A 57,671-nucleotide genomic window follows, 5' to 3' on the forward strand; every position below is an offset into this window, starting at 1 on the left:
TTCATCAGCAGCGATTCTAAAAAATCATCTGTTGGATAAGGATTTCAAACCATCAATGGAGGCATTGACACGCGTAATCAACTTAGCTAAAAAAGGGCGCGAGTTATTAAATCAGGAAAGTCAAGTTGATGCGACTCTTTTTGAAAATGATGCTGAAAAAGCATTGCATCAGGCAGTGAATAAAGTAGAAGAGAATTTTAATGAAAATACAATGTCTGAAAATTACCAAGCATTAGTAAACTTACGACCACTGATTGAGCAGTATTTTGAAAAAACAATGGTTATGGTGGAAAATGAACAAGTGAAAGCGAATCGATTGAAAGAATTGAATCGAATTACTAAAATGGCTTTATCATTAGCAAGTCTTGACTTATTGATTGTTAAATAAGTATATAGTTTAAAAGGTGAGGATCATCGACTAAATGATCCTCGCCTTTTTTAAAGCAAAATTTTTTCATAAATGAATTTAACGTGGTACGATAAACTTATCGATTGATAAGGTCATCGTACCTATTTTTATTTTTGGAGGAGGAAGTTAAAGTGAAACATTATATGAAATAATTTTAGCGTTGCTGCTTTGGCATTTTTAGTACTGGATTTCATCTGGTTGCTTTTCATCGCTAAAAAAATTTATCAAGCCTATTTAGGGTATTTACACAGAAGCTCTACTCGGCGTGCTATGTTAGGGAACCTATGAATTATCCAATTTGGTGATAATCAAGGACTGGTTAATATTTGTCACAAAGATTGATTTAGTCTGGGAGGATTCGTTATTGCTGCGACATGCGGAATACCCGTTTTTGCAGCGCAGTATTTTAATTTGAGGGAAATAATGGAAAAAAAGGATTATAAAGGAGGAATTAAAATGAGTAAAAATCAATCTCTAGGAACAAAAGTGCTTGTAACTGTTATTTATATTGTCATGATTGCAACAAATGCTGCCGCGATTTTATTGCCTATGAATGGTATGACGACACAGGAAGTTTCGGATTCATATCCTAATTTGTTTGCACCAGCAGGTTTGACGTTTGCTATATGGTCCGTAATTTATTTGCTGTTAGCTGGTTTTGTAGTGTATCAGTGGCTTAAACCGGCAGCTCGGTCGATAATAGCTGACCAACAAATTAGTAAAAAAATAAGGGTGTTATTTGTAATTTCTTCTATATTTAATAGTGTATGGTTAGTGGCATGGCAATATCTGCAAATTAATTTATCTGTTGTTATCATGTTAGGGTTGCTTATTGTGCTGATATATACAAATTATCTTTTGGCAAATACCAATTTGACGAAGCTGGATTATATCTTTGTAAGATTACCGTTTAGCGTTTATTTTGGTTGGATCACTATTGCGACAATTGCTAATATCACAGCCTTCTTAGTTGATAAGAACATTGCTTTTCTACAAAACAATCAAGTGTTTTGGACGATTGCGATATTGATTGTTGGCTTGCTAATAATTAACGCAACAATTCTTTACAATCGTGATGTTGCTTATGGTTTAGCTACAATTTGGGCTTATTATGGCATTTTGAATAAACATCAATCGACAGATGGTTGGCACGGTGCCTATCCAGCAATCATTACAACAGTCATGATCTGTTTAGTTATTTTAGTTATCGTATGTATTTATGAACTCTTTTTACTCTTTAAAAGAAAAAAGAACGTCATCTAATCTAGGTTTCTCCGCCAGCTTCTGTTAAAATGATAATGAAATTTATTTTAGGTGGCTACGTAATGGAAAAAGAAACGAAAAATACACGAGTCAAAATTATTCAAGTCGCAACACGTTTATTTATGGACAACGGGTATCAGAGTACCTCTACAAGGCAAATTGCACAGTTGGCCGAGGTGACTCAACCAAATTTGTATCATCATTTTAAGAATAAAGAAGAAGTTTATGTAGGGGTTATCGAAAGCTTGTTAGGTGATGTAAACAAAGAATTAGTAAAAATTGTTGGAAATCCAAGTCTGGATACTATTAGTAAATTACAAAAGTTTGCTGAATGTCTGAAAACAAAGCATCCATTTGATTTTGATCTGATGATGCATGATTTCAGGACGAACTTAGCTGAAGAAACCCAGATGAAATTATTTTCGCTTTGGAACAGTTCCTATAAAGCACCGTTGTTGAATCTTTTCGAAGAAAGTGACTTTGCTATGCGAAACGGCCTATCGCCGGAGATTGCTACAACTCATTTTCTTAATACACTCTCTCCGTATATCAAAACAGAACAAAGTAACGCATCATTAAGTATAACTCGAGTTGTTGACCTTTTCGTTTTTGGCGTTTCAGCAACCAAATGATAAAAAATGAGGTTGGGGCAGAAGTGTTTAACTCCGAGAAATAAGAAGGAATTTACGAAAATTGCTCTTCAAATTTTTGTGAATTTCGGCTTATTTCCTAAGGAGTTGCTTCTGCGCCCACCGTTTATTCGGTTAATAAGAGCCTGAAACATAACCTTTTTAGTTATGTACCAGGCTCTTTTTTTTATTTTCTATTTTGTTTTCCAGCATTTCTACCATTTTTAGTAGTAGTTTTTGGAGCTGAAGGTTTTTGTTTATTTTTATCTTCTGTTGGTGTGACATCTTTACGAGGGACAATCACTTGTTTTGGTGGATTTTGTTTTAGTTCCTCTGCTACTTGAGCTTTGATTCTTGGTTTTAAAAATTGATTGGTAATCAATGTTTGAATACTACTGAAAATACCACCAACTACCCAATACAATGTTACACCCGCTGGAGAGCTGATTGACATGAATACAATCATTAGCGGAGACACGATCAACATTGATTTCATTGTTTTCTTTTGTTCTTCTGGAATACCAATAGTTGAAAGGTATCCTTGAAGTAAGTATGCTACACCAGCTAACACAACGAATACAATACTTGGTTGACCAAGGTTAACACCAAAGAATGATGCATCGCCAATTCCTTTTGTATATCGAGCCGCAAAGAATAAGGCAGAGAAGATTGGCATTTGAATCAATAGAGGTAGACACCCGATACCGCCCATCATACTCATGTTATTTTCCTTGTAAACTTGTTGCATTTCAGCTTGAGCTTGCATTTGTTCTTCACGAGTCGTGGCTTCTTTTACTTTTGCTTGCGCCGCATCGATTTGGGGCTTGATCGCTTGCATTTTTTCTGTTTGGATCATGCTTTTTTTGGATTGATTCAATCCTAATGGCATAATAATAAGACGAACAATGATCGTGATAAAGATGATTGCCCAACCGTAATTCCAATCGAAATTATCAACGAGGTATGTAATAGCACTACTCATTGGTTTTACAAGTAAATTATAGATGATGCCTTCACCAGTTGGCTGGCCGTCAGAACCTGTTTTTACACATCCAGATAAAAACAACACTAGAGAGAATAGACCGGAACTTAAGAGCCACTTATTTAATTTTCTCATTTTATTCTTTCCTTTTCTAAAAAATTTGCACAAGGTTAACTATACTTGAAAAAGCGTTTTTTTTCAATAAAAATTAGAAGAATCCGCCTCAAGACTGAGTAAGATTCTTCTGGACTGATTTAGTTTGTTACTTCAAAGGTGGTATGCTCTTCGATTAGTGGATCTTCCTGTATATCCATATAGGTCACACGTCCTGCCGGGCTGGGCGAATCTTTGATTTTTTGAATAAACTGATTCATTTTTTCGTCAGTGCCTACGGATTCGATTGAAACGGATCCATCCTCTTCATTTCGGACGGTACCGTGAATTCCTAGTTCATCAGCCACCATCTTAGTCATATAACGAAATCCCACACCTTGGACTCTACCTTGAACATTCATGCGTACTTTTCTCATTGTTGTACACCTCGCTTTTATTTAAATTCATGATAGCGACTTTTCAATCTTCTGGCAAGTAAAGTAGTGACTGTCTGATTAAAAAGAATCATGGTATAATGGTCGAGTGAGGTGTGAAAATGAAAGAAATTTTATCGACAAAAAATGCAATGATCAAGGAATTAAAAAAATTACATAAAAAAAAGTATCGAGAAGAAAAGCAACAATATATAATTGAAGGATTTCATTTGATTGAAGAAGCTGAGAAAGCAAACGCTCAAATTGATTGGGTACTTTTTAATCAGCGAGGACGTACGGAGTGGTCGGATTGGTTAGACGAACAGCCACAAGAAAGATTGATTCAGGTCTCTTATGAGGTGTTAGAATCTCTTTCAGAATTACCTACTCCTCAAGGCATGATCGCAATCATTAGGATGCCTGAGCTTGAGAATACGATACAATTTTCAGGTGGCTGGCTTCTTTTAGACAATGTTCAAGATCCAGGAAATGTGGGAACGATGATTCGGACTGCCGATGCAGCTGGTCTTTCAGGTGTGATTTTAGGAGAAGGCTGTTCCGATATTTACAATACGAAGGTGTTAAGGGCTATGCAAGGAAGTAATTACCATTTACCTGTATTATTCAAGCCTTTGGATAATATAATTGATATGTTCAAAAAATTAAAGATACCTATTTACGGTACTGAACTAAATCCAGAGGCAATCATCTATCAAAAAATACCCAGGACTAAGAATTATGCTTTAATTATGGGGAATGAAGGACAGGGGATTTCACCTAGATTTTTGGAGGAGACTGATCAAAATATCTACATTCCAATTAAAGGTGCAGCGGAATCATTAAATGTAGCGATTGCAGCGGGGATTTTAATGTACCATTTTGAAAGTGATAACTAAATATACTCTTTATGAGACTGAAACGAAATACATGTGCGATGTCGTTTTCAGTCTTTTTTTTATTTTAAGAAAATTTTTCTACTAAATTTCTCTGAAATAAGATATAATAAATTAATTATAAAAAGATTTATATAAGTTACATCTGGAGTGGAGGACGAATTAATTTTTAAACTAAAGGTGAGCTTTCCCCAAATTCAAACAAAAAATTGAAAGAAGGATGAACGTATGAAAAAGAAACTGCTTATTTCAGTATTGCTTTCATTGCTAATACCCGTAACAGCTTGTACCCAAAAAAGACAGAGTGAGCCTGTAGAGAACGTTTTACACACGCAAGAAAGTTCTCAAAAAAAAGAAGCGAGTCACTTTGAATATGATGATCAAAAAAGTTGGAAACAAGTATCTGGCAAAATGCAATCACCAATTGACATTCCAAGTTCTTTAGTAGAAAAGATGACAGATGGCGGTGCAATCCAATTAGATTATAGTCGTAAAATAAGTGAGGCTAAGAATAATGGACATAGTATTCAAGTCACTGATTCAGGCACAGCGACAATCAATCACAGAAGATTCGCCTTAACGCAATTCCATTTCCACGCTCAAAGTGAACACACAATAGATGGGCAATATTATCCTCTAGAAGCTCATTTTGTCAATCAAGCCCAAGATGGACGTTTAGCTGTGATTGGTGTGTTTTTTACAGAAGGTGCTGAAAATAAAGGATTTCAAGAAGTACTTGAGGATGTGTCCGATGGCAAAAAAACAGAAATCATAGATATTGAATCAATGTTTCCAGAAAATAAGAGTTACTATCATTATTTAGGTTCGTTAACAACACCGCCGTTAACTGAAAATGTGGAATGGTATATTTTGAAAACACCAGTTGACGTCTCAAAAAAACAAATCGAAATGTTTGAAGAATATTATGAGCATAACAATAGAAATAGTCAATCGCTGAACGATCGAGTAATTCTTGAACATGATGAATAATCAAATTCGATTACTTTGTTAAGATAGAGATAAAAAAAGTATAAATAGTATGTTGAAATATTTTAAAGAATCATGTATACTAGATAACGGTGTTAAAACACTAAATCCACATCCAGATTCGATTTGTAAGGCGGTGCTACTTACTAGTAGTTCTTTATAAAGATGAGAACTGGAGAGGGAACAAATAAAAACCAAATTGGAGGAAACAAAAAATGGCAGTAATTTCTATGAAACAATTACTAGAAGCCGGCGTACACTTTGGACACCAAACTCGTCGCTGGAACCCAAAAATGAAGAAATATATCTTCACAGAAAGAAACGGAATCTACATTATTGACTTACAAAAAACAGTTAAATTAGTAGATGCTGCTTACGATTACATGAAAAATGTTGCTGAAGACGGCGGCGTTGCATTATTCGTAGGAACTAAAAAACAAGCACAAGAAGCGATCAAAGACGAAGCAATTCGTTCAGGTCAATACTTCGTAAACCACCGTTGGTTAGGTGGAACATTAACGAACTGGGATACAATCCAAAAACGTATCAAACGTTTGAAAGATATCAATAAAATGGAAGAAGACGGAACTTTTGAAGTTCTTCCTAAAAAAGAAGTTGTTGGTTTAAACAAACAACGTGAACGTCTTGAAAAATTCTTAGGTGGTATCGCTGATATGCCTAGAATTCCAGATGTAATGTACATTGTGGATCCTCGTAAAGAACGTATTGCTGTTCAAGAAGCACATAAATTGAACATCCCAATCGTTGCGATGGTTGATACAAACTGTGATCCAGATGAAATCGACGTAGTAATCCCATCTAATGATGATGCGATTCGTGCGGTTAAATTAATCACTGCTAAAATGGCTGATGCTTTCATCGAAGGAAACCAAGGTGAAGATCAAGCTGTAGAAGAAATCTTTACTGAAGAAGCACCAGAAGCTGCAACTTCAATCGAAGAAATCGTAGACGTTGTTGAAGGTAACAACGATTCAGCAGAATAATTAATAATAACGGAGCTGTCTCGAAGGCTAGGCGAAAAAAGCCTGATTCTCCTTTGAGATAGCTTTTTTAAAACGAATTTTATACTTAAATTATCTAGCTTCATGAGTCAGACTCTCAGAAAAAGAAGAAATCTGCCTGTGACCAAAAACATCACAATCATATTTCCATATTTTCAGTCGAGTCTAATCGATCTCATTCAGCTTTTAAACTATCTAGCTTCGTAGGCTAGTCTTTAGGAAAAAGACAGAACCTGATAGTGGCAAAAAGCACCACTCTCGTGTTTCCCTATTTTTCTGTCAAGGCTAAACGAGCCTACTACGCTTTTAAAACTTAGGAGGAACAAAAAATGGCAGATATTTCAGCAAAATTAGTTAAAGAATTACGCGACATGACTGGTGTCGGTATGATGGACGCGAAAAGAGCGTTAGTAGAAGTAGAAGGTAACATGGAAGCCGCTGTTGATTACTTACGTGAAAAAGGAATGGCCAAAGCCGCTAAGAAAAATGATCGTGTAGCAGCTGAAGGTTTAGCAAATGTTGCTTCAAACGGTAACTTTGCAGCAATCGTAGAAGTAAACTCTGAAACTGACTTCGTTTCTAAAAATGAAATGTTCCAAGACCTAGTTAAAAAAATCGCGACTGAAATTGCGACAAACAAACCTGCGAACATGGAAGAAGCTTTAGCACTTAAAACAGATAAAGGAACATTAGAAACTGAATTGATCGAAGCAACAACTGTTATTGGTGAAAAAATCAGCTTCCGTCGTTTTGAACTAGTAGAAAAAGATGACAATGCCGCATTCGGTGCTTATTTACACATGGGTGGACGTATTGCAGTATTGACTGTATTAGATGGAACAACTGATGAAGAAGTTGCTAAAGACGTAGCAATGCACGTGGCAGCTATCAACCCTCGTTATGTGAATGAATCTCAAATTCCGCAAGAAGAATTAGAGCATGAAAAAGCAATTCTTTCAGAACAAGCATTAAACGAAGGCAAACCAGCGAATATTGTTGACAAAATGGTTGTTGGACGCTTAAATAAATTTAAAGCTGAAATTTCATTAGTAGATCAACCATTCGTTAAAGATCCAGATATGACAGTTGAAAAATTTGTTGCTTCTAAGGGTGCAACGGTTAAATCATTTATCCGCTTTGAAGTTGGCGAAGGAATCGAAAAACGTGAAGATAACTTTGCAGACGAAGTAATGAGCCAAATCAAAAAATAAATCTGTTGCTTAGGTAACAGTTGGGAACGCATTGAGATGCGCTCCCTTTTTTTAGGCAAATCAAAAGAAATAAACTGGCAGAATACCTAGAGTATGTTAAAATGTTCTTAGACAAATGGTGGAGGGAAAACAAAAATGGTAAAACCTAAATATCAACGTGTTGTATTAAAGTTAAGTGGCGAAGCTTTGGCCGGAGAAGAAGGTTTTGGAATTAAACCTCCAACAATCAAAGAGATTGTAGAAGAAATCAAAGAAGTTCATGAATTAGGAATTGAAATGGCAATCGTTGTCGGTGGTGGAAACATCTGGCGTGGACAAATCGGTGCCCAAATGGGTATGGAACGTGCACAAGCAGATTACATGGGAATGTTAGCAACTGTAATGAACGCTTTGGCATTGCAAGATACGTTAGAAAATCTAGGTGTTCCTACTCGCGTTCAAACATCAATCGAGATGCGTCAAATTGCAGAACCATATATTCGTCGACGTGCAGAACGTCATTTAGAAAAAGGACGTATCGTTATTTTTGCAGGTGGTACAGGAAATCCATATTTTTCAACTGATACAACTGCAGCTTTACGTGCGGCAGAGATCGATGCAGATGTTATTTTAATGGCTAAGAATAATGTTGATGGTGTATATTCTGCCGATCCTAAATTGGATGCAACTGCAGTTAAATTTGAAGAATTAACACATTTAGATGTGATTTCAAAAGGATTGCAAGTAATGGACTCAACAGCAAGTTCACTAAGTATGGATAATGATATTCCATTGGTGGTGTTCAATTTAAACGAAACAGGCAATATTCGCCGTGCATGTCTAGGTGAAAATATTGGAACAACCGTAAGGGGGAAATAACAAATGAGTGGAACGGTATTAGAAACAGCAAAAGAAAAAATGAGTAAAGCAGAACAAAGTTTACAACGTGAATTGGGTCAAATCCGTGCAGGACGCGCTAATGCAAGTCTTTTGGACCGTATTCAAGTAGATTACTATGGTGCACTAACACCTGTGAATCAATTAGCTGGAATCAATATTCCAGAGGCCCGGGTATTGATGATCACACCTTTTGATAAAAATTCACTTGAAGATATTGAAAAAGCAATTCAAGCTAGTGATATTGGCATCAGCCCAACAAATGACGGTACAGTGATACGCTTAGTGATTCCACAATTAACGGAAGAGCGTCGTAAAGAATTAGCGAAAGATGTAAAAAAAGCTGCTGAAAATGCGAAAATCGCTGTTCGTAATATTCGTCGTGATGCTATTGATGAGTTAAAAAAACAACAAAAAAGTAATGATATCACTGAAGATGAGTTGCGCAATTTAGAAAAAGAAGCCCAAAAATTAACAGATGATAGTGTGAAAAATATTGATACGATCACTTCTGAAAAAGAAAAAGAACTGTTAGAAGTTTAATAAGTTATTTGAATATGAAAGAACAAGAAAATCCACTTGAATAGTGTATTTTCTTGTTCTTTTTATATAAAATGATGATTATAAAGATATAATCTATAGATTTTGTAAGGTCGAGCGAGTGCAAGAAAAAACATCTTGTTAAACCTCATGGGATATGGAATAATGATGTTAACTATATTTTCAAAAGGGAGCTGAAAAGGTGAATTTTATCAAACGTGCATTATGCAGTGTTACTAGAAAAAAGGGGAAATCACTCATTTTATTTGCAGTGATTTTTGTGTTGGGAAACGTTATTGCAGGAGCCATTGCGATTCAACAGTCTACACAGAACGTTGAAAAGAATGTCAAGAAGCAATTAGGTGGTACGGCTACGATTCAAATCGATTATGAGAATAATCAAGAAGAATTTGCAAAAGAAGACCTTAAAATTGAGCAACTTAAAATTGATTTAATGAAAAAAGTTGGGGAATCTCCATATGTAAAATATTATGATTATAACGCTTTAGCGATGGTTCAGACAAAGGAATTGAAAAGTGCTTCATTAGAATCAGAGCAATCTGGAGGCATGATGGAAGGATTTACCTTAAAAGGATCCAACTATCACAAAATTTTAGATGTTGAAGAAAAAAATATAAAAATAGTAGCAGGTAAAGTATTTACTCAAGAAGAGATTGACAATGGCAAAAATGTCGGCTTGATTTCTTCAAAAGTAGCAGAAGAAAATGGGCTTTCTGTAGGTGATCAGATGGTCATGGATACTAGAACGTATGATTATAACGAGAATGGCGATGAAAAAGAATTATTCAAGACGGATGTCCCTATCCAAATTATCGGAATTTTTGAACCTACAACAGTAGAAATGAAAGACAAAGAAAATAAAAAAAATGAAGAGCAAAATATGAATCAACAATATATGTCAATGCAACAACTCAACACAATTTATTTACCAAACAAAACAGTGTTAGAAATTAACAAAGACAATATTGAAAAGCTAAAAAAAGTTGATCCAGATAGTCCTTATCTGTCGGAAGAGAGTCTAGAAGAATATTATACACCTGTTTATGTTTTGAAAAGTCCAGATGAGGTGGAAGCCTTTAAACAAGAAACACAGCCGCTTTTACCTAAGCTGTATACTGTGAAAGCTTCAACGGATCAATATGAACAAATCGGTGGAAGTATGAAAAAAATGTCTCAAATTTCAGGTTATGTGGTTATGATTGCGGTCATTGCTACGTTACTGATAATTTCACTTGTCGTCTTATTGTTTATGCGTGATCGCAAACATGAATTAGGAATTTATCTCTCATTAGGTGATAAACGTAGCCACGTTATGGGACAAATTATTATTGAGATGTTGATCATAAGTGGAATTGCACTGATTCTTTCTTTGATTACAGGGAATTTCTTAGGGAAAATGGTTTCAGAATCTTTATTGAATAGCGACCTATTAAATAATTCAAATGACCAAATGAACATGTTTATGGGCTTTGATGGACTAGGTACAACAGAATTGACAACGGATGATATCATGAACGCTTATGAAGTGAAATTCTCATTAGGATATATCGTTACGTATTTAGTTGTTGGATTAGGTACAGTTCTAATGTCAGCAATTTTACCATTACTGTACATCGTTCGTTTAAATCCAAAGAAAATCATGATGTAGGAGGCAAGGAAAATGGCAATTTTAGAAACAAAAGATCTCAGTTATTTTTACCAAGATGGAGATCAACGTCGTTTTATATTAAAAAATACCAATGTTGCTTTTGAACAGGGGAAATTTTATACTATTTTGGGGCAATCTGGTTCAGGAAAAACAACATTCCTTTCTCTGATCAGTGCTTTGGATACGCCTAAAGAGGGGCAAGTTTTATTGAATGGAAAAGATATCAAAACAATCGGATATGAGAAATATCGTCGCGATGATATCAGTATTATTTTCCAGAGTTACAACTTAGTTCCTTATCTGACAGCATTGGAAAATGTGTTAGTTGCAATGTCGATCACAGACAATGAACTACCACCAAATCAAAAAGAAGTTGCGTATAATTTACTAGATTACATCGGGATCACAAGCGAAAAAGCGGATCGACTCGTAAATCAGCTTTCCGGTGGTGAACAACAACGTGTTGCGATTGCCAGAGCTTTAGCAACAAATGTAGACATTATTTTGGCGGATGAACCAACGGGGAATTTAGATGAAGGAATGGAGCAAGAGATTGTAGATATTTTTCAAAATCTAGCAAAAGTTCATAACAAATGTGTAATTGTTGTGACGCATTCTAATGATATTGCTGGGCAATCAGATGAGACTTATTACCTGAAAAAAGGTGTGTTAAAAAAATATGAGTGATTTTCTATCAAATTTCAGCGGAGATAATTATGAGAAAACCCGCCAGAAAAAAAATGAACAAAAAGAAAAATTAAGTAAAAATGAACCTGACAAGAAACCGAAGTCTGAAAAGGATTCAATAGGTAAAGAAGATTCGGCTGTCAAACAAGGAGAAAGTCACTCTGAAGTATCGTATGGACCACGAAACAATCCGGATAATGCTCCTACTGCTGCAAAAGAGAAAAAAATTGAATCAAGTGATACTGAGGGCTTGATATATTCTAAAAAAAGATCAAAAAAGAAAAAATACGAGTCGGTACAAGAACCAGTTAAAGAAACTGAACCAACTACTACAATACCAGTGAATCAGTCAAAGAATCCCGAAGAAGTGATTGAAACAGATCCAAACTATAAAAAAGAGAAAATCAAAAAATATCTTTATATTGGTCTAGGAAGTTTGGCAGCAGTTTTATTATTATATTTTGGCTATTACCAAATGACCCATGTAAAAGTCCCTAATTTTGAAGGAAAAGAATTGTCTGAAGTACGTGAATGGACAACTGAGAATGGCGTAAAACTTCAAGTAGAGCAAAAATACGATTTTGATAAAGAAGCAAACGTAATCATTCAACAAACAGTGAAAAACAAGAAAATCAAAAAAGGTAAAACTTTAGTAGTTGATGCTAGCATTGGAGCGGACCCAGAAGAAGCCATTTCACTACCAGACTTCAAATCAATGAAAACAGCAGATGCGAAAAAATGGATCAGCAAGCAAAAAGCAGATAATTTAGCTATCATTGAAGAATACAGTGATAAAGTAGCAGCAGGTGACTATCTAAAATTCGAAATAACAAACAAAGATGTAAAAGCCGAAAATTATAAACGTAAAGACAAAGCCAAAGTCTATTTTTCTAAAGGCAAAGAAGTTTTTGAAAAAGATATTCCGATGCCTGATTTTGCTGGAAAGCCAAAAGAAGAAGCAACTGAATGGGCTAAGAAAAATGAAATTACACTAACAGTCGAGGAAGCGGACTCTGATAAGGTAGAGACTGGGAAAATTATTTCTCAAAGCGTTGGGAAAGACACTAAGGTTGCCAAAAAAGAAGCAATGTCAATTACCGTTTCAACAGGTAAAGCGTTAATTGTCCCAGATTTTTCGCAATTTACAGTAGAAGAAGCAGAATCAAAAGCAAGTGGATTACAAGTTCAAGTGAAACAATTATTTAATGATGAGGTTCCATACGGACAATTTATCAGTCAATCCGTAGAGATAGGGAAAAAATATACAGAAAAAGATGAAAAACCTGTGATTCAAGTCGTTTATTCTTCAGGAAGACCCTATATTAAAGATTTGCGCGACAATACATTAGAAGGAGATCTTCAAAAGATTTTTTACGATGATTATCAGTCAAAAGGTGCGAATATCACCTATCAGGTTTATTATGTCGATTCAACTGTAACTAAAGGGACTGTGGTGAATATGAGTCAATATAATGAATTTATTCCGATCAATTCTGTTGTTCAAATCGGTGTCAGCAAAGGGAATCTAAAACCTGAAGAAAATAAACCTTCAGAAAAAGAAGAAAAGATGGATTAAAATGCATTTTTTTGGGAAGTGAAGCAAAACGATTTTAAGTTTTGTTTCCTTTCTTTTTTAATTTAATGGAAAATTTTATGAGTAAAAAGACGGCAGAACCCATTTTTAAGTGCAAGTTTAGCCTGAATTAAGCGGATTCCCTCATAAATTTATTAAATAATGTGGAAATCTTTCCATTTGCATAGGCATTTCTGAAAGATATTGCTATAATAGTCTAGACAGATTTTTGGAATGGAGGGAAAAATATGTTACGTTTTTTTCCGCAAAAGAATAAATACATACAAAAAGAGAGTACATTTACTTTTGATAGCGAAGGTCCGATCCCAGGACACGTAGCCGTTATTATGGACGGGAATGGTCGGTGGGCTCAAAATCGACGTTTGCCACGAATTGCTGGGCATAAAGAAGGCATGAACACAGTTAAAAAAATTACGAAACATGCTAGTAAATTAGGGATCAAAGTCCTAACGTTATATGCATTTTCAACTGAAAATTGGAAACGACCAACAGATGAAGTAAGTTTTCTAATGCAGTTACCAGTCGATTTTTTTGATACCTTTGTACCAGAGTTGATCAAAGAAAATGTAAAAGTTCAAGTAATGGGGTACAAAGAATTGTTACCAGCCCATACACAAGATGCAATAGAGCGAGCGATTGAACAAACAAAAAATAATACTGGTATGATTTTAAATTTTGCTTTAAACTATGGTTCAAGAGCTGAAATTCTGACAGCGGTAAAAGAAATAGCTGCAAAAGCCGCAAATAATCAACTATCGACTGACGAGATTACTGAGGCGACAATTGAGGATCATTTGATGACAAGCTTTTTATCCGAGGACTTAAGGGACCCAGAATTATTGATTCGTACAAGTGGCGAAGAAAGAATCAGTAATTTCTTGCTTTGGCAGATAGCGTACAGCGAATTGTTTTTTACAGATGCTTTGTGGCCTGATTTTAATGATAAACTATTAGAAAATGCGCTAGCATCGTTTCAAAATAGAAATCGCCGTTTTGGCGGCTTAAAGGAAACAGAGGAGGAAGATAAATGAGACAGCGCATTATTACTGCTGCCGTAGCATTAGTAGTATTTATACCGATCATTTGGTACGGGGGCTTTGCGATTGAACTTGCGGCAGCGATATTGGCAGTTGTAGGGGTTTATGAATTATTTAGAATGAAAGGACTAGAAATTGCTAGTTTTGAAGGTGTACTTTCAGCTTTAGGTGCAGTATTTTTAGTTTTGCCAAAAGATCGCTGGTTTTTCTTTTTACCAGAAAAAGCGGATAATTTTATTTTATTTTACCTAACAGTCATGATTTTATTAGGTGGTTTAGTTGCTTCCAAGAATATGTATACCATCTCTCAAGCTGGTTTTCCAGTTATCACAAGTTTGTATGTAGGTGTCGGCTTCCAAAACTTTGTGAGCGCTAGACATACTGGTTTTGTTGTATTGCTTTATGCATTATTTGTTGTATGGGCAACGGATATTGGGGCTTATTTTATTGGGAAACAGTTTGGGAAAAGAAAGTTATGGCCAGAAGTTTCACCTAACAAAACGATTGAAGGCTCATTAGGCGGAATTCTCTGCGCAGTCGTTGTGGCATTAGTGTTCTTGCTGTTGACACCAAATAAAGAATTGTTTGTTTATAACTTACCAACTATGCTAATTATCACTGTTGTCTTTTCGATTGTCGGACAATTCGGAGATTTAGTTGAATCATCCATCAAACGTCATTATGATGTAAAAGATTCCGGCACTATTTTACCAGGGCACGGCGGTATATTAGATCGTTTCGACAGCTTACTTTTTGTTTTTCCAATTATGCATTTATTCGGACTATTTTAATTTTCTAAACAAGAAGGGAAGGTGAAAAACTCTGAATGTTCAGGGTTTTTCTTTTTAATATGAAAAACATTGCATTATTAGGTGCTACAGGTTCTATTGGCATGAACACAGTGGCTGTTGTTACAGCGTATCCGGAGTTATTCCAAATCGAATCGTTGACCTTTCATTCAAATAGTGAAAAAGGCGCGGATTTAATTAAAATGTTAAAGCCGAAATATGTGGGTGTAGGCACAGAACAAATGAAAAAAGAGTTTACTACTCGTTTCCCTGAAATTGAATTTGGAGTAGGCGAAGAGGGGCTAATAAAAGCTGCAACGCTTGAATCAGTTGACGTCGTATTAACTGCGGTTACAGGCAGTGTGGGGTTGAATCCTACATTAGCTGCAATTAAAGCAAAGAAAGATATTGCTTTAGCAAACAAAGAAACGTTAGTTATGGCAGGGCAGTGGGTCATGGAAGAAGCAAGAAAAAATGAAGTGCGTATTTTACCCGTCGACAGTGAACATTCTGCAATTTTTCAATGTTTAGATGGACAAAAATCAGATAATTTAAAAGAGTTAGTAATCACAGCATCAGGTGGTAGCTTTAGAGATTTAACTCGTGAAGAGCTTAAAACTGTTACTTTGGAAGAGGCTTTGAACCATCCAAACTGGTCTATGGGTAGAAAGATTACGGTAGATTCATCAACGATGATGAATAAAGGCTTAGAAGTTATTGAAGCACATTGGTTATTTGGTACAGATTATGATAAAATAAAAGTTGTTTTACATAAAGAAAGTATAGTTCATTCGATGATTGTTTTAAAAGATGGTGCATACTTGGCTCAACTTGGACCAAGTGACATGCGTGAACCAATTCAATATGCATTGACGTATCCTAACCGTTTGCCGATTCAAGATGAAAAAGCATTCGATTTAACTGAGATTAGTCAATTAAATTTTAAGCCAATGGATTTTGAGCGTTTTCCCATGTTAGAACTTGCTTATATTGTTGGGGAAAAAGGTGGAGCATTTCCAACAGTCTATAATGCGGCGAACGAAATTGCGGCAAATGCATTTATTGATGGCAAAATTTCATATCTTCAAATTGAGGAATTTGTCCAAAAAGCAATTTGGAATTATACAGAAACAAAGGAAGTCACTTTGGAAGAAGTGATTGCGATCGATAAACAAACAAGAACTATCGTAGAAAGATGGATAAAGGAAGAAGGTCTGTTATGAAAACAATCATTACATTTATTATTGTCTTTGGAATTCTTGTCTTAGTACATGAATTTGGACATTTTTTCTTCGCAAAGCGTTCAGGAATATTGGTACGTGAATTTGCGATTGGTATGGGTCCGAAGATTTTTGCCCATCAAGGTAAAGATGGCACAACCTATACAATTCGTATTTTACCGATCGGTGGCTATGTTCGTATGGCTGGGATGGGTGAAGACGAGACGGAGTTAGCCCCCGGAATGACTCTTTCTGTTGAGTTGAATGAACAGGAAGAAGTCGTAAAAATCAATACAAGTAAGAAAGTTCAATTGACAAATAGTATTCCAATGGAAATGCTAGAGGCTGATTTGGAAAGAGAACTATTCATCAAAGGTTATGTCAATGGAGATGAATCAGAAGAGACTACGTATAAAGTGAATCACGATGCAACGATCATTGAACAAGATGGAACGGAAGTTAGAATTGCACCGATTGATGTACAGTTCCAATCCGCAAAACTTTGGCAACGGATGTTGACGAATTTCGCTGGACCGATGAACAATTTTATTCTCGCGTTAGTATTGTTTACAGTTTATGTCTTTATGCAAGGTGGTGTGACGTATACAAATACTAATCTAATCGGTGGTGTCCAACCAGATAGTCCAGCCGCAAAAGCTAGCTTAAAAGCAGATGATAAAATTGTATCAATCAATGGCACATCTGTTAGTGACTGGAATGATTTCACAAAAATAATTCAAGATAGTCCTGATAAAGAATTGAACCTAATGGTAGAATCTGATGGAAAAACTAGAGAAGTTGATGTAATACCTAAAAGTCAAAAATCTGGCAAACAAGAAATTGGTGTGATTGGAATCTTACCGCCGAAGAAAACGGGCTTAGCAGATAAACTGCTTGGCGGAGTAGAAACAACTTTAAGTAGTTCTATGCAAATATTCAAAGCTCTTAAATCATTATTTACTGGATTTAGTTTAGATAAATTGGGTGGTCCAGTAATGATGTTCCAAATGTCCGCAGAAGCATCCAAAGCTGGTTTAAACACTGTGATCTGGTTGATGGCCATGTTATCCGTCAACCTTGGGATCATCAACTTATTGCCAATTCCTGCTTTAGATGGTGGAAAAATCGTTTTAAATATTTTTGAAGGGCTTAGAGGAAAACCTTTAAGTCAGGAAAAAGAAGGCATACTAACACTGATAGGCTTTGGTTTCATCATGTTATTGATGGTGTTAGTTACTTGGAACGATATTCAACGTTTTTTCTTTTAAATAATTAATTGGATTTATAGAACGAATCACTTGAGGAGATTCAACAATTCGTTTAAACAAAGGAGAGTTCTAATGAAACAGTCAAAAATGCTAATTCCAACTTTACGTGAGGTACCAAATGATGCTGAAGTGTTAAGTCATCAAATGTTATTGAGAGCAGGTTATATTCGCCAAGTCTCAGCAGGAATATATTCATATTTACCACTAGCAAATCGAGTACTTGAGAAACTAAAAAAAATCATGCGAGAAGAATTCGACAAGATCGATGCTATTGAAATGTTGATGCCTGCATTGCTTCCAGCAGAATTGTGGAAAGAATCTGGTCGTTATGAAACGTATGGTCCAAATCTATATCGCTTAAAAGACCGTAATGATCGTGATTATATTCTTGGTCCAACACATGAAGAAACGTTTACAGAACTGATTCGTGATGAGGTGAACTCATATAAACGTTTGCCATTAAATCTTTACCAAATTCAAACAAAATATCGTGATGAAAAACGTCCGCGTTTCGGGTTATTACGAGGCAGAGAATTTATCATGAAAGATGGCTATTCGTTCCATGCTGATGAAGAAAGTTTGGATCAATCATACCGTGATTATGAAAAAGCTTATTCAGCTATTTTTGAACGTTGTGGGCTGAATTTTAGAGCAATCATTGGCGATGGCGGAGCAATGGGTGGAAAAGATTCTAAAGAATTCATGGCCATTTCTGATATCGGTGAAGATACGATTTGTTTCTCAACAGATGGTGATTATGCAGCAAACTTAGAGATGGCAACAAGCTTGTATACACCTAAGAAGTCACACGAAACTCAGCTAGACTTAGAAAAAGTAGCAACACCAAATGTTGGCTCAATCGAACAAGTTGCATCATTTTTTAACGTCGAAGCACAACGAATCATCAAATCAGTCCTATTTATGGCTGATGCAGAACCTGTGTTGATTTTAGTTCGTGGAGATCATGAAGTGAATGATGTTAAGCTGAAAAACTTCTTAGGCGTTGACTTTTTAGAAGAAGCAACAGAAGAAGACGCACGTAAGTATTTAGGTGCTGATTTTGGATCTGTTGGTCCTGTAGAGCTTTCTGAAGAAGTGAGATTATTTGCTGATTTACATGTCCAAGATTTAGCGAATGCAATCACAGGTGCTAATGAAACTGGTTTCCATTATAGCAATGTTAATCCAGGACGTGATTTTACTCCGATCAGCTATGAAGATTTACGTTTTGTACAAGAAGGAGATCCTTCTCCTGATGGGAATGGTGTTTTAGAATTTACTAAAGGAATCGAAATCGGTCATATCTTTAAACTTGGAACTCGTTATAGTGAAGCAATGGGTGCCACTGTTTTAGACGAAAACGGTAGAGAAAAACATGTGATCATGGGTTGTTACGGAATTGGCGTTAGCCGTTTACTATCTGCGATCGTTGAACAAAATATTGATGAAAATGGTATTAACTGGCCGACAGGCATTTCACCATTTGATTTGCATGTTGTTCAAATGAACATTAAAGACGAATATCAGACAAAACTTGCACAAGAAGTAGAAGAAGTAATGTCAGCGGCAGGATATGAAGTACTAGTTGATGATCGTAATGAGCGAGCAGGAGTGAAATTTGCTGATGCGGACTTAATTGGTTGTCCAATTCGTATCACAGTTGGTAAGAAAGCAGTAGATGGTATAGTTGAAGTGAAAATCAAACGAACTGGAGAGATGGTTGAGGTTCGCAAAGAGGAACTTGAAAGTACGTTATCTATCTTATTGAACGCAGATAAAGAATAAAGCTAAAAATGTTTACGGGATTAATCTTCAATCAGATTCCGTAAACATTTTTCGATACGATTAATTGGAGAATGGTAGTAAATCAGAACGCATAAGTTTTGTTTGCATTGAATTTCAACGGAAAAAATAGTATACTTAATCGTGGCGAGGCACTTGGCAGAAATGTCTAAGGGCCTCTTTCTTATCAAGTTGGTCAGCTAGGACTGACGGTTTCATTATAGTACGTTTTTGGGCTAATTTTTTTGTAAAAAGATCAGATGTGGGCAAGAAAACAGTGTTATTTTCTATCGATGATTTTTTAAACAGAAAGGACCCAGCCCATTTCGCTTTTATCTATCTAGCTGCGTGGGCTAGGTCTTCGGAAAAAAGATAAAAATAAAAAGAGGCAAGAAGCGCCTCCGTTAATTTTTGCTATTTTTCATTCAGACCTAAACGAGCCCATTTCGCTTTTAAAATAAGGAGGTTCATTAGTGGCAGACAAGGCACAAGAGTTATTTGCAAAGTTGATTGATCAGATTCAATTAAATGAACAAGAGCGGCAGCATCCGCTTATTCAACAAGGAAGAATTGACAAAGTTGTGGTTCATCAACAAAGCCGCTTATGGGAATTTCATTTAGGATTCACTGAAATATTACCAGTTATGCTATATCAATCATTTATGCAACAATTAGAGCTTGCGTTTCAGCAAATTGCAAGTGTATCTGTCAAAATTTCAGCAGATAAAAATGAATTTACAGAAGAACAATTGACGGATTATTGGCAACTAGCATTGTTGAATAGTCAATGTGATACGCCATTAGTTCAGCGTGTAATCAAATCGCAAACTCCTATTATTGAAGATAAAAAAATTATTTTGCCAGTTGATAATGATGCAGTTATCCCCTATTTGAAACAACAATATTTACCGATAATAGAAGAATTATTTAGTCATTACGGTTTTCAAAAGTTTCATATTGAACCTAAGATGGATGAACAACAAGCTAAGCGTGTGTTAGCATTATTTGAAGAACGCAAACAAGAACAAGACGCAGCATTCCAACAACAAGCAGCTGAATCATTGGTAAAACATGAACAAAAGAAAAAACAACAGCAGCAACAAGGGCCAGCCCTTGATGGACCGATTCGGCTTGGGCGAAATATCCCCAATGACGAACCTATCATGCCGATGGGCAATATCTTAGAAGAAGAACGCCGTGTGACAATCGAAGGTTTTGTCTTTGATGTAGAAGTTCGAGAGTTACGTTCTAAACGGAAAATTTTGATTTTAAAAATCACCGATTATACCTCATCCTTTATCGTTAAGAAATTCTCTAATGGTGAAAAAGACGAACAAATTTTTGATGCAATCCAAAAACATAGTTGGGTTCGAGTTCGAGGAAGTATTCAAGAAGATACTTTTATGAGAGATTTAGTGATGAATTGTCAAGATTTGATGGAAGTCAAACATGCGCCTCGTAAAGATTATGCACCAGAAGGCGATAAACGAGTTGAACTGCATTTACACAGCAATATGAGTACAATGGATGCCACAAACAATGTTGCTGACTACGTTGCCCAAGCAGGGAAATGGGGTCACAAAGCCATTGCGATTACCGATCACGGTGGAGCTCAAGGTTTTCCAGATGCTCATAGTGCTGGGAAGAAAGCGGGAGTCAAAATTTTATATGGTGTGGAAGCCAATGTAGTTGATGATGGTGTTCCAATTGCATATAACGAAGCACATATTGAACTAAGCGATGCAACCTATGTCGTATTTGACGTTGAAACGACTGGATTGTCAGCCGTCTACGATACAATCATTGAATTAGCTGCTGTCAAAATGCACAAAGGGAATATTATCGACACGTTTGAACAATTTATTGATCCTGGTCATCCATTATCTCAAACAACAATCAATTTAACTGGGATCACGGATGAGATGGTAAGAGGGTCAAAATCAGAAGAAGAAGTCCTTCGCTTGTTTAGAGAATTTTCAAAAGATACGATTCTTGTAGCCCACAATGCATCATTTGATATGGGATTCTTAAACACAAGTTATGGAAAATATGATATTCCGGAAGCGAAAAATCCAGTTATTGATACGTTGGAGTTATCTCGTTATTTACATCCTACATTCAAGAGTCATCGGTTGAATACGTTGTCTAAGAAGTTTGGCGTTAACTTAGAACAACACCATAGAGCGATCTATGATTCCGAATCAACGGGACATTTATGCTGGATTTTTTTGAAAGATGCCAAAGAAAATCATGGGATGAATTATCATGACGAATTGAATATGCATATTGGAGAAGGCGATTCATATAAACGTGCCAGACCATTTCATGCAACGATTTTAGCAACAACGCAAGCTGGTTTAAAAAATCTGTTTAAATTGATTTCAATGTCTAATATCAACTATTTTTTCAGAATTCCACGAATTCCGCGCTCTCAGTTAAGTAAATTACGAGAAGGATTGATCATTGGGTCCGCATGTTCCAATGGTGAAATCTTTGAAGCGATGATGCAAAAGGGTGTAGAAGAGGCGAAAAATCGAGCAAAATTTTATGATTATATAGAGGTTATGCCGAAAGCTGTTTACGCACCACTTCTTGAACAGGAATTGGTTAAAAGTGAAGCAGATTTGGAAGAGATCATAACGAACTTAGTAAAAATTGGAGATGAATTAGAAAAACCTGTTGTAGCAACTGGAAACGTTCATTATCTGAATGAAGAAGATAGCATTTATCGTAAAATTTTAGTAGGTTCTATGGGCGGGGCTAATCCATTGAATCGTCATAGTTTACCAGCTGTTCATTTTAGAACGACGGACGAGATGTTGACAGCCTTCCAATTTTTAGGCGAAGAGACAGCACATCGAATCGTTGTAGAAAATACTAATGCTATCGCTGATATGTGCGAAGAAATCACACCAGTTAAAGATGATTTATATACCCCAAAGATTCCAGGTTCAGAAGATGAAATCAGAAATTTAAGTTACACTCGTGCAAAAGAACTTTATGGTGATCCATTGCCGGATATCGTTGAAAAACGATTAAAAAAAGAATTAGATAGTATTATCGGAAATGGGTTTTCAGTTATCTATTTAATTTCACAAAAATTAGTGCATAAAAGTATGGAAGATGGTTACCTAGTAGGTTCTCGTGGATCCGTAGGGTCAAGTTTCGTTGCAACGATGACTGGGATTACAGAGGTCAATCCTCTAGCTCCACATTACCATTGTATCAACTGCAAGCATTCTGAATTTTTTGAAGACGGCTCATATGGTTCAGGGTTTGATATGCCAGAGAAAAACTGTCCAAACTGTGGGCAACGATTATTCAAAGATGGCCATGATATTCCGTTTGAAACCTTCTTAGGGTTCCATGGGGATAAAGTTCCCGATATCGATTTGAACTTTTCGGGAGATTATCAAGCAGAAGCGCACAACTACACGAAAGTATTGTTCGGTGAGGAGTATGTGTATCGTGCTGGAACAATTGGTACGGTTGCGGATAAGACCGCTTATGGATTTGTGAAAGGGTATGAACGCGACCATAATCTTCATTTTAGGGGAGCAGAAGTAGATCGCTTAGCAAAAGGTTCTACTGGTGTTAAACGGACGACTGGACAACATCCTGGGGGGATTATCGTTATCCCAGATTATATGGATGTTTACGATTTTACACCGATCCAATACCCTGCAGATGACCAAAATTCTGAATGGAAAACGACTCACTTTGATTTCCATTCAATCCATGATAATATTTTGAAACTTGATATTCTTGGCCATGATGATCCTACTGTTATTCGGATGCTGCAGGATTTATCAGGAATCGATCCTAAAACGATTCCGACGGATGATCCTGAAATGATGCGCATTTTTGCTGGACCCGAAGTATTAGGCGTGACGGCAGAGCAAATTTATTCTAAAACGGGTACTTTGGGAATACCTGAGTTTGGTACTCGTTTCGTACGAGGAATGTTAGAAGAGACGCATCCGTCAACTTTTGCAGAGTTACTCCAAATATCTGGCCTGTCTCACGGGACTGATGTTTGGTTAGGAAATGCTGAAGAATTGATTCGCCGAGGAGAAGCGAATCTCGCAGAGGTTATTGGTTGTCGTGATGATATCATGGTTTACTTGATTCATGCTGGACTAGACAGTGGTATGGCCTTTAAGATCATGGAGACGGTGCGTAAAGGGCTTTGGAATAAAATCCCTGATGAATTAAGAGAAGAGTATTTGACCGCAATGAAAGAAAACAATGTGCCAGACTGGTATATTGATTCTTGTTCCAAGATCAAGTATATGTTCCCAAAAGCCCATGCGGCCGCTTATGTTTTGATGGCGTTACGTGTGGCGTACTTTAAAGTGTATTTCCCGATTCTATACTATTGTGCTTATTTCTCTGTTCGTGCAGATGATTTCGATTTGGTTGCTATGTCGCAAGGCAAAGAAGCAGTGAAAGCGAGAATGAAAGAGATTCAAGATAAGGGATTGGAAGCTTCCACAAAAGAAAAAAATCTTTTAACGGTTTTAGAACTTGCTAATGAAATGATTGAACGCGGCTTTAAATTTGGTATGATTGATTTATATAAATCAGATGCTGAGAATTTTGTGATTGACGGAGATACCTTGATCGCACCTTTCAGAGCGGTACCTAGTTTGGGATTGAATGTGGCAAAATCAATTGTAGAAGCAAGAACAGAACCATTCTTATCTAAAGAAGATCTTGCAAGTCGAGGGAAAGTCTCAAAAACTTTGATTGAATACATGACAGAAAATGGCGTGTTAAAAGATTTACCGGATGAGAATCAATTATCGTTATTTGATATGTTATAAAAATTGGTGCGTCCAACGGATTAATTGAAACTTTAGATGAAAATAGCACTATTTATATTAAAAACAACAGAGTCTCGTAAGATTCTGTTGTTTTTTAGCAGTTGGAACAAAGCGAAGAGCGCTTTGTTCCAACTGCTTTTTTCTCATCGTTCTTTAATTTTAAAGGAATAGCTCAGAAAAAATCAAAAAAAATTTTTGGTGATTTTAAATTCAGTTTAATTCATTTAATGTTTTAAATTGTAAAAAAAAGAAATTATCATTGATGATCTCAATCTTGATTACCTAATAGTTTGTTTGACGTTATCCATTTTTAAAACAATTTTAAGAAGCGATACGAAAGCTTTGTTTGTTTTTTAATTCGTTTTTTATTTGGTTTATTTTATATTCAAATTTTTTAAAATAATGCTAATTTTAATTTTTATGTGTAATTTCGTTATCACTTAATAAGTTATTTTACGGATTGTTAAAATCTTGAAAATGTTGTATAGTTCTGTAGTTGTAAGGATTTTATTATTTTGTTTGAAATTTTATACGTTATTTATAAAGGATGGGTCGCTTTAATGATAAGGAATGAAGATGGTTTGACCCTGATAGAAGTTTTAGTAGCGGTAGTTATATTGGGGACGTCATTTATGTTACTAGCATCAATGTTGGTTCGAAATCAACAAATGATTGAATTGAACGAAAAGAAAAAAGAAGCACAAGCTATTCGTGATGAACTTCGTGAATGGATGGGGTATCGCGGGCAAACACAAGACTTAGCTGGTTTGAATCAGTATGTCTTTAGTGTCAAGAACAATGAGCATTTGACAACTAGTCAAAAGGTAAGAAGAAATTATCTCATTCTCGATAATTCAGGGATTCAGACGAACGGTGGAAATATCTCCATTTACGGTGAGCAAAAAGTTGATTTGACCGGAAGAGTGGAAACTACGAATAAACAACAAGAGCGGAAAATTGAATATAGCTACCCAGATAAAAGAACGTTACTTCCCAAGAAATGGAAAGATGCAGAAGAAGGAACGTTAGAAAAAGAAGAAAGCAATTACTTAGGCAGATACATTGGAACAGCAAATCAGCATAATTATTTAGTATTGTGTAAAGTGCATTTTAAAAATACTTCGAAAAAGTATGATCCTCGTAAGGATGGTATAGAAGTATTCTTAGAAATTTATGATGAAAGTACGGGTCGATTAATGACAGATACGTTATTTAATTGGGTAATCACTTATTAGCAGTAAATTGAAGGAGAAAACATGAGCAAGATTCTGAAAAATGAAGATGGATTAACATTAATAGAGATGATTGCAACTTTAGCCATTTTTTCAATCGTGATTCTATTTTTTGGAGCGGTTATCGGTAGTATTGGTAAAGCATTTTCAATCCAAGGAGAAAAAATCGAGTTTCAGCAAACTGCAAACGACATAGTCGTTCAAATAAACCAATTATCAAAAATAGAAGGTCTTTATGAAAAAGCCGGATATTTGGGAAAATTTCCTGCAACAACTTCTTCAGAAAATCCGTGGCAGACGAATCAGATCATTAGTGTTTTCGACTCTGAAGCGGCAAATCAAAAACCAATCGCTTTATCAGAGCAAGGGAAAAATAAAATCGGACTTACTGATATAGTAGATGCCACAAAAGATAGCGGGAAAAATTCAAATGCGCGCTTTTATCAATTAAAAAATCAAGACTATAAAATCAAAATTTTTCAGCAAAAAAATAAAAATGAATCCTTAAAAACACAATTTAGGACACCAAATTATCGAGATACTTTTACAATCCAAACTAGTGTTACGATTCTTTTTTACAAAGGGAGTATTGATTTTGGTCACTATATTAAAAATGGTGAAATTAATCTGTCTGGAAGAGGCGGTATTGAAGAAGAAGAGAGTACAAAGATTTTATACAGTCGAAAAGCAGAATTCACTTATCGTGATGAATTAAAGGCAAAAGGAGAGATTCCGGGTGAAGGTAGATGGTAAAAAACTGAAAAATGATGAAGCAGGTTATGCCTTACTCTACGCATTAGGAGCAATCGTGATTGTAAGTCTTGTGATGATGGGAATTTTTTTAAGAGCTAGAAATAATTTTCTTCAGATAAGTGCAGTTGATCAATTAGCAAAAATGAAAGATGTGAAAGAATACGCTTTTCAGGAAGCTTCCATGAAGATAAAACAAACGATCGAATCAAAACTATCTGGAAATACTCAATTAGGACTAGATAAAACAGTATTAACTAATAAAATGTCTGAGGTAACGAACGAGCTGCAAAATCAGCCAATTGAAAAAATGAGTATTGGGAAACAACAAGATTTTTCTTTTACCGTGAAAGTATCCGAACCAACTGTTTCGATCATCAATCCATATAAATTTATTTCTGAGGACAGCGGTGCTAATGGTTGGATACCAATGGAAGCAAGTGACTCTAAAGATGGAATAATTAACACGAACACCACCTTTACATTAGAGATTAATGTTGAGCAAACGATGAAAAATGGACAGATAAAAAAAGCCTCCTCTAAAGGAGACTATGTGTACGAGTTTCAATGGACGCAAGGTCAACAAAAAGTAGTAGCATCAAAATTAGATGCTTGGAGGTATGTGTATTACCAACCCTCACTTGCTGACGGAGAAGAACTGATTACGGCTGATACTTGGATTCGGAAAATGGATCACATTTATCGTTATCAATCAAATCAACCACTATTTCCATATAAAGAATATTTTAGTCATTATGAAACAAGTTATGGACGATCCAATAATTTTTTAGTCGATCTTCAAGATGGGACTTTTTTGAATTTTTGGAAAGGACCCAATTCAGTTATATACAAAGATTTAAACGTTGCAGGCTCTTTTTTCCTAAAAAACGGCGTCTTGCTGAGCGGAAAAAAATCGATTACCGCGAAAAATATTATTGCACTTCGTAATGACGAAAATCCGAACCAAGAGATAAATGCCATAAAAAATCTTAATATTAAAGCGGATGTAGGGATATACGTCACTATTGATGTAAGTAAATCAACGAATAAAAACGCAGGTCTATATGTAGATAACGACCTCTATGAGATAAAAACACCTAATTTATTGGTCAACAACACCGGATCAAGTAAAAGGGATAAAGGTTTTTTCTTGATTAAAGGAGAAGTCGTGCTAGAACAAGAGCCAACAGGTAATCCGTCGGTTAATTTTAGTGAATATGCCAGTGATGCAAAAGTCAATAATCCAATGAATAAGGACTGGGAACAGTTTTTGGATGGTGGTTTTGTGATTGCAGGTTCAAATGTTTACCTAACGCCTCCGAAAAATAATATTAACATTGAAGGAATTTCCCTGTCTGCTGGAAAAAATGACAAACGTAAGATTCTAGTTAAAAAAGGGAATTTTATGTTGACTTCAGCGTCTTTGTTAAATCAGGGAGAAGAAACATTTGCGTATGCAGATAAAGGTACGTATACATCAAAAGCACGACCACCATCTTTATTAGAGTTAGAGGGGGAACAAAGTTCGCTGACAGTTGAAAATGGTGTAAGCTTTATTGATGCGCCCAAAATAAAAAGAAGAAGTTCAAATGCTATGAAAGCAACGTATTATAACGATAAAAAATACTGGAATACTATTCGCTTAAAAGACCATAGTCATTTGGAATTAGGAACTACAGGAGTCGAACCTTTTAACTTGGAAACGCAAGTAGATACGGTGATGTCAATGAAAGTTCTTCCTAAGCTGGAGCTTTTTGATACAACATTTATCAAAGAAGGATTGAAAAAAGGCAAAGAAACAATTCATGGCAAACTGATTATAGAAGTCGCTACAAAAGAAGACGGCGATCTGTTAATACAAGAATTAGAAAAAGAAGTAGCTATTGAAGAAGGCGATCCAAACGAAGCAAAAAATGGTGTAGTGACAATCGTTAAACCGGCACATGGCGTAGTGCCAGAAAATAATTCTCATTGGATCATACAGAGAGTATTTGACTATACCAACAATGTAAGCTATTAATCATGATATTTACAAATCAAAGGAGAGAGGCACGGATGGAAGAAAAAAAAGGACGCAGAAGAAAAAAAATACGGCCGATTTTAGGAGAAAAACCACAACCTAGCCGATCTCCCAAAAATCGAACTGTAGATGAAAATGGTCTTTTAGCAATTGCGGTCAAACAAGGACTATTGAGGAAACAACAAGCAGAGGAAATAAAAGAACAAATAACTGCAACAAGATCAGTAGAAAAAATTCTTTTAGATGAGCATTACGTAGATGAAAATCAACTGATGAAACTTCAAAGTATACAGACTGGAATTAGAATCATTGATTTATTTACAGTAGAAAGAGAAACAGCAGTTCTTGATTTAGTTCCGAAAAAATTTGCTCAAAAAAATCAGCTGTTTCCTGTCAAAAAACGAAAAGGACGTTTGGTAGTAGCAATGGTCAATCCGATGGCTTATGACGTTATCAATGAATTACGGTTGATTACAGGCATGTCAGCTTTACCTTATTTCGCCTCATCATCTGACATTAGCCAGATGATCACAGAACAGTATCCGGAAGATTTGATGTTAGAAGAATGGTTACAGGATGCTACAGATGATACGGTTCTAGGAGAAACTCCGATAACGAATACATTATTAGAAGATGATTCGCCAATTATCAAATTAGTCAATTCACTTATTCAGGCTGCTGTAGATAAAAAAGCCAGCGATATCCATTTTGACCCGCAGAAAAAAAGTTTGAATGTCAGAATTCGGGTAGATGGAGAATTAATTGAACTAAATCAGCTCCCTAAAAATGTTCAACAGGCTGTAACATCACGTTTAAAAATTATTTCTTCTTTAGATATCACTGAAACAAGATTGCCCCAAGATGGACGTGCTCAAATCCAAAATGGGCGCCGAATGGTCGATTTACGGGTTTCCGTTTTACCAACGATTTACGGAGAAAAAGTTGTTATTCGGATTATTGATATGTCATCAGGATTAAGAGGTCTGGATGAATTTAACTTTGACAAAGATGTACTAAATGGGCTTAAAGAATTATTAAAACAACCTCATGGTATTTTTCTTGTCACAGGACCCACAGGTTCAGGGAAATCATCGACTTTATATGCGGCACTGAATGAATTGAATCAGCCGAATGTCAATATCATTACAGTAGAAGACCCAGTGGAGTATCAGCTAGACGGTGTGAATCAGGTATTGGTGAATAGTGACATTGGGTTAGATTTCGCAGCCGGTTTACGTTCGATTCTGCGTCAAGATCCAAATGTTGTCATGGTAGGAGAAATTCGTGATGCGGAGACAGCTGAAATTGCGATTCGAGCGTCAATGACAGGTCATATGGTACTTAGTACATTGCATACGAATGATTCGATTGCGACAGTCAGCAGGTTGATTGACATGGGTGTAGATTCATTTTTAGTTGCAAATGCTTTAACAGGTGTTCTTTCACAACGATTAGTGCGAACGATTTGTCCTAACTGTAAAATTGAAGAACCTGCAACAATGGAAGAAATAGAATTTTTAGATAAAAATAATGTGTATGTCGACCATCTTTACAAAGGAACAGGCTGTAAAAAGTGTAATATGACTGGCTTTAAAGGTCGAATAGCAATTCAGGAATTGTTTATTATAACTCCAGATGCACGTTTGGTTATTTCCAGAAATGGTGAGGCAAATGAGTTGCTCGCTGTAGCAAAAAGGAATGGAATGAAAAGATTGCTGGATGATGGCTTAAGCAAAGTTGTTAGAGGCTTTACAACCATTTCAGAAGTATTGAAGGCTACAACCAATGAATAAATCGGTAAATCAAGGAGAACAAAAATGCATGAAGAAGAAATAGAAATACTCGCACAACAAGCGGCAAGACGGAAAGAAGAACGTCCTGGGAAAATTAATCCAAAATTAAGACCATATAAAGAAGAATTTGATGCGTTATTGAGAGAATCTGTTCGTAAAAAAGTTTCAGATATTCATTTGACTGTTGGTCTATCTCCTGTTTTTCGTTTGAATGGAGAATTAGTAGAAGTGACCACTGAAGATGTATTGACGAATAAAACGATTTCTATGTATGGTCGTGTGATGTGCAACGGGGAACAGTGGGCTGAATTTAAATCGAATGGAGAAGTCGATTTGGCTTACGAAGTTAAAAATGCTAGTCGTTTTCGTGTGAACATCTTTAGACAAAAAGGGAACGTTTCGATAGCTTTGCGGATTATTGCAACTAAGATACCTGAGTTAGGATTGTTAGGTGTTCCGTCAGTTTTAAAAACGATGATTCAAAAAAAGCAAGGGTTATTTTTAGTTACTGGTCCTACTGGATCGGGTAAATCAACAACATTAGCATCTATGATCGACTATCTAAACCGAACGAAAAAAACACATATCATTACCTTGGAAGATCCAATAGAGTACGTTCACAATCATAAAATGAGTGTAATCGACCAACGGGAAATCGGTGTAGATACAGAGTCCTTTGCCAATGGTTTGCGGGCATCGCTTCGTCAAGACCCAGATATTATTTTAGTGGGGGAGTTACGTGATTTTGATACCATTTCAATCGCGTTAACAGCCGCTGAAACAGGCCACTTAGTCTTAGGAACACTTCATACAACCAGTGCTGCTGCAACGATTGAGCGAATCGTAGATGTTTTCTCTCCTGAACAGCAGTCTCAAGTTCGGACTCAGCTAGCGGGGGCATTAGTAGGGATTTTAGCTCAGCGGTTATTGCCTAATCGTGGCAATAATGGACGAGTCGCTGCAACCGAAATGTTGGTAAACAATAAATCCATTGCAAATTTGATTCGAGGAAATAAAACGCATCAAATCGGCAATATGCTTCAAACTGGGAAGAGTGATGGCATGTATACCATGGAAAGTTGCCTTCAACAGCTTATGTCTTCTGGAAAAGTGGATATTGAAGCGGCAGAAGCGCTACTTGGCGAGGAGGAGTAGCCATGGCAATCTATTCTTATGAAGCTCAAACAATACAAGGCAATATAAAAAAAGGCCGTTTACGGGCAGATAGTTTGCACGAAGCGGGGCAATCGCTCAAAAAAAGAGGATTACGTTCTACACTGCTGATTGAACAAGAAGAAACATTTGCCACAAAAGAGATTCAGTTGTTCAACAAAGTCAGTGTCAAATTGCTTGCTGAATATCTACAAAAGTTTTCAACGTTGATCGATTGTGGAATATCAATTACCTCCGCTTGTGAAATGTTAGCAGAACAAGAGCAGAATAAAAATTTTAAAAAAATATTGACGGAAATTTGTGAAGAAATTCAAGGTGGAGATGCATTGTCTACTTGCTATAGCAAGCATCCTAATGCTTTTCCGTCAATGTTGATAAGCATCGTGCGAGCAGCAGAAATGTCTGGAACGTTAGATGCCACATTGTTGAGAATGAGTACGTATTACGAGAAAAAAGCTAAAGCACGTGGTGGTGTGATCACGGCAATGATTTATCCAATCATCATGTTAGTTTTATCACTTTGTGTAGGTATTTTCTTGATTGTAAGTATTGTTCCTATGTTCGTAACCGTATTTGAAAGTTTAGATGCAGAGTTACCAGCAATCACAAAAATTACGATTGGTTTAAGTGGATTTTTACAAACAAAAGGCTGGGTGTTGCTCGTTGTAATTGCCATAGTTGTTATTGCGTTTAAGTTGATGATGCGCAATGCTGAGCTGAAATTTAAATGGCACAGTCTAACTTTACGGATGCCAGTTTTTGGCGAATTGATCCAAAAAAGCAATTTAAATATGATGTTGAGCACCCTATCAATATTGTTAGAAAGTTCAGTTTCTATATCTAAGGCTTTAGGTATGTCTGCTGATGCAGTAGACAATTTATATATCAAGCAACTAATACATCGATGTCAAGCAGAAGTTGAAAAAGGTGGTTCGTTAAGTGACGTTTTCAGCAAAGATAAAATCATTCCACCTTTGGTGACTCAGATGACGATAGTAGGCGAGTCTACAGGTTCGCTTGAAAGCATGTTGAAGAAGTTAAGTGACATGTTTGAAGAAGAAGTAGAGATGTTAGGTGAGCGAATCAAGTTGATCATGGAACCCATAACAATCATCGTAATTTGTGTAATCGTGGGGTTGATTGTTTCAGCAATCTTGTTGCCGATGTTTTCAATGTATGACGCGGTACAGGGCTAATCAAAGGATGACACATAAATAGTGATTATTTATGTTTATCATAAAAAACGTACATACGGATTGTACAAAGAGAGGAGAAACAAATATGTTAAAAAAAGTGTTGAAGGATGAGCGAGGACTTTCACTGGTAGAGTTACTTGCAGTTGTAGTAATTATGGCGATTATTGCGGGAATCGGAGCGGTTGCGATTACAGGTGTTATTCAGAAGAATAGAGAGGATGCTGCAATTAGTAGCCTACAAAGCGTTATAGCCGCTGCTAATTTGTATCAAGCTTCCAATGGAGAAGATCCGGCAAAAGCGATTGGAGCTACAAACGCAAATATTACAGCAAAAAATCTTATAGAGGACGGATTTATTACACAAATTGGTGGCTTAAATGGTAATGATAAATCAGAAAATATTAAGTTCGATTTAGATGAAAATAGTAAGTTGATAACTACTGTTGATGAGAATACATTTATTGCAGGGAAGAAAACAAATAAACCTCTTACTGACAGATCAGAAGCAGATATTGCCAAATTAACAAGAACCGATTTCTATAAATAATTAATTGTAGATGATTTCAATTTGTGAAAAAGTAAATAGTTATAACTGTTTGCTTTTTCAACTTTTTAAATATTTCAAAGGAGAATTGAATTGTATGAATGTCCAACTTTTTACAACACCATCCACATACGAATACCTTTTCTTTTACATATACATATTCATCTTAGGAACTTGTCTAGGTTCTTTTTTTCTATTGCTCGGTCAACGAATCCCTCGAGGTGAAGATATCGTAAAGAAACGGTCCCATTGCGAAAATTGCAATCACGCCTTAGCTTTTTGGGAATTGATTCCACTATTTTCATATATTCTTTTAAAAGGAAAATGCCGCAATTGTCATGAGAAAATCGGTTTTGTGTACATAGGATTTGAGTGTCTATCCGGTATATTGTTTACATCCACTGCCTTTTTATTAAAAACGACTAATGAAACCTTGGTTGCGTGGACGCTATTATCATTATTATTGATTATTACCGTAACAGATATCACTGCACAAAAAATTCCTAATAAGATTTTACTGCCATTCTGTATCTTAGCAATCATTGAGCGTTTCGCCGTTCAGCAGTTAAATCCATGGTGGTTTGCACCTGCAGGCTTTGCTGTTGGATTTGGTGTTCTGCTCCTATTAGCTCTTTTAAGTAAAGGTGGCATGGCTGGTGGAGATATAAAATTATTTGCTGTGCTAGGTATAGTTCTAGGTCCAATCTATATAATGATTACGCTAGTCTTGGCCAGTATTTTGGCATTGGTTTACAGTATAGGCGAATTAATTATCAAAAAAAAATTAAGAAAGCACATTCCTTTCGGTCCCTTCATCGCCATTGGCAGTTGGCTTGTTTATTGTTATGCAACAGGGCAATTTAATGATGCTTTTTTACTATTCTTTGGTTCAAAAATTTAGATAAAAAAGAAATGGAGGAGACGATCATTTTAAAAAAAGGATTGAAAACCGTTGTTGGTTTGGATATTAAAAAAAATATGATTCGTTTTGTGATCTTAAAAAGTACTAATCCGTTGGTTATTTATAAAAAAGGAGAAATTGGGTTAAAATCCAGTATTTTTAAAAATGGAAAATTAACGAACAAACAAATTTTAATGGAAGGAATCAAGCAATTATTTAAAGAACATGCAATCAAAAATCCGCATGTGGTTTTTTCAGCGTGTAATCACGAATTATTGATCAGAAGTATTCCAGAAAATGGTATGCGGAATGATAAGGAAGTAAAAAAATATTTGTTTTTGGAATTGGGTGAATCAATTTCTGTTCCCTTCGAGCAGCCTACTTTCGATTTATTAGTATTTGAAAAACAAAAAGCACGTCAAAAAAAGAAAGTGCAAAAAAAAGCAGCAAAACAAAAAGTAAAAGCAACGAGGCGCGATCGTATGGTTGTGGATGGAGAAATTTATTTTGTCGCAACCTCTGAGCCGACACTGATCAGTTTAGGAGATAGCATCCAGCAAGCAAGTGGGATTCCTAGTGCAGTTGATCTGAATTCTCTAGCCTATACACGTGCAATCAGCCGGAATATCAAATGGTCAGAGGTCTTGTTAGTGGTTGAGGTAGATTGTGGTGTCGCGACGTTTACAATATTTGAAAACCACATTCCAATATACAGCCAGTACGAAGAATACAATGTAGCCAATTGGAAATATATTGAAGACGACAATGGAGAATACAAAGCAGAATTTCATAAAGACAAAGAAGTGGATGCTTTATCTGATTTAGCGGATGTGACCAAAAATATTCTTTACTATTATAGCAATACCTTAGCCGTTGGAAAAAAAATCAGCAAGATTTATTTAGTAGGAGAGCATCCATTACTTTTTAAAGAGGTTATTAAGTCAATGGAAACGAGAATCGAGATTCCAGTGGCTGCAATCAATACCGAAAAACGTTATGCAATTCCTTCAAAATACCTATTAGCAGCTGGACTTGCTATGAAAGGAGTGTAAACATTTATGAATATTAATCTATTGCCAGATAAATTTTATAAAAATCAAGCCTCTCTTTTTTTGATTACCTTCTTTCTTGTGTTAATTGGCGTCGGTGTTGCAGGTCTTGCGATGATGTATTTAGTGAGTCAGCAAGAAGCAACAATGTTAGAAAAATCGGTAAAAACAAAAAAGATGGAGCAGGCACAATTGACCGGTCAGATTGTAAAGTTAAAAAAAGAACAGTCTGAAGAAGTCCAGCAATACTTGACAGAGCTAAAAGGGAAGCAAGTGCTATTTGCTGATATAGCAAAAAATTTAGATGAAATGGTCATAAAATATAACCAAACCATCGAATCGTATCAGATTGTTATTCCTTTACTTGAAACTGCAGGGAATGAAGCCAGTGCAGTCAGTTCTCAAGAAGGGTTAAAAACAGAAGCAGGACAAGAATTGATTCAACTTGATTTAACGATCAAAGGGCCGAAATTATCTAACATTGGTGCTTTAACTGAAGTATTAAGTGAAATCGAATGGATTAATCAAGCAACGCTTTTGTCTGCATCATTTGAAGAAGATTCTGGTGATAAATTCGAATCAGTTATCCAATTACAAATGCTAAAGGAAAAATTACCTTCAATCAATAGAGGAGGAAAAGAGTAAATGAAGACAGTCATCTTTACAAAAAAGCATATTGTAATGTTTATCGTATTTTTATTCCTGTCTCTCATCCTGATTGTTTTAGGTTGGTCTATGGGAATTGCCCCTAAACAAGAAGAAATTGGGAAAATCAAACAAGAAGACGCAACAATAAAAAGTGAAGTAAAGGCTTTACAACACTCTATGAAAGAGTTGAAAGGAAAGAAAAATCTACTCGATTCTGCGATTGTGAATGAATTACCACGATTTTCCAAGGGAATTCAAATGAAGGAATATCTAACAGGATTGGAACAAAAAGTGGCAAAAAATAGAATCACACTAAAACAAATCACAGCAGAAGATACCTTACTTTTTTCTTCCCCAAGCGATCAAACCAAAAAAGTTTATTCAAGTAACATTGTTTTAGAATTTAGTGCCACAGGGAAAAAAGAAGTTGTTGATTTTATCTATACTTTAGAAAATGATCAGCGTTTTATTAAAGTAACTGATTTAAGCTATAAAAGTTCCTCAGAAGAGGGAAGCGGGGCAACATTTGATATTACCTTGTTATTTAATATGTATTATTTAAATGTCAAAGAGGAATCAAAAGAGTAAAGAAAGGAGGGGAAATTCATGAAGCAAATGAAATCCAAAAGGATCGCTATAGGGATAGGAAGTCTATTTTTTATGTTAACTATGGCATTTTTGAGTTATCAAGCTTATTGGTTCTTTCATGATTTTGGAAAAAATAAGTACAGTTTGAATATAGAAGAATACATTCATCCAGAGATGAAGGAAAAAATTGGAATAATTATTGAACTATCAATAACGAATCCCAAAGAAGAAACGATAACGATAAAATCAAAAAACAATCAACTGATCACTCCAGAAACCTTAGAAGCAGTAAAAAGTGATAGTCTAGAAATGGTAACAGCACAACCATCAGGAAACAACGGCGTAAAGATTAAAATCAAACAATCAGACAAAAAAACAACGCTAAAAATACCTTTGCCGATTGTTCGAGACAGTAAAGACAAAATTGAAATTTACCGACATAAGCGAAAAATTAAAACAATGAACATAAATTACACCTCTCCTAAAGAAAAAACTGAAACATCTTCGTTGATTGTCCAACCCAAAATGTATGCAACGACAGGTTCGATTACTTCAACTAACAGTTATGAGATGTTTAGTTCACCTTCTGTCCTACAAATTCAAAACTATACTCCGTCATCCACTAAAAGAATCGTGACGACTTATCAGCAATTGATTGCCGCAATCAAAGATAACTCCACCGACCATATTGAATTTGGTGCAAATATTTCAGGAACAACTGCATTACCAGAAGTCAATCGTTCGTTAATGATTGATGGCAAGGGGTTCACTTTTACTACAGGCACAGGAAATAATCGGTCATTTCAATTAGGATCAGCTAAACGTTTCTTTGTTGTAAAAAATATGAATGTCGATAGCAAAAACAACAGTGGGCTGATCCGTAGCACGCAAGATGGTTGGACGATTTTAACAGAAAATATTCAAAATACTTATGCGAGTAATGCTGGAACTTTTATTGATGCCTCCAGGTCCTATTTAGTGATGAAAGGTCAAACGAATTGGAATTCTGGTACGACAGGCAACAATGTTGTAAATGCTAAGGAAATTTTGATAACGGAACAGGCTGACATCCGTATTCAAGGGAGAGTATCCGTAATTAGGATGCATCCGGGAAATAGAATCAACACAGTTTTTGTCATAGAAAAAGGCTCGAAGCTCGCATTGCATAGTAGAGAAGGTCAAGCCATTTATGCCAATAGCCAAGGGTACGTAAATAAAGTTCATTTTGAAGCGAGAGATGAGGGGACCGTCCTTAATGCAACATCTAACGGAGCGTTAATAGATTATTACGGTGCGACTATTTCTATATGTGGTTCATCTAATAATAGCTCTGAAGCAACTAAATCAGCGACAAAAGTAACCAGCGGTGCAAAGGTAAATATTCATAGTTTAGGTCTAAATAATAATAAAAAAAGAGCGCAGCCAGCAATGATCAATCAAGTGACAAACGGTAATTTTTATGTTGATGGAAAAGGTTCCGAGTTAAATTTAACCTCAGAGGGGGAAAGTAATAATATCGGTGCGGTCCTTCGTTTCCGATTGGTTGGAGGGCAAACATTTCTTCTCACTAATAAAGGGAAAGTATCGATAACCAAAAAGAATGGATCAGCATCCGGTATTCGCTTGTATGGACAAAACAATCAGTTTTTTGTAAAAAGCGGTGGCTATCTTCAAATCAATAATCAGGCAGATAAATCTGATAATGGTGGACCGGTAAATGGTTCAGATACAGGAGGCAAACAAGGGATTCAATTTCCAATAGATGGCTCTGGGAAGACGTCGATCTTTTCTCTTGAAGGAAAGGAAAGTGAAGTATACATCAATGCATCTCTAGGCCCAGCGCTATGGACGCAAAGTGGTAGTCTTAGGTTTTTAGTAGGGAAAGATACTGTGTTTCGAGCAGAAGGACACACCTATTCTCAAAATAGTGGGGTGATTCAATCAGCAGGTCAAGCCGATTTTGAATTAGATCAACCGAGTTTTTATGACATAAGAAACAACCGTAAAAATGGGGGACAAGTATTCTCAAATGGCTCTAATAATGGCACTTTTAAAGTGAAAAAATCTTATCTTTCTGTTTGGGAAATCAAAAATGGCCTTGATTTAGATCAAGATCCAGATGCTTATTGGGCACCGATTTCGTATACATTAAAAGGACGGAATTTCGAAACAATCGTAAGTACCGATTATGTAGATGAATTCAATCAAAGTACGTATAAAGGAGCTAACCATTATGCTCGTATGAGTGGTAATAGTTCTGCCCCAATCGTAGATGAGCTGAGAATTCCAACGAATGCTGATAAAAAAATCTATGGGCATGTTAGCGTAAAAGTCGGTTATGGAGAAGAAATTCGAGATGCTTGGGAAAAGGAAGTTCTAGTGAAAGTTAAAATTACAAGAGGCAATACTGTACTCATGGAAAAAGAAGTTCTGACAAAAGGATACAAAGGTGCAAAAAATCTTCCAGGTGTTCAGCAATGGGATGAGCAAAAACCACGAGGTGGAATAGTCGTCGTTGAGTTAGCTGATTTTATTAAAACTGGTGATAAAGTAGAAATTATCGGTGCTACTCGTGGAAGAAATCGAGACAGTTTAGAAGTTCCATCGCTTCTTGTTAAACCAGTCACAACAGTAGATGTCACACCGCCAATGGAATTAACAATAGAAAAAGATTCAATTTCCGGAAAGTCAGATACCCTCACAAATGCAAGCAAACAAATCAAAGGCACGATCGATTTATATGATAAACGACATGATAATCAATTAACAGAAAAAATGTACATTTTTGCGAAAGTAAACAATCAATTTTTAGAGAGTACATTGACAGAAGTAACGAGTGAAGGGAAAAGTATCACGGATTCTAAAGTGAATTGGACAATCAATTTACCGAGATATCTAGCATCCAATGAAACAATCGAAATTTTCGCGAAAGATAGCAACGTTCTTGATGATTTAAAGGATAAAGAGCAATTAAATACGTATAGTAAAGATCCTAATGGCATTGGTGGCAATAGTATGCCGTCAAGTAGCAGTTATGGGCATTATAAAGGCTATCATGATGCAGTTAAGTCAGGCAAACAAGATGACCGATTTAAGCCCGCTAAACTAATGTCTGTTGAAGATATAATGCCAGAAGAGTTATCGTTAGAAAACTTGAAGGTCGAAGCTAGTACGAAAGAAAAAGATCCTGTAACGAATAAAGAAGTTGATATCACTAGAATCGGTAGTTTATTGACGTATTCAGGCGAAATAAGAAGTGCGAACAATCATCCATCCGAATCAAAAAAAGTGATTAGAAATGTTCTCTTCACTACCGAGATTCCCGCTGATCTTGATGATTCATCAAGTAGTTTTACCTTCTTTTTTGAAAAAAATGGGAAACCAATTATTGGGCAGTATGATCAGGCATCAAGGATATTGTCCGTCAATGTTGACACTTTAACCAAGGATGATGTACTTACATTCAATTTTTCCACTAAAGTGACGGATGTTCCAGAAGGCTCACCAGAGTTTAGTTTAACTGTAAAAGCGCAAGGGAAATCACCAAATGAAGAGCCATTTATACCAGGCGACTTTATTTTGGAGAATCAAAAAACGTTGACAGACGAAGCAACGATGACAAGTCCAATGCCTAAAAAAGGAAGCGAAAATGAAACTGAATCGATCATCGAAGATGGGAAAGCGTATGTGAGACTATCTGTAATCAATAAACGTTTAACCGCTTATTATAGAAATGTGACAAAAATTGTCGTGAAAATCGATGGTGATACCTATCGATCATTTGATAAGACATCTGGTTTACAGGAACTATCAACTGCTGAAAAGTCGATTGTACTTGACATACCGATTGATCAGCATCGCCGAAATATTACGGCTGAATACTATTATCCAGATCCACAAAATACGAGTAATTCGCTAAAAGCAATTACAACGTGGAACAAAAAGAAATGGAATAAGGATGTAAATGATGCGCTAGATCCAGAAAAATAGCGAGTGGCACTGGTAAGAGTTAATAAAACCATTTTATTTTATAGATAAATATTGTATATCCTTTTGACTCGATGGCACATTTAGTCGAAAGTGTTATTTAATAGTTTTATACAATCTGTAGTGAGGTTGGGAAAGAAGTACTTAATTATCTTAGTGCTTTAGTTCTTTGAATTTGATGTGCTAGATGCAAAGCGTACTGCTTGCTTCTACAGCAACCGTTGATCTGAATTCTTTAGGGGGTGGAATGTGACTCGTAGAGTCATGTCCCACCCTCATTTCGTTTTTTATAATTTAGTTTAGGGATTCTTTGGAAAAATTTATAACTTGTATTAAAAAAGGTATTTTTAAGTGAAAATCTAATAAAAGCTGTAATAATAACACTAGACCTTTAATTTTTTGATTTAGTAGCATATAATAAGAAAGGGTTTATTTGAGAACGCACAATAATAACTTTCATGGTACAATAGCATGTAATGGATCACTACAGGAGGGAACACTATCATGGTCAAAGAAAAAACTAGATATAAAGCTGTGATTGCCGATCATACCTATACGATCATCGGACAAGAAAGCAAACAACATATGGATTTAGTAACGAAATTAGTCAATGAACAACTAGCTGAAATCAAACATATCTCACCACAAACAAACGATGAACAAGCCTCTGTTTTATTAGCGATCAATGCCATTTCTGATCAGTTAAAAAAACAGGAAAAAGTGCTTAACTTAGAACAAGAAGTAGCAGAACTAAAAAAACGTACAATCAGACTGGCTGAACTAGAAAATCGAATCAAACGCATCGAAGCAATAGAAGAAGAAGCAAGAGTCGTTCTGAAAAAAAATGGACAAGAAGATGTAGAAATACACAATCATATGGAAGCTCAGCAAATCTTAAATGAAAATCGAAAACAACAGATTCAAAGTAAAAGCACCCAAGACCAATAATCTGAGAGGATGACAGGATGTTAACACTACTTATTTTATTACTTTTTGCCATTGGATTTTATACAGGAGCTAGACGTGGATTGATTTTACAAGTGTTATATACATTTGGCTATTTTTGTTCTTATTTTATAGCTAAAACGTACTATAAAAGTTTTGCTTCCCATCTAGAATTGTTCATCCCGTATCCATCACCAACACCTGATACTAAATTGGTCTTCTTTAATCAAAAGCTTACGCTTGATTTAGATCAAGCATTTTACGGAGCGGTAGCATTTTTGCTTATTTTAGCAGCAGGTTGGTTAGTTGTCCGATTTTTGGCGATTTTTGCGCATGGATTGGTATTTGTACCAGTCTTAAAACAAGCAAATTGGCTAGCTGGAGGATTAATAAGTTTGATCGTCGTTTATATCGGAGTATTTTTAGTTTTAAGTACTGTATCGATGTTGCCAGTCGATTCAGTCCAAAATCAATTTAAAAACAGCGGATTAGCAAGTTTTATCATAAAAGATACCCCTATTTTTTCTAAACAAATCTACCATTTATGGATTGAGCAGATGATTAAATAAGAAAAAACATTAAGAATCATTACAAGAACAGAAGGTGAAAAAATGAATACACGAATTTTAACAACGTTAGGCTTTGATAAGGTCAAACAGCTAATTTCCCAATTTGTTGTTACAGCTCAAGGCTTGGAAGAGGTTGAACATTTAGTACCAGTAAATGAGGAGACCAGTATTCAGGCTTGGTTAAGAGAAACAGAAGATGGCTTGAAAGTCCAGCGATTGCGTGGTGGTATTCCAATTCCGAAGTTAGAGAATATTCGTCCGCATATGAAGCGAATTGAAATTGGTGCTGATTTAAATGGTATCGAATTGGCGCATATTGGACGTGTCTTGTCTACAACTTCTGAAATGATACGTTTCTTTGATGATTTACAAGATAGTGAGATCGAACTACTGAGACTTTATGCTTGGAACGATCAATTAGTCGTTTTACCTGAACTGAGTCGACGATTGAAAGAGTCAATTGATGATGAGGGGCGAGTAACCGATGAAGCCTCACCAGAATTGAAAATCATTCGGCATAATATTCGTAGAACAGAACAGACGATTCGCGAACAATTAGATGGAATCGTTAGAGGGAAAAATGCCAAATATTTAAGTGATGCGATCGTCACGATGAGAAATGAACGTTACGTAATTCCAGTTAAACAAGAATACAAGAGTGTGTTTGGCGGAGTTGTTCACGATCAAAGTTCTTCAGGTCAGACATTGTTTGTAGAGCCGAAACAAATCGTTGAGTTGAACAATCGTTTACGTCAACATCAAATTGCAGAACGTAACGAAATCGAGCGGATTTTATCTGAGTTGTCTGCCGAGCTAGTACCGCATCGAAATGATATCATGCACAATGCATACGTTATTGGTAAATTAGATTTTGTAAATGCCAAAGCTCGATTCGGGAAACAACTAAATGCAGTTGTTCCAAAAATCAGTGAAGAAAACCACATTTACTTTAAGCAAGCCAGACATCCGTTATTAGATCAAGAAAAAGCTGTTCCAAACGATATCACGATTGGAAAAGAATATCAGGCAGTTGTGATCACAGGACCAAATACAGGTGGTAAGACGATTACCCTTAAAACACTTGGTTTGCTTCAACTGATGGGGCAATCTGGCTTACCAATTCCTGCGGGTGAAGAAAGTCAAATGGGTATTTTTGATGAAGTTTTCGCTGATATCGGAGATGAACAATCAATCGAACAAAGTTTAAGTACGTTTTCTTCTCACATGACAAATATTGTTGATGTCTTGAAAAAAGTAGACAATCATAGTTTAGTCCTATTCGATGAGTTAGGTGCAGGAACCGATCCGCAAGAAGGTGCAGCTCTGGCGATTTCGATTTTAGATGCATTAGGTAGTAAAAGTGCTTATGTAATGGCAACGACCCATTATCCTGAATTAAAAGTTTATGGATATAATCGTACAGGCACGATTAACGCTAGTATGGAATTTGACGTAGACACCTTGAGTCCAACGTACCGCTTATTGATAGGCGTTCCAGGACGTAGTAATGCGTTTGAAATTTCAAAACGACTTGGTTTGGATACAGCTATTATAGATGAGGCAAAACACATTATGGACGGTGAAAGCCAAGATCTTAATGAAATGATTGCTGATTTGGAAAATCGTCGTAAAATGGCTGAGACGGAATATTTAGAAGTTCGTCATTATGTAGAGGAAGCAGAGCGTTTGCATCATGAGTTGAAAGAAGCCTATAGTTACTTTTTCGATGAGCGAGAAAAAGAAATGACAAAAGCCCGCCAAAAAGCCAATGAACTTGTGTCACAAGCAGAGGAAGAAGCTGCTGGTATTATTTCAGATATTCGTAAAATGCAGTTAAGCAGTGGCAATCAAGGTGGCATCAAAGAACATCAATTAATCGATGCTAAATCTAAGCTTTCGAGTCTTCACCATGAAGAGGCAAAACTAGAAAAAAATAAAGTGCTAAAAAAAGCTAAAGAACAAAAGAAACTAAAAATAGGTGATGAAGTAATCGTCAATACTTATGGACAACGTGGAACGTTGATTCGTAAATCAAGCGATAATGAATGGCAAGTTCAATTGGGCATATTAAAGATGTCAGTTGCCGAAAGTGATATGACACCCGTCGCCCCAGAAAAAGAACCGAGGCAAAGAGTGACGGCAGTTCGTTCTAGTGAAAGTAGTCATGTGGCAAACCAATTAGATTTACGAGGAAAACGGTATGAAGAAGCGTTGGCTGAAGTCGATCAATACTTAGATGCAGCGATTTTAGCGGGCTATCCTCAAGTGACGATTGTACATGGTAAGGGAACTGGCGCTTTACGGACAGGCATTACGGATTACTTGAAAAACCATCGTAGTGTGAGTAGTTATGAATTCGCACCAGGTAACCAAGGTGGTAATGGCGCAACAATCGTAAAATTCAACTAATCTGCTTACCTTTAGTAAGCAGAAAACTAGTCGAATGAACAGACGAGTGCTATAATTACTTTATAAATCATCAACTAGCTTTGCAGGCTACTTTTTGGAACGGAGATAAGAATAGAGTGAAGTTAAAGGGATCTCAATCAATTTTTCTTCTTCTTCTTCTTTCAAGGTTAGACAATCCTGTTCAGCTTTAATACGTAGGAGGGCTATAATATGACACAAGTAATTACAGATAAAGAATTTTCAACTGAAACAGATAGCGGTCTTGTTTTAATCGATTTTTGGGCAACATGGTGCGGACCTTGTCGTATGCAATCGCCGATTTTAGAGCAATTAAGTGAAGAATATGATGAAAGTGAAGTGAAAATTGCGAAGATGGATGTCGATGAAAATCCAGAAACGCCCGCTTCATTTGGAATCATGAGTATTCCAACATTATTGTTGAAAAAAGACGGTGAAGTTGTAGAAAAAGCAGTAGGTGTTCATTCGAAAGAACAGTTACGTGCAATGATTGAAAAATACCTGTAGAATCAAACGTAGGATGGGGAACTTCTTCATCCTATTTTTTATGTCTTACTATAAAGATAATGGTATAATATAATGTATCAAGGAAGAAGAAAGGAAGTATTATGAACGATAGAATCAAAAACAAATTAGCATTGCTTCCTGACCAACCAGGTTGTTACTTGATGAAAGACAAAAATGGAACAATCATTTACGTTGGTAAAGCAAAAGTGTTAAAAAATCGTGTTCGTTCTTATTTCAGCGGTAGCCATGATACAAAAACAGAACGGCTTGTCAGCGAGATAGAAGATTTTGAATATATAGTGACTGAATCAAATATTGAAGCATTATTACTTGAAATCAATTTGATCCACAAAAATGATCCTAAGTACAATATCATGTTGAAAGACGATAAAAGCTATCCTTTTATTAAAATTACAAACGAAGATTATCCTCGTTTGTTGATTACTAGAAAAGTTTCAAAGGACAAAGCTCTTTATTTTGGGCCATATCCAGATGTTGGTGCAGCAAATGAGACGAAACGATTGCTGGATCGTCTTTTTCCATTAAGAAAATGCCGAGTGTTACCCAAAGAAGTTTGCCTTTATTACCACATGGGCCAGTGTTTAGCTCCTTGTGTTTTTGATATTCCTAAATCAACTTATACAGAAATGGTTTCAGAAATCAAAAGTTTTTTAAACGGAGGACACCCAGTTATTCAAGAAGAAATACAACGAAAAATGAATGAAGCTGCTGAAAATATGGAATTTGAAAAGGCAGCAGAATATCGTGATCAAATCAAAGCGATTGAAACAGTCATGACACGTCAAAAAATGACGAATGCAGATTTGGTCGATCGTGATGTCTTCGGGTATTCAGTTGACAAGGGCTGGATGTGTGTTCAGGTGTTCTTTATCCGTCAAGGTAAGTTGATTGAGAGAGATGTTTCAATTTTTCCTTTTTACAATGAAGAAGAAGAAGATTTTTTAACCTTTATCGGGCAGTTCTATCAAGAAAATGAACACTTTATTCCTAGAGAAGTCTTGATTCCAGATAACATTGATATTGCGAGTGTAGAGGCGATGCTTTCAACCAAAGTACTACAACCTCAACGCGGGGAGAAGAAGAAATTAGTTAAGTTAGCGGGCAAAAATGCGACGGTCGCTTTACAGGAAAAATTTGATTTGATTGTACGGAAACAAGAACGAACAATTGGGGCAGTCGAAAAGTTAGGAAACGCGATGAATATCCCGACACCTATCAGAATTGAAGCATTTGATAACTCGAATATTATGGGGACGGATCCAGTTTCGGCGATGGTTGTTTTTATTGATGGTCGACCAGATAAGAAGGAATACCGTAAATACAAAATAAAAACGGTGAAAGGTCCAGATGATTATGCCTCAATGCGTGAAGTGATTTATCGTCGCTATTCAAGAGTTTTGAAAGAGAACCTCCCATTTCCAGATCTGATTGTAATCGATGGAGGAAAAGGGCAGATTGATGCAGCGAAAGAAGTATTAGATAATCAATTAGGCTTGGACATTCCGATTGCAGGATTGGCGAAAAATGATAAGCACAAAACGAGCGAACTACTTTTTGGACCGAATTTGGCTGTTGTTCCTCTAGAAAGAAATTCGCAAGAGTTCTTTTTATTACAGCGTATTCAAGATGAAGTCCATCGCTTTGCTATTACCTTCCATCGACAATTAAGAAGTAAAAACAGCTTTGCTTCTCGCTTGGATAATATAGAAGGATTGGGTCCAAAAAGGAAAAAAGAGTTGCTCAAACAATTTAAGTCCTTAAAAAATATCACGGCCGCTTCGATTGAAGAACTAAATGCATCTGGTTTGCCGAAGAATGTTGCTAAAAATGTCTACGATCACTTGCATCAGGATGAAACTGATTCTGGTGAGAACGTATGATGGCTGATTAACTAAAAAAAGCTAAATTCATTTTTATGAGTTTAGTTTTTTATTTTAATCGATAATTACAGAAAAAGTGGTTTAGCCCATTTAAAAACGTTTGACATATGAAGAAATTCACGATACTCTATCGTTAGGTGATATATCATCTGACGATATAAAGGAGTAAGATACCATGGAAGATACACTGACGGATTCCACTTATTTGATTCTGTTAGCATTACTAGAACCGCAACATGGATACGCTATCATGAAAGAAGTAAATGTAGTAACAAATGGCCAAGTCGACATTGGTCCAGCGAGTATGTACACTATTTTAAAAAAGTTACAAAAGAGCGAGTTGATCACGCTAGAAGAAAGTAACGAACGGAAGAAAACGTATTTAATTACGGATAAAGGGCTCGCAATTTTAGAGTTAGATATTGAGCGCAGGAAACTTCTCTATCAAGCTGGAAACCGTCTATTAGCTGAAAAAAGGAGAAAAAAAGGATCATAATTCAGGGGAAGAAATACATTTTTTCAAAGTGAATTACTTTTTATCCAGAAAAAGAAATGCAACTTTTAAAGAGACAAGCAGAAGATGGCTGGCACTTTGAAAAAATGAATCAAGCTGGTTTTCTTGTATTCGAAAAGGGAAATCCGGAAAAAAAGGATTTTTCAGTCGATTTCTTTGAGGGATCATCTGAAGAATTATCTGAATATTTGGTAATCTATAAAGAAGCTGGTTGGAAAAATATAGGCAATTATAAAGATAAATATTATTATTTTTAAAGCTGAATGAGAGACACCGACAATCTATTCAGATTCTGACAGTTACTGGATTCGTATGAAGAAAGAATGGCTATGGTTATTCCTGTGTGAGCTTATCTATTTACCGATCGGTATTTGTTTCCTTATGCTTGTGTTCTTAACAAAAGAATCTCAAAATGATATTTTAGGGAATGTATTTGTCAGAGGTATTTTACTATCTTTAGGGACGATGCTCACCGTATTACCGCTAGGAGTAACGGTAACAATTGTCTTTTCATTGATTATTTATAGGGATCGTACAAAATATTATCATCATCCAGAACGTTTTGCCAAACGACAAAAAGTTCTGAGAGATTCCATAGTCTTAGCAATTTTAGGTGCTATTGTAGGAATGCTGTTCAGTCTTTTATTAAAGACCTTTTTTTAAACTAATTGGGGCACATGGTACAATCTGTTAAAAGGTCAAAGAATATGTTGACGAATAAAATAGAAACTGTACTTTTGAATAAAAATAGATTTTAATTTGAAAATAGGAGGATGGATAATGTTAGAAGTAAAGAATTTGGTTAAAACATTTGGAAATTATACAGCTGTTGACAACATGTCTTTTGAAATTCCAGATGGAAAAATACTGGGACTAATTGGTCAAAACGGTGCTGGGAAGACGACAACTTTCCGTTTGATTTTAGACTTTTTGACACAAGATAGTGGGGTTGTCCTTTGGAATGGTCATCAGCTAAGTGGTAAAGACTATAACGATATTGGTTACTTACCAGAAGAACGTGGTTTGTATCCAAAAGTCTCTATTCAGGAGCAATTGATTTACTTTGCTGAATTAAGAGGGAAAACGAAAAAAGAAATTGAACCGAAAATTGATGAATGGATGGAGAAGTTCAAAGTCAAAGGGAAAAAAACGGATAAAGTAAAATCACTTTCAAAAGGAAATCAACAAAAAGTTCAACTGATTGCCACATTGATCCATGAACCAAAATTAGTGATTCTAGATGAACCCTTTAGTGGACTAGACCCAGTGAATGCTGAGCTATTAAAAGATGGGATCATTGCATTAAAAGAGAAGGGGTCCTGTGTGATTTTCTCCAGCCATAATATGGATAATGTTGAAAAAATCTGTGATCATCTTGTTATGCTAAGAAGTGGGAAAATGGTTCTTAATGGTAAAGTTCATGAAATTCGTGAAAGTTTCGGCCGCACGAAAGTCTTCTTAGAATCGCCATTGAGTCCTGAAGATGTTTTAGCAATCGACGGGGTTCAGTCTGCAGTAAAACGCGGAGATGTTGTTGAAGTAACCTTAAATGATCCAGACGCAGGGCAAGAAATTTTTGCTCGTGCTACACAGTTCGGCTATATTCCGATGTTCAATCAGCAACCACCTACCTTAGAAGAAATATTCAAGATGAAAGCAGGTGAACCAAATGAGTAAATTTTGGATTATAGCGAGAGATGTATATAAAAAGAATGTTAAATCTCTTTCCTTTATTATTATGATCCTTGTACCCTTTATTGTCATGGGAATTATTTATATTGCTGGTTCTTTGGCGGGTGGTTTTTCTGAGGAGACGAAAGTGGGTCTTGTTTCTGATAATCAAGCATTAGCAGAACAATTAGCACAGTCAAAAACAGATGATTATACATTTAAAGTAATGAAATCGCAAAAAGAAGCTGAGAAACAATTAAAAGAGAAAAATCTTGAAGCTTTTCTTGTTTTAGAAACTAAATCAGAACAGATTCATGGAGAATTATATGCAGAATCTTCTTTAGGAACAACGACAGAATTGATGATGGGGCAAATGCTTAACGGTCTTCAATCTTCATTCAATGCAAGTAAACTTAATTTAACCACAGAACAATTAGCAAGTTTAAGTCAACCGGCGAATTTTGAGAAGACTAAAGTTCGCTTTGACGATAATGGAAAAATGATAACGGGACAAGATAATACAGCGATTCAATCAGCAATGTCATTTGTGATAACGATTGTTCTTTGGGTGATTATTATCACGTATGCATCCATTATTGCTCAGGAAATTGCTTCTGAAAAAGGAACCCGGATCATGGAAGTTATTTTATCCAGTACGAAAGCCCAAACGCATTTTTATGGAAAATTGACTGGGGTCATTTTGGTTGCACTTACTCAAATTGTGATTTACGCAGCGGCAATCGGGATTGGGTATACACAATTGAAAGACATGGATATCGTAAAAGGATTTCTAGAAGGTCTTTCTTCCACGACTATTTTTGGTAGTTTTTTATTCTTCACTTTAGCATTTTTTGTGTTAGGAGTATTGGTCTATTCAGTCTTAGCAGCATTATGTGGATCATTGGTATCAAAACCAGAAGACACGGCAAAAGCAGTTCAACCGATCATTTACATTGCTATGATTGGCTATTTCATTGGGATTACATTAGGAACAAGTGATCCACAAAATATTGTGATCAAAGTATCTTCTTACATTCCGTTGATTTCATCTTTTATTATGCCGATTCGTTTAGCTAGCGAAACCGTCACTACTGCAGGGGCGCTGATTTCTGTAGGGATCTTGATTGTGTTCGGTCTATTATTGACGATGTTTTCAGCTAAATTGTATAAATCAAACGTTTTAGTTTATAGCGAAGGTGGTGTTTTGAAATCATTGAAACAATCGATTTCAATTCTGAAAAATGAACGCAAAAAAATAGTTAAATAGGTATTAAAAGAAATTAGGACAGAAGTGTTTAACGCTTAGAATTTGATGTGATCGAATCAAAGCGCAGTAATTGCTTCAGCTCTCCTTATTTATTTGAATTCCTTGAGGCAGAGATAGGACTCATAGAGTTATGTCTCTGCCTCTTCATGTTTTCGTATTGGAACGGTTTCCCTTTCGATTAAGCGAACGCTCATTTCTTGTTCTGGAATAGTTTCTTTGTTGAGCTGGTTATGAATATAAATAAATGAATTTTCTGCTTGCAGTTTGATTGAATAATCAACTGTTGTAATATGCATCAACCGACTGATCTCGCTATTATCAAAGCCAATGACAGCTACATCATCGGGAATAGAATAGCCTAAAGATTGAAGTTCAGAAATAAAACCTGCTGCAACTGAATCGGTGTAAAACGCCATGGCATCTGTTTTAGTTTTCATTTCATGCCATAATTGGGCAATATGACGTCCATTGTCCACTCTATCATCATCACGAAAGATCCATTCCTCGTTGATTGAAATATTTTTTTCCTTGTGGAAATCATCAATGGCTCTTATACGTGCCTTAGTATTTAGATTCACAGAATTCCCTAAAACATGACCAATCGAACGGTATCCACGCTGATAAAGGTAATCTAGCGAACGTAAGTATCCTGAATAATGATCGATATAAGAAGAATAGACGCGTTCAGAATCAATTCGATGCCAAGTAGCAATCGGACCATAAAGACTGTAAGGTTCGATTACTTCCCATTTATTTGACCTAGTTAAAATAAATACACCATCGAGCTGTTTGTATTTCATTTGATTCAGGGCATCAATCTCTTTCTTTTGATCTCCATCGGTAAAATAAAGTGTGACATAGTAATTATAGGATTTGGCAATAGAAATAAAACTTTCAAGAAAAATACCCAAAGGATCTATAAATCCATGTGCAAGAAAACCAATCGTCTTTGTTTCACCACTTTGAAGATTTCGAGCAATCAAGTTAGGAGAGTAGGATAGCGCTTCCATTGCATCTAAAACTTTTTTTCGACTTTCTTGACCAACATAACCATTCCCAGAAATAACTCTAGAAACAGTGGATTTTGAGACTTGTGCTTTTTTTGCTACATCAATAATTGTAGTCATGTTGACACCTCGCTAATTAAATAGAAAAAATATTCTTCACTTTTTAGTATAACATAAAATAGTTGAAAAAAGAGCTTGACATGGGAACATTCCCACATATTATGATAAAAATGTAAACGATGTCAGAACATTTTCTGAACAAAAAATCAGGAGGGAAACACATGACAAGAGATGCATTGAAAATCGCAACAATTGGTGGAGGGTCAAGTTATACACCAGAATTGATCGAGGGATATATTAAAAGAAAAGATGAATTGCCAATCAAAGAAATTTGGTTAGTTGATATTGAAGCAGGAAAAGAAAAATTAGAAACGGTTGGGGCTATGGCAAAACGCATGGTCAAAGCAGCGGGATTAGATTGGGAAGTTCATTTAACATTAGATCGTCGTGCAGCGTTAAAAGATGCTGATTTTGTATCGACTCAATTCCGTGTAGGATTACTTGACGCTCGTATTAAAGATGAACGTATTCCTTTATCACATGGTGTGCTAGGCCAAGAAACAAATGGCGCAGGTGGTATGTTTAAGGCATTTCGCACGATTCCAGTAATCCTTGCGATTATCGAAGACATGAAAGAACTTTGTCCAGATGCGTGGCTTGTTAATTTTACGAATCCAGCAGGAATGGTAACGGAAGCTGCCATTAAACATGGCGGGTGGAAGAAAACAGCAGGGTTATGTAATGTACCGATTGGCCACAGAAAACAAGCTGCTGAAAAACTAGGTATTCCAGAAGATGATCTATTCTTCAAATTTGCTGGAATCAATCATTTCCATTGGCACCGTGTTTGGGATAAACAAGGAACTGAACGAACACAAGAATTGATCGACTTGATTTATGGACCACAAGAAGATTCTGAAAGTCATTTGAAAAATATCCACAACGCACCGTTCCATTATGAACAAATCAAAGATTTAGGGATGTTACCATGTGGCTATCATCGGTATTATTATATTGAAGATGAAATGCTAAAACATTCGATTGAAGAGTTTGAAAAAGGCGAAACAAGAGCACAAGTAGTAAAAGAAACGGAAGCACGTTTATTTGAACTTTACAAAGATCCAAATCTGGATTACAAGCCAAAAGAATTAGAAGAACGAGGCGGGACTCATTACAGTGATGCAGCATGTGAATTGATCGCATCGATTCATAATGATAAACGCACAGATATGGTCGTTTCAACTGAAAATAATGGCACAATTACAGATTTACCTTATGATTGTGTCGTTGAAGTTTCAGGTCCTGTCACTGCCCACGGACATGAGCCATACAATTGGGGGGCATTTCCACCAGCGGCGCGTGGAATTATCCAAGTGATGAAAGGAATGGAGGAAACTGTGATTCGTGCGGCAATGGATGGAGACTACGGTGCTGCGTTACATGCCTTCACAATCAATCCGCTTGTTCCAGGTGGAGCGATGGCAAAAACGTTACTAGATGAATTGTTGATTGCGCATAAAGATCATTTACCAAACTTTTCAGCAGCTATTTCTAAAATTGAAGTAGAACAACCTGATACAGTGGCTTATGTTACTGAATTAATGAAAAGCAATTAAAACTTAAAAAGCCTGATTTTGTCGATGATTGGCAAAATCAGGCTTTTTATCAGTCATTGAATAAAAAGGTTAGATTGTTTTCGTTGTTGTGCCTTCTTTAAAAAACGATCGTATTGGATTATGGGTCTCAACGTTAAATTGATAGGAACGGTAACGAAATAATTGATTTAATACGACAAAAGCAGAGACTTCCGTCATCAGAAAAATGTTTAATGAATCAATCGAAAGGCTAGCTAAAGAAATTGCTAAAAATAAGATAATGAATAGAGAAAATAATTGCTGAATCTGATTTGTAGTTGTAATAGTCACTTCTTCGGTGTCTGGAGTAATGTTGACTTTTTGGGAGAAGCGAAAAAGTCCTTCTCGAAATTCTAGAATGTCACCAACAGTAACATTTAGTTCAATTGAAATATTATTGAATAATTTTCCTTGATACACACCATTTTTATAGACGGAAAAGTGGCGCACGCATCCCCATGTCGTTTGTCTTTTTAACTTAATTTTCATTATGATCACCTCTTAAAACTATTTTCACATAAATCGAATAAAAAAGAATCCAACAAAAGACTGATTTATAGTGATAGTTTTATCCTGCTAAAGTCCTATTAAGGCGAAAAGAAAAGAACTCCGGAAAATCTAGAGTTCTACTGAATAAAAACTAGTTTATTCTTGATCTAAAGGTGGTAAATATGTATACTCGGCAATTGTTGCAGCATGCGTTCCAGCAACATGTCCAGTTACGAAGGCCGCAGTAACATTATACCCCCCTGTATAGCCATTAATATCTAAAAGCTCCCCTGCAAAAAATAAACCATTAAGTAGTTTACTTTCCATTGTTTTTGGTTGGATTTCTTTTAAAGATACGCCCCCGCCAGTTACAAAAGACTTTTCGATCGGTAATGTTTTATCTGCTTTTATATCAAAAGACTTTAAGCGTTGGACAAGTTGATCTAGTTGTTTTTCCGAGACTTGTTTCGCTTGGACGTTTGAAAGGTCGAGCTCGTTTAAGACGAAATCAAGTAGTCGTTCAGGAGCTACGTTTTTCAAAGCGTTTTTTAATGATTTTGCTGTTTGCTCTAAAAGTCTTTTTGTGATTTCAGCACGTAGTTCTTGTGTACTTTTTTGAGGAAATATATCTAGGCGAAGTGTGACAGGTTGTTGATTATTTTTTGTCAATTCTTGATTAACAAAGCTGGAACATCTTAAGGCAGCAGGGCCAGAAATACCAAAATGCGTAAACAAAAGATCCATTTGATGTTCAATGACTACTTTTCCTTGATTGTTTAAAACGGAAAGCGAAACATCCTGTAAAGAAAGACCTTGCAACGTTTTTTCTTGAATAAAAGGTTCGCTAGAAATGATAGGAGATTCCGTTGCATATAAAGGACTGATCGTATGTCCAACTCTTTTTGCAAGTTTATAACCATCGCCAGTAGACCCGGTAGAAGGATATGTTCGTCCGCCAGTAGTTAGAATAACACAAGGAGCATACAATTTTTCATGTTCCAAAGCGACACCAATCACTTGTTTATCTTTATAAAGAATTTTCTCAACTTTCGCCTCCGTATAAATCGTAACACCCAATTGTTCCAATTGATTAAACAACGTTTCAACAATTGTTTTTGAGCGATCCGTGACTGGAAACATCCGACCGTGGTCTTCTTCTTTTAAATGAGTTCCGTTTGATTCGAAGAACTCCATGATATCATAATTAGTAAATTGCGAAAAAGCACTATATAAAAATTTGCCATTTCCAGGAATATGAGCAATGATCTCTTCCGCTGGACGATTGTTTGTGACATTGCAACGACCGCCTCCAGTTAATAAGAGTTTTTTTCCAACCCGTTTATTTTTTTCTATCAATAATGTATTACTGCCAGATTTAGCAGCAGCAATAGCTGCCATCATACCGCTAGTGCCAGCTCCAACGACAATAACATCAAATAATTTCATAAATTCTCCTCCATTTCAATGGTAGTTTAACACAATTTTGGAAAAATTTTCTAAGTTTTTTTCAATTTACAGTAAAAAGTTGTGGAAATTTTCTGAATTTAGGTTAAAATAGGATTATAACAATGAGAGGGTGATTAGATGGAAGCAAAACAGTACGTGGAAGAGATTCAAAAAAAGATTCATGAAAATGATCGAGGGCAAGTGGAATACTTGCAAGCTGTCGACGAATTTTTACCAACGGTTGAAGTATTTTTGAAAGAAAATCCAGCATTCATTGAAGCCAATATTTTAGGAGTTTTGATTGAGCCAGAAAGAATTTTACAGTTTAGAGTTCCATGGCAAGATGACAAAGGAAACTGGCAAGTCAATCGTGGTTATCGTGTGCAGTATAATTCTGCGATTGGTCCATATAAAGGCGGCCTACGTTTTCACCCTAGCGTGAATTTAAGTGTGATGAAATTTTTAGCGTTTGAACAAATTTTTAAAAATAGTTTGACGGGTTTACCAATCGGTGGAGGCAAAGGCGGAAGTGATTTCGATCCTAAAGGAAAATCAGATGCTGAAGTCATGCGTTTTTGTCAAAGTTTCATGACAGAATTACAAAAACATATTGGACCAAGTACAGATGTACCCGCAGGAGATATTGGAGTTGGTGCAAGAGAGATCGGTTACTTATTTGGCATGTATAAACGCCTAAGAAATTATGATGCAGGTGTCCTAACAGGAAAACCTTTAGGTTACTGGGGAAGTCAAGCTAGAACGGAAGCTACTGGTTATGGCTGTGTCTATTTCGTAAAACATTTATTGAATGATTCAAATGACTCATTTGAAGGGAAAAAAGTCGTCGTTTCAGGGAGCGGTAACGTTTCAATCTATGCAATGGAAAAAGCGAAAGAATTAGGTGCAACTGTTCTAACTTGCTCAGATTCAAACGGTTTTATTTACGATCCAAACGGTATTGATGTTGAATTGGTTAAGGAACTAAAAGAGAAAAATCGTGAACGTATTTCTAAATATGTCGAGACACATTCTGATGCTACGTATTACGATGGTCAATCTGTATGGGACTTCGAAGTAGCTTACGATATCGCTTTACCTTGTGCCACTCAAAATGAAATCAGCGAAAAGCAAGCTGAATTATTAGTAAAAAATGGCGGAAAGATTGTAGCTGAAGGTGCTAATATGCCTTGTACGTTAGATGCCGTAGCAGTACTTGAAAAAGCTGGGGTATTGTATTGTCCTGGTAAAGCAGCAAATGCTGGTGGCGTTGCCGTATCTGCCTTAGAAATGAGTCAAAACTCAGAACGTCTATCATGGTCGTTTGAAAAAGTAGATGGTATGCTAGATGATATTATGAAAAATATTTATGAAACTTGTCGAGATACGGCGAACAAATATGATGCTGCAAATAATTTCGTCTTAGGGGCGAATGTTGCAGGATTTGAAAAAGTCGCACGAGCTATGCTAAGCCAAGGTTTGGTCTAGTCCAAATAACGAGAGAATGGAGAATGATAGTGATGATTTTAATCCTATTCATTCTTCATTTTTTTCTGGTTTTTGCCACATGAACGGTTAGGTAATCCAACAAAATGTTTTGTTTTTGAGGTGTAAACGAGTCTTTTTAGCTGATTTAAAATAAAAGTGGTACAGACAGTCATAATTTGCTTGAAAAAAGCAGAAAAAGAACGTAAAGTAGTTAGTGTATTAAGTTTAATTTCAAGGAGGAGAAGGAATGTCACACATTCAATTTGATTATTCCAATTTGACACCATTTGTTGCTGATCATGAATTGGAATACATGCAGACACAAGTGACTGCAGTAGACAAAGCATTACGAGAAGGAACTGGAGCAGGTAGTGATTTTACTGGTTGGATCGATTTACCAGAAAATTATGATAAAGACGAATTTGCCCGTATCAAAAAAGCGGCTGAAAAAATTCAATCTGATTCTGAGGTTTTAGTTGTAATCGGAATTGGCGGTTCTTACTTAGGTGCAAGAGCAGCAATTGAATTTTTACATCATTCATTCAATAATTTATTGCCAGCAGATGAGAGAAAAGCTCCACAAGTTTTCTTTGCTGGAAATAGCATCAGCTCAACATACTTAGCTGATTTAATCAATGTTATTGGTGATCGTGACTTCTCAGTAAATGTGATCTCTAAATCAGGTACAACAACAGAACCAGCAATTGCCTTTAGAGTATTTAAAGAATTATTGATCAAAAAATATGGTAAAGATGAAGCGAATAAGCGCATCTATGCAACAACTGACCGTGCTAAAGGTGCTGTTAAAGTTGAGGCAGATGCTGAAGGTTGGGAAACATTTGTGATTCCTGATGATGTTGGCGGACGTTTCACTGTTCTAACACCAGTTGGGTTATTACCGATTGCCGTTAGCGGTGGCGATATTGATGCTTTGATGACAGGTGCTAATGATGCTCGTAAAGAGTATGCCACAACTACTGAATTAAGCAAAAATCAAGCGTATCAATATGCTGCATTAAGAAATATCTTATATCGTAAAGGTAAAACGACTGAAATGTTGATTAACTACGAACCAGGAATGCACTATTTTTCAGAGTGGTGGAAACAATTATTTGGTGAATCAGAAGGAAAAGATCAAAAAGGAATTTTCCCTGCAGCAGCCGATTTCTCTACTGATTTGCATTCAATGGGTCAATACGTTCAAGATGGAATGCGTAACTTATTTGAAACGGTTGTTAAGGTAGATACGCCACGTCATGTTGTTTCTATCCCTGAGCTTGCTGAAGATTTAGATGGATTAGGCTATTTACAAGGGAAAGAAATTGATTTTGTGAATACAAAAGCATTTGAAGGAACATTATTGGCTCATACAGATGGTGGAGTGCCAAATATGATTGTTAAAATTCCAGCAATGGATGCTTATTCTTTAGGTTATGTTATGTACTTCTTTGAAATTGCCGTAGGAATTTCAGGTTACTTAAATGGTGTAAATCCATTTGACCAAGAAGGTGTGGAGGCGTATAAAAAGAATATGTTTGCCCTACTTGGTAAACCAGGATTTGAAGATTTAGCGAAAGAATTGAATGCACGTCTGTAATATAAATGAATAAAAAAGCGTCAACAGGATTTTAACTTCCTTGTTGGCGTTTTTTAATGTT

The 57,671-nt window shown here is 36.1% G+C and carries 48 protein-coding genes and 1 pseudogene (1 of these 49 cut by a window edge); 44 read left to right on the forward strand and 5 right to left on the reverse strand.

The annotated features are described in order from the left end of the window. From glyS to BCR22_RS00530, 4 genes and pseudogenes are all read left to right on the forward strand, one after another. Positions 1 to 388, forward strand: partial view of a glycine--tRNA ligase subunit beta gene (glyS, locus tag BCR22_RS00520; RefSeq protein WP_069653047.1) — the end only. It extends 1,694 nt beyond the left edge of the window; the window shows 388 of its 2,082 coding nt (coding positions 1,695-2,082); its start codon lies off the left edge, out of view; it ends in the stop codon at positions 386 to 388. A 186-nt stretch (positions 389 to 574) separates the two neighbouring features. After that, positions 575 to 697: pseudogene (locus tag BCR22_RS15595) on the forward strand (DUF2177 family protein); the annotation flags it as partial. Positions 698 to 865: 168 nt separating this feature from the next. After that, positions 866 to 1,672, forward strand: coding sequence for a tryptophan-rich sensory protein (locus BCR22_RS00525; protein WP_069653048.1), 807 nt, complete (start codon positions 866 to 868; stop codon positions 1,670 to 1,672). Positions 1,673 to 1,734: 62 nt separating this feature from the next. After that, positions 1,735 to 2,304: a TetR/AcrR family transcriptional regulator gene (locus BCR22_RS00530; RefSeq protein ID WP_069653049.1), complete on the forward strand. Its 570-nt coding sequence runs from the start codon at positions 1,735 to 1,737 to the stop codon at positions 2,302 to 2,304. 184 nt (positions 2,305 to 2,488) lie between these two features. Here BCR22_RS00530 and yidC read toward each other — a convergent pair whose 3' ends face one another. Both yidC and BCR22_RS00540 read right to left on the reverse strand, forming a co-directional pair. After that, positions 2,489 to 3,418, reverse strand: a complete 930-nt coding sequence (gene yidC / locus BCR22_RS00535; RefSeq protein WP_069653050.1) for a membrane protein insertase YidC — start codon at positions 3,416 to 3,418, stop codon at positions 2,489 to 2,491. Between the two features lie 119 nt (positions 3,419 to 3,537). Further along, a complete protein-coding gene (locus tag BCR22_RS00540; RefSeq protein WP_069653051.1) occupies positions 3,538 to 3,813 on the reverse strand; it encodes an acylphosphatase in 276 nt (91 codons plus the stop codon). 119 nt (positions 3,814 to 3,932) lie between these two features. Here BCR22_RS00540 and BCR22_RS00545 point away from each other — a divergent pair, with 119 nt between their 5' ends. From BCR22_RS00545 to BCR22_RS00720, 37 genes are all read left to right on the forward strand, one after another. After that, the gene (locus BCR22_RS00545; RefSeq protein WP_069653052.1) at positions 3,933 to 4,706 is read left to right on the forward strand and encodes a TrmH family RNA methyltransferase; all 774 of its coding nucleotides are present in this window, start codon (positions 3,933 to 3,935) and stop codon (positions 4,704 to 4,706) included. Positions 4,707 to 4,931: 225 nt separating this feature from the next. Beyond that, positions 4,932 to 5,693 carry a carbonic anhydrase gene (locus BCR22_RS00550; RefSeq protein ID WP_069653053.1) on the forward strand — a complete coding sequence of 254 codons (762 nt, stop codon included), beginning with the start codon at positions 4,932 to 4,934 and terminating at the stop codon, positions 5,691 to 5,693. Positions 5,694 to 5,905: 212 nt separating this feature from the next. Further along, positions 5,906 to 6,694 (forward strand): 30S ribosomal protein S2, encoded by a 789-nt coding sequence (gene rpsB, locus BCR22_RS00555; RefSeq protein WP_069653054.1) that lies wholly within the window; start codon positions 5,906 to 5,908, stop codon positions 6,692 to 6,694. Between the two features lie 347 nt (positions 6,695 to 7,041). After that, a complete protein-coding gene (gene tsf / locus BCR22_RS00560; protein ID WP_069653055.1) occupies positions 7,042 to 7,923 on the forward strand; it encodes a translation elongation factor Ts in 882 nt (293 codons plus the stop codon). A gap of 135 nt (positions 7,924 to 8,058) precedes the next feature. Beyond that, positions 8,059 to 8,781 (forward strand): UMP kinase, encoded by a 723-nt coding sequence (pyrH, locus tag BCR22_RS00565; protein ID WP_069653056.1) that lies wholly within the window; start codon positions 8,059 to 8,061, stop codon positions 8,779 to 8,781. Positions 8,782 to 8,784: 3 nt separating this feature from the next. Next, positions 8,785 to 9,342: a ribosome recycling factor gene (gene frr, locus BCR22_RS00570; protein ID WP_069653057.1), complete on the forward strand. Its 558-nt coding sequence runs from the start codon at positions 8,785 to 8,787 to the stop codon at positions 9,340 to 9,342. Positions 9,343 to 9,541: 199 nt separating this feature from the next. After that, positions 9,542 to 11,008, forward strand: a complete 1,467-nt coding sequence (locus BCR22_RS00575; protein WP_069653058.1) for an ABC transporter permease — start codon at positions 9,542 to 9,544, stop codon at positions 11,006 to 11,008. Positions 11,009 to 11,020: 12 nt separating this feature from the next. Then, on the forward strand, positions 11,021 to 11,695 hold the full coding sequence (locus tag BCR22_RS00580) for an ABC transporter ATP-binding protein (protein ID WP_069653059.1): 675 nt from the start codon (positions 11,021 to 11,023) through the stop codon (positions 11,693 to 11,695). Beyond that, positions 11,688 to 13,271, forward strand: a complete 1,584-nt coding sequence (locus tag BCR22_RS00585; RefSeq protein ID WP_069653060.1) for a PASTA domain-containing protein — start codon at positions 11,688 to 11,690, stop codon at positions 13,269 to 13,271. Before BCR22_RS00580 ends, BCR22_RS00585 begins: the two co-directional genes overlap by 8 nt. Before the next feature lie 245 nt (positions 13,272 to 13,516). Then, positions 13,517 to 14,320, forward strand: coding sequence for an isoprenyl transferase (locus tag BCR22_RS00590; protein WP_069653061.1), 804 nt, complete (start codon positions 13,517 to 13,519; stop codon positions 14,318 to 14,320). Then, positions 14,317 to 15,117, forward strand: coding sequence for a phosphatidate cytidylyltransferase (locus tag BCR22_RS00595; protein WP_069653062.1), 801 nt, complete (start codon positions 14,317 to 14,319; stop codon positions 15,115 to 15,117). The genes BCR22_RS00590 and BCR22_RS00595 overlap by 4 nt, the downstream gene beginning before the upstream one ends. Positions 15,118 to 15,176: 59 nt before the next feature. Continuing rightward, positions 15,177 to 16,337 (forward strand): 1-deoxy-D-xylulose-5-phosphate reductoisomerase, encoded by a 1,161-nt coding sequence (locus BCR22_RS00600; RefSeq protein ID WP_069653202.1) that lies wholly within the window; start codon positions 15,177 to 15,179, stop codon positions 16,335 to 16,337. Beyond that, positions 16,334 to 17,602, forward strand: a complete 1,269-nt coding sequence (rseP, locus tag BCR22_RS00605) for an RIP metalloprotease RseP (protein ID WP_069653063.1) — start codon at positions 16,334 to 16,336, stop codon at positions 17,600 to 17,602. Before BCR22_RS00600 ends, rseP begins: the two co-directional genes overlap by 4 nt. A gap of 72 nt (positions 17,603 to 17,674) precedes the next feature. Then, a complete protein-coding gene (locus BCR22_RS00610; protein WP_069653064.1) occupies positions 17,675 to 19,387 on the forward strand; it encodes a proline--tRNA ligase in 1,713 nt (570 codons plus the stop codon). 470 nt (positions 19,388 to 19,857) lie between these two features. Continuing rightward, positions 19,858 to 24,210 (forward strand): PolC-type DNA polymerase III, encoded by a 4,353-nt coding sequence (locus BCR22_RS00615; protein WP_069653065.1) that lies wholly within the window; start codon positions 19,858 to 19,860, stop codon positions 24,208 to 24,210. Between the two features lie 560 nt (positions 24,211 to 24,770). Beyond that, complete coding sequence (locus BCR22_RS00620) at positions 24,771 to 25,445, forward strand: type II secretion system protein (protein ID WP_069653066.1); 675 nt, start codon at positions 24,771 to 24,773, stop codon at positions 25,443 to 25,445. 21 nt (positions 25,446 to 25,466) lie between these two features. After that, positions 25,467 to 26,195, forward strand: coding sequence for a prepilin-type N-terminal cleavage/methylation domain-containing protein (locus tag BCR22_RS00625; protein ID WP_069653067.1), 729 nt, complete (start codon positions 25,467 to 25,469; stop codon positions 26,193 to 26,195). Then, positions 26,179 to 28,212: a hypothetical protein gene (locus BCR22_RS00630; protein WP_069653068.1), complete on the forward strand. Its 2,034-nt coding sequence runs from the start codon at positions 26,179 to 26,181 to the stop codon at positions 28,210 to 28,212. The genes BCR22_RS00625 and BCR22_RS00630 overlap by 17 nt, the downstream gene beginning before the upstream one ends. A gap of 35 nt (positions 28,213 to 28,247) precedes the next feature. Then, positions 28,248 to 30,005: a GspE/PulE family protein gene (locus BCR22_RS00635; RefSeq protein ID WP_083241706.1), complete on the forward strand. Its 1,758-nt coding sequence runs from the start codon at positions 28,248 to 28,250 to the stop codon at positions 30,003 to 30,005. Between the two features lie 24 nt (positions 30,006 to 30,029). Continuing rightward, positions 30,030 to 31,160: a type IV pilus twitching motility protein PilT gene (locus tag BCR22_RS00640; protein WP_083241707.1), complete on the forward strand. Its 1,131-nt coding sequence runs from the start codon at positions 30,030 to 30,032 to the stop codon at positions 31,158 to 31,160. A gap of 2 nt (positions 31,161 to 31,162) precedes the next feature. Then, on the forward strand, positions 31,163 to 32,374 hold the full coding sequence (locus tag BCR22_RS00645) for a type II secretion system F family protein (RefSeq protein WP_069653069.1): 1,212 nt from the start codon (positions 31,163 to 31,165) through the stop codon (positions 32,372 to 32,374). 85 nt (positions 32,375 to 32,459) lie between these two features. Beyond that, positions 32,460 to 32,921, forward strand: coding sequence for a prepilin-type N-terminal cleavage/methylation domain-containing protein (locus tag BCR22_RS00650; RefSeq protein WP_069653070.1), 462 nt, complete (start codon positions 32,460 to 32,462; stop codon positions 32,919 to 32,921). Between the two features lie 94 nt (positions 32,922 to 33,015). After that, the gene (locus BCR22_RS00655) at positions 33,016 to 33,819 is read left to right on the forward strand and encodes a prepilin peptidase (RefSeq protein WP_069653071.1); all 804 of its coding nucleotides are present in this window, start codon (positions 33,016 to 33,018) and stop codon (positions 33,817 to 33,819) included. 11 nt (positions 33,820 to 33,830) lie between these two features. Continuing rightward, complete coding sequence (gene pilM, locus BCR22_RS00660; protein WP_069653072.1) at positions 33,831 to 34,871, forward strand: type IV pilus biogenesis protein PilM; 1,041 nt, start codon at positions 33,831 to 33,833, stop codon at positions 34,869 to 34,871. A gap of 6 nt (positions 34,872 to 34,877) precedes the next feature. Beyond that, positions 34,878 to 35,513, forward strand: coding sequence for a hypothetical protein (locus BCR22_RS00665; protein WP_069653073.1), 636 nt, complete (start codon positions 34,878 to 34,880; stop codon positions 35,511 to 35,513). Beyond that, complete coding sequence (locus BCR22_RS00670; RefSeq protein WP_069653074.1) at positions 35,514 to 36,104, forward strand: hypothetical protein; 591 nt, start codon at positions 35,514 to 35,516, stop codon at positions 36,102 to 36,104. It begins immediately after the preceding gene. 18 nt (positions 36,105 to 36,122) lie between these two features. Then, positions 36,123 to 40,094 carry a pectate lyase-like adhesive domain-containing protein gene (locus BCR22_RS00675; RefSeq protein WP_069653075.1) on the forward strand — a complete coding sequence of 1,324 codons (3,972 nt, stop codon included), beginning with the start codon at positions 36,123 to 36,125 and terminating at the stop codon, positions 40,092 to 40,094. Positions 40,095 to 40,595: 501 nt separating this feature from the next. Then, on the forward strand, positions 40,596 to 41,039 hold the full coding sequence (zapA, locus tag BCR22_RS00680) for a cell division protein ZapA (protein WP_069653076.1): 444 nt from the start codon (positions 40,596 to 40,598) through the stop codon (positions 41,037 to 41,039). A gap of 17 nt (positions 41,040 to 41,056) precedes the next feature. After that, positions 41,057 to 41,605 (forward strand): CvpA family protein, encoded by a 549-nt coding sequence (locus BCR22_RS00685; RefSeq protein WP_069653077.1) that lies wholly within the window; start codon positions 41,057 to 41,059, stop codon positions 41,603 to 41,605. A gap of 42 nt (positions 41,606 to 41,647) precedes the next feature. Continuing rightward, positions 41,648 to 44,014: an endonuclease MutS2 gene (locus tag BCR22_RS00690; protein ID WP_069653078.1), complete on the forward strand. Its 2,367-nt coding sequence runs from the start codon at positions 41,648 to 41,650 to the stop codon at positions 44,012 to 44,014. Positions 44,015 to 44,224: 210 nt separating this feature from the next. Next, positions 44,225 to 44,539 carry a thioredoxin gene (trxA, locus tag BCR22_RS00695; protein ID WP_069653079.1) on the forward strand — a complete coding sequence of 105 codons (315 nt, stop codon included), beginning with the start codon at positions 44,225 to 44,227 and terminating at the stop codon, positions 44,537 to 44,539. A 101-nt stretch (positions 44,540 to 44,640) separates the two neighbouring features. Continuing rightward, positions 44,641 to 46,440 (forward strand): excinuclease ABC subunit UvrC, encoded by a 1,800-nt coding sequence (gene uvrC / locus BCR22_RS00700; RefSeq protein WP_069653080.1) that lies wholly within the window; start codon positions 44,641 to 44,643, stop codon positions 46,438 to 46,440. A 175-nt stretch (positions 46,441 to 46,615) separates the two neighbouring features. Further along, positions 46,616 to 46,936, forward strand: coding sequence for a PadR family transcriptional regulator (locus BCR22_RS00705; RefSeq protein ID WP_069653081.1), 321 nt, complete (start codon positions 46,616 to 46,618; stop codon positions 46,934 to 46,936). Positions 46,937 to 46,992: 56 nt separating this feature from the next. After that, complete coding sequence (locus BCR22_RS14785; RefSeq protein WP_083241709.1) at positions 46,993 to 47,211, forward strand: DUF2812 domain-containing protein; 219 nt, start codon at positions 46,993 to 46,995, stop codon at positions 47,209 to 47,211. Positions 47,212 to 47,266: 55 nt separating this feature from the next. Then, positions 47,267 to 47,617, forward strand: a complete 351-nt coding sequence (locus BCR22_RS14790; protein WP_141706517.1) for a hypothetical protein — start codon at positions 47,267 to 47,269, stop codon at positions 47,615 to 47,617. A 117-nt stretch (positions 47,618 to 47,734) separates the two neighbouring features. Next, the gene (locus BCR22_RS00715; protein WP_069653082.1) at positions 47,735 to 48,631 is read left to right on the forward strand and encodes an ABC transporter ATP-binding protein; all 897 of its coding nucleotides are present in this window, start codon (positions 47,735 to 47,737) and stop codon (positions 48,629 to 48,631) included. Beyond that, positions 48,624 to 49,892 (forward strand): ABC transporter permease, encoded by a 1,269-nt coding sequence (locus BCR22_RS00720; RefSeq protein ID WP_069653083.1) that lies wholly within the window; start codon positions 48,624 to 48,626, stop codon positions 49,890 to 49,892. Before BCR22_RS00715 ends, BCR22_RS00720 begins: the two co-directional genes overlap by 8 nt. A 128-nt stretch (positions 49,893 to 50,020) precedes the next feature. Here BCR22_RS00720 and BCR22_RS00725 read toward each other — a convergent pair whose 3' ends face one another. After that, positions 50,021 to 51,019 carry a LacI family DNA-binding transcriptional regulator gene (locus BCR22_RS00725; protein WP_069653084.1) on the reverse strand — a complete coding sequence of 333 codons (999 nt, stop codon included), beginning with the start codon at positions 51,017 to 51,019 and terminating at the stop codon, positions 50,021 to 50,023. 161 nt (positions 51,020 to 51,180) lie between these two features. Between BCR22_RS00725 and BCR22_RS00730 the strand changes: the two genes are divergently transcribed. Beyond that, the gene (locus BCR22_RS00730; RefSeq protein WP_069653085.1) at positions 51,181 to 52,575 is read left to right on the forward strand and encodes a 6-phospho-beta-glucosidase; all 1,395 of its coding nucleotides are present in this window, start codon (positions 51,181 to 51,183) and stop codon (positions 52,573 to 52,575) included. Positions 52,576 to 52,644: 69 nt separating this feature from the next. Here BCR22_RS00730 and BCR22_RS00735 read toward each other — a convergent pair whose 3' ends face one another. Continuing rightward, on the reverse strand, positions 52,645 to 53,082 hold the full coding sequence (locus BCR22_RS00735; RefSeq protein WP_069653086.1) for a hypothetical protein: 438 nt from the start codon (positions 53,080 to 53,082) through the stop codon (positions 52,645 to 52,647). Between the two features lie 156 nt (positions 53,083 to 53,238). Next, entirely contained in the window at positions 53,239 to 54,528 is a 1,290-nt protein-coding gene (locus tag BCR22_RS00740; protein WP_069653087.1) for a BaiN/RdsA family NAD(P)/FAD-dependent oxidoreductase, read from the reverse strand. Between the two features lie 138 nt (positions 54,529 to 54,666). Here BCR22_RS00740 and gdhA point away from each other — a divergent pair, with 138 nt between their 5' ends. Together gdhA and BCR22_RS00750 are read left to right on the forward strand one after the other, a co-directional pair. Further along, positions 54,667 to 56,013 carry an NADP-specific glutamate dehydrogenase gene (gdhA, locus tag BCR22_RS00745; RefSeq protein ID WP_069653088.1) on the forward strand — a complete coding sequence of 449 codons (1,347 nt, stop codon included), beginning with the start codon at positions 54,667 to 54,669 and terminating at the stop codon, positions 56,011 to 56,013. A 247-nt stretch (positions 56,014 to 56,260) separates the two neighbouring features. Continuing rightward, positions 56,261 to 57,610, forward strand: coding sequence for a glucose-6-phosphate isomerase (locus tag BCR22_RS00750; RefSeq protein ID WP_069653089.1), 1,350 nt, complete (start codon positions 56,261 to 56,263; stop codon positions 57,608 to 57,610). The last annotated feature ends 61 nt before the right edge of the window (positions 57,611 to 57,671 follow it).

The sequence above is a fragment of the Enterococcus plantarum genome, from assembly GCF_001730295.1.
Taxonomy (GTDB): Bacteria; Bacillota; Bacilli; order Lactobacillales; family Enterococcaceae; genus Enterococcus_L; species Enterococcus_L plantarum.

Coding starts and splice junctions, on each gene's coding strand:
- BCR22_RS00525 (WP_069653048.1), top strand. CDS start 866: ATGAGTAAAAATCAATCTCTAGGAACAAAAGTGCTTGTAACTGTTATT.
- BCR22_RS00530 (WP_069653049.1), top strand. CDS start 1,735: ATGGAAAAAGAAACGAAAAATACACGAGTCAAAATTATTCAAGTCGCA.
- yidC (WP_069653050.1), bottom strand. CDS start 3,418: ATGAGAAAATTAAATAAGTGGCTCTTAAGTTCCGGTCTATTCTCTCTA.
- BCR22_RS00540 (WP_069653051.1), bottom strand. CDS start 3,813: ATGAGAAAAGTACGCATGAATGTTCAAGGTAGAGTCCAAGGTGTGGGA.
- BCR22_RS00545 (WP_069653052.1), top strand. CDS start 3,933: ATGAAAGAAATTTTATCGACAAAAAATGCAATGATCAAGGAATTAAAA.
- BCR22_RS00550 (WP_069653053.1), top strand. CDS start 4,932: ATGAAAAAGAAACTGCTTATTTCAGTATTGCTTTCATTGCTAATACCC.
- rpsB (WP_069653054.1), top strand. CDS start 5,906: ATGGCAGTAATTTCTATGAAACAATTACTAGAAGCCGGCGTACACTTT.
- tsf (WP_069653055.1), top strand. CDS start 7,042: ATGGCAGATATTTCAGCAAAATTAGTTAAAGAATTACGCGACATGACT.
- pyrH (WP_069653056.1), top strand. CDS start 8,059: ATGGTAAAACCTAAATATCAACGTGTTGTATTAAAGTTAAGTGGCGAA.
- frr (WP_069653057.1), top strand. CDS start 8,785: ATGAGTGGAACGGTATTAGAAACAGCAAAAGAAAAAATGAGTAAAGCA.
- BCR22_RS00580 (WP_069653059.1), top strand. CDS start 11,021: ATGGCAATTTTAGAAACAAAAGATCTCAGTTATTTTTACCAAGATGGA.
- BCR22_RS00585 (WP_069653060.1), top strand. CDS start 11,688: ATGAGTGATTTTCTATCAAATTTCAGCGGAGATAATTATGAGAAAACC.
- BCR22_RS00590 (WP_069653061.1), top strand. CDS start 13,517: ATGTTACGTTTTTTTCCGCAAAAGAATAAATACATACAAAAAGAGAGT.
- BCR22_RS00595 (WP_069653062.1), top strand. CDS start 14,317: ATGAGACAGCGCATTATTACTGCTGCCGTAGCATTAGTAGTATTTATA.
- BCR22_RS00600 (WP_069653202.1), top strand. CDS start 15,177: ATGAAAAACATTGCATTATTAGGTGCTACAGGTTCTATTGGCATGAAC.
- rseP (WP_069653063.1), top strand. CDS start 16,334: ATGAAAACAATCATTACATTTATTATTGTCTTTGGAATTCTTGTCTTA.
- BCR22_RS00610 (WP_069653064.1), top strand. CDS start 17,675: ATGAAACAGTCAAAAATGCTAATTCCAACTTTACGTGAGGTACCAAAT.
- BCR22_RS00620 (WP_069653066.1), top strand. CDS start 24,771: ATGATAAGGAATGAAGATGGTTTGACCCTGATAGAAGTTTTAGTAGCG.
- BCR22_RS00625 (WP_069653067.1), top strand. CDS start 25,467: ATGAGCAAGATTCTGAAAAATGAAGATGGATTAACATTAATAGAGATG.
- BCR22_RS00635 (WP_083241706.1), top strand. CDS start 28,248: ATGGAAGAAAAAAAAGGACGCAGAAGAAAAAAAATACGGCCGATTTTA.
- BCR22_RS00640 (WP_083241707.1), top strand. CDS start 30,030: ATGCATGAAGAAGAAATAGAAATACTCGCACAACAAGCGGCAAGACGG.
- BCR22_RS00645 (WP_069653069.1), top strand. CDS start 31,163: ATGGCAATCTATTCTTATGAAGCTCAAACAATACAAGGCAATATAAAA.
- BCR22_RS00650 (WP_069653070.1), top strand. CDS start 32,460: ATGTTAAAAAAAGTGTTGAAGGATGAGCGAGGACTTTCACTGGTAGAG.
- BCR22_RS00655 (WP_069653071.1), top strand. CDS start 33,016: ATGAATGTCCAACTTTTTACAACACCATCCACATACGAATACCTTTTC.
- pilM (WP_069653072.1), top strand. CDS start 33,831: ATGGAGGAGACGATCATTTTAAAAAAAGGATTGAAAACCGTTGTTGGT.
- BCR22_RS00665 (WP_069653073.1), top strand. CDS start 34,878: ATGAATATTAATCTATTGCCAGATAAATTTTATAAAAATCAAGCCTCT.
- BCR22_RS00670 (WP_069653074.1), top strand. CDS start 35,514: ATGAAGACAGTCATCTTTACAAAAAAGCATATTGTAATGTTTATCGTA.
- BCR22_RS00675 (WP_069653075.1), top strand. CDS start 36,123: ATGAAGCAAATGAAATCCAAAAGGATCGCTATAGGGATAGGAAGTCTA.
- zapA (WP_069653076.1), top strand. CDS start 40,596: ATGGTCAAAGAAAAAACTAGATATAAAGCTGTGATTGCCGATCATACC.
- BCR22_RS00685 (WP_069653077.1), top strand. CDS start 41,057: ATGTTAACACTACTTATTTTATTACTTTTTGCCATTGGATTTTATACA.
- BCR22_RS00690 (WP_069653078.1), top strand. CDS start 41,648: ATGAATACACGAATTTTAACAACGTTAGGCTTTGATAAGGTCAAACAG.
- trxA (WP_069653079.1), top strand. CDS start 44,225: ATGACACAAGTAATTACAGATAAAGAATTTTCAACTGAAACAGATAGC.
- uvrC (WP_069653080.1), top strand. CDS start 44,641: ATGAACGATAGAATCAAAAACAAATTAGCATTGCTTCCTGACCAACCA.
- BCR22_RS00705 (WP_069653081.1), top strand. CDS start 46,616: ATGGAAGATACACTGACGGATTCCACTTATTTGATTCTGTTAGCATTA.
- BCR22_RS14785 (WP_083241709.1), top strand. CDS start 46,993: ATGCAACTTTTAAAGAGACAAGCAGAAGATGGCTGGCACTTTGAAAAA.
- BCR22_RS14790 (WP_141706517.1), top strand. CDS start 47,267: ATGAAGAAAGAATGGCTATGGTTATTCCTGTGTGAGCTTATCTATTTA.
- BCR22_RS00715 (WP_069653082.1), top strand. CDS start 47,735: ATGTTAGAAGTAAAGAATTTGGTTAAAACATTTGGAAATTATACAGCT.
- BCR22_RS00720 (WP_069653083.1), top strand. CDS start 48,624: ATGAGTAAATTTTGGATTATAGCGAGAGATGTATATAAAAAGAATGTT.
- BCR22_RS00725 (WP_069653084.1), bottom strand. CDS start 51,019: ATGACTACAATTATTGATGTAGCAAAAAAAGCACAAGTCTCAAAATCC.
- BCR22_RS00730 (WP_069653085.1), top strand. CDS start 51,181: ATGACAAGAGATGCATTGAAAATCGCAACAATTGGTGGAGGGTCAAGT.
- BCR22_RS00735 (WP_069653086.1), bottom strand. CDS start 53,082: ATGAAAATTAAGTTAAAAAGACAAACGACATGGGGATGCGTGCGCCAC.
- BCR22_RS00740 (WP_069653087.1), bottom strand. CDS start 54,528: ATGAAATTATTTGATGTTATTGTCGTTGGAGCTGGCACTAGCGGTATG.
- gdhA (WP_069653088.1), top strand. CDS start 54,667: ATGGAAGCAAAACAGTACGTGGAAGAGATTCAAAAAAAGATTCATGAA.
- BCR22_RS00750 (WP_069653089.1), top strand. CDS start 56,261: ATGTCACACATTCAATTTGATTATTCCAATTTGACACCATTTGTTGCT.